General features: G+C 54.7%; 56 protein-coding genes, 4 tRNA genes and 1 pseudogene (2 of these 61 running past the window's edge). 13 read left to right on the forward strand and 48 right to left on the reverse strand.

Annotated elements, in window-relative coordinates:
* The 7 genes from clpX to O3C79_RS12305 form a co-directional block, all read right to left on the reverse strand.
* Positions 1–1,055: the 5' portion of an ATP-dependent Clp protease ATP-binding subunit ClpX gene (gene clpX, locus O3C79_RS12275; RefSeq protein WP_076461344.1), read on the reverse strand. The gene continues 220 nt to the left of window position 1, outside the view; only the first 1,055 of its 1,275 coding nucleotides appear in the window; it begins with the start codon at positions 1,053–1,055; its stop codon lies beyond the left edge, outside the window.
* A gap of 79 nt (positions 1,056–1,134) precedes the next feature.
* The gene (clpP, locus tag O3C79_RS12280) at positions 1,135–1,770 is read right to left on the reverse strand and encodes an ATP-dependent Clp endopeptidase proteolytic subunit ClpP (protein WP_010323050.1); all 636 of its coding nucleotides are present in this window, start codon (positions 1,768–1,770) and stop codon (positions 1,135–1,137) included.
* A 94-nt stretch (positions 1,771–1,864) separates the two neighbouring features.
* Positions 1,865–3,205 carry a trigger factor gene (gene tig / locus O3C79_RS12285; RefSeq protein WP_010323049.1) on the reverse strand — a complete coding sequence of 447 codons (1,341 nt, stop codon included), beginning with the start codon at positions 3,203–3,205 and terminating at the stop codon, positions 1,865–1,867.
* Between the two features lie 236 nt (positions 3,206–3,441).
* Positions 3,442–3,517 (reverse strand) — tRNA-His (locus O3C79_RS12290).
* 23 nt (positions 3,518–3,540) lie between these two features.
* Positions 3,541–3,625, reverse strand: a tRNA-Leu gene (locus tag O3C79_RS12295).
* Positions 3,626–3,658: 33 nt separating this feature from the next.
* Positions 3,659–3,734 (reverse strand) — tRNA-His (locus O3C79_RS12300).
* Between the two features lie 35 nt (positions 3,735–3,769).
* Positions 3,770–3,846: transfer RNA gene (locus O3C79_RS12305), tRNA-Arg, on the reverse strand.
* A gap of 220 nt (positions 3,847–4,066) precedes the next feature.
* On the opposite strand from O3C79_RS12305, the gene folD reads away from it, so the two are divergent.
* Both folD and O3C79_RS12315 read left to right on the forward strand, forming a co-directional pair.
* Complete coding sequence (folD, locus tag O3C79_RS12310; RefSeq protein ID WP_494383330.1) at positions 4,067–4,921, forward strand: bifunctional methylenetetrahydrofolate dehydrogenase/methenyltetrahydrofolate cyclohydrolase FolD; 855 nt, start codon at positions 4,067–4,069, stop codon at positions 4,919–4,921.
* 60 nt (positions 4,922–4,981) lie between these two features.
* The gene (locus O3C79_RS12315) at positions 4,982–6,826 is read left to right on the forward strand and encodes a CHASE domain-containing protein (protein ID WP_494383331.1); all 1,845 of its coding nucleotides are present in this window, start codon (positions 4,982–4,984) and stop codon (positions 6,824–6,826) included.
* Between the two features lie 64 nt (positions 6,827–6,890).
* Here O3C79_RS12315 and cysS read toward each other — a convergent pair whose 3' ends face one another.
* From cysS to O3C79_RS12330, 3 genes are read right to left on the reverse strand one after another with little or no spacing between them, the layout of a single operon-like run.
* Entirely contained in the window at positions 6,891–8,282 is a 1,392-nt protein-coding gene (gene cysS / locus O3C79_RS12320) for a cysteine--tRNA ligase (protein WP_494383332.1), read from the reverse strand.
* A 45-nt stretch (positions 8,283–8,327) separates the two neighbouring features.
* Entirely contained in the window at positions 8,328–9,221 is an 894-nt protein-coding gene (locus O3C79_RS12325; RefSeq protein ID WP_494383333.1) for a hypothetical protein, read from the reverse strand.
* Between the two features lie 17 nt (positions 9,222–9,238).
* Positions 9,239–10,918 carry a glutamine--tRNA ligase/YqeY domain fusion protein gene (locus tag O3C79_RS12330; protein WP_010322974.1) on the reverse strand — a complete coding sequence of 560 codons (1,680 nt, stop codon included), beginning with the start codon at positions 10,916–10,918 and terminating at the stop codon, positions 9,239–9,241.
* Between the two features lie 185 nt (positions 10,919–11,103).
* On the opposite strand from O3C79_RS12330, the gene O3C79_RS12335 reads away from it, so the two are divergent.
* Together O3C79_RS12335 and O3C79_RS12340 are read left to right on the forward strand one after the other, a co-directional pair.
* On the forward strand, positions 11,104–11,607 hold the full coding sequence (locus tag O3C79_RS12335; RefSeq protein ID WP_076461356.1) for a peptidylprolyl isomerase: 504 nt from the start codon (positions 11,104–11,106) through the stop codon (positions 11,605–11,607).
* On the forward strand, positions 11,607–12,371 hold the full coding sequence (locus O3C79_RS12340; RefSeq protein WP_494383334.1) for a UDP-2,3-diacylglucosamine diphosphatase: 765 nt from the start codon (positions 11,607–11,609) through the stop codon (positions 12,369–12,371). The genes O3C79_RS12335 and O3C79_RS12340 overlap by 1 nt, the downstream gene beginning before the upstream one ends.
* On the opposite strand, the gene O3C79_RS12345 is transcribed toward O3C79_RS12340, so the two are convergent.
* From O3C79_RS12345 to O3C79_RS12375, 7 genes are all read right to left on the reverse strand, one after another.
* Positions 12,316–12,972: a MiaE family protein gene (locus tag O3C79_RS12345; protein ID WP_417534145.1), complete on the reverse strand. Its 657-nt coding sequence runs from the start codon at positions 12,970–12,972 to the stop codon at positions 12,316–12,318. The two genes, O3C79_RS12340 and O3C79_RS12345, sit on opposite strands and share 56 nt — an antisense overlap.
* A 186-nt stretch (positions 12,973–13,158) precedes the next feature.
* Positions 13,159–13,905, reverse strand: a complete 747-nt coding sequence (locus O3C79_RS12350; protein WP_010322970.1) for a phosphate/phosphite/phosphonate ABC transporter substrate-binding protein — start codon at positions 13,903–13,905, stop codon at positions 13,159–13,161.
* 12 nt (positions 13,906–13,917) lie between these two features.
* A complete protein-coding gene (locus O3C79_RS12355; RefSeq protein ID WP_076461360.1) occupies positions 13,918–14,379 on the reverse strand; it encodes a PAS domain-containing protein in 462 nt (153 codons plus the stop codon).
* Between the two features lie 63 nt (positions 14,380–14,442).
* Complete coding sequence (locus O3C79_RS12360) at positions 14,443–14,805, reverse strand: roadblock/LC7 domain-containing protein (protein ID WP_010322968.1); 363 nt, start codon at positions 14,803–14,805, stop codon at positions 14,443–14,445.
* A 64-nt stretch (positions 14,806–14,869) separates the two neighbouring features.
* Entirely contained in the window at positions 14,870–15,502 is a 633-nt protein-coding gene (locus tag O3C79_RS12365) for a hypothetical protein (RefSeq protein ID WP_076461362.1), read from the reverse strand.
* Positions 15,503–15,546: 44 nt separating this feature from the next.
* A complete protein-coding gene (locus O3C79_RS12370) occupies positions 15,547–16,812 on the reverse strand; it encodes a hypothetical protein (RefSeq protein WP_494383335.1) in 1,266 nt (421 codons plus the stop codon).
* A 21-nt stretch (positions 16,813–16,833) separates the two neighbouring features.
* Complete coding sequence (locus tag O3C79_RS12375) at positions 16,834–17,307, reverse strand: hypothetical protein (protein ID WP_494383336.1); 474 nt, start codon at positions 17,305–17,307, stop codon at positions 16,834–16,836.
* 603 nt (positions 17,308–17,910) lie between these two features.
* On the opposite strand from O3C79_RS12375, the gene acnB reads away from it, so the two are divergent.
* Both acnB and O3C79_RS12385 read left to right on the forward strand, forming a co-directional pair.
* Positions 17,911–20,508, forward strand: coding sequence for a bifunctional aconitate hydratase 2/2-methylisocitrate dehydratase (gene acnB / locus O3C79_RS12380; protein ID WP_010322964.1), 2,598 nt, complete (start codon positions 17,911–17,913; stop codon positions 20,506–20,508).
* 144 nt (positions 20,509–20,652) lie between these two features.
* Positions 20,653–21,075 carry an immunity protein Imm33 domain-containing protein gene (locus O3C79_RS12385; protein ID WP_010322963.1) on the forward strand — a complete coding sequence of 141 codons (423 nt, stop codon included), beginning with the start codon at positions 20,653–20,655 and terminating at the stop codon, positions 21,073–21,075.
* 12 nt (positions 21,076–21,087) lie between these two features.
* Here O3C79_RS12385 and amrA read toward each other — a convergent pair whose 3' ends face one another.
* Complete coding sequence (amrA, locus tag O3C79_RS12390; RefSeq protein ID WP_494383337.1) at positions 21,088–21,678, reverse strand: AmmeMemoRadiSam system protein A; 591 nt, start codon at positions 21,676–21,678, stop codon at positions 21,088–21,090.
* Positions 21,665–22,468 (reverse strand): AmmeMemoRadiSam system protein B, encoded by an 804-nt coding sequence (amrB, locus tag O3C79_RS12395; RefSeq protein ID WP_494383338.1) that lies wholly within the window; start codon positions 22,466–22,468, stop codon positions 21,665–21,667. Before amrB ends, amrA begins: the two co-directional genes overlap by 14 nt.
* A gap of 50 nt (positions 22,469–22,518) precedes the next feature.
* On the opposite strand from amrB, the gene amrS reads away from it, so the two are divergent.
* The gene (gene amrS / locus O3C79_RS12400; RefSeq protein ID WP_494383339.1) at positions 22,519–23,598 is read left to right on the forward strand and encodes an AmmeMemoRadiSam system radical SAM enzyme; all 1,080 of its coding nucleotides are present in this window, start codon (positions 22,519–22,521) and stop codon (positions 23,596–23,598) included.
* Here the strand turns inward: amrS and O3C79_RS12405 are convergent.
* The 15 genes from O3C79_RS12405 to leuC all read right to left on the reverse strand — a co-directional run bounded on the left by O3C79_RS12405 (position 23,575) and on the right by leuC (position 40,602).
* Entirely contained in the window at positions 23,575–24,537 is a 963-nt protein-coding gene (locus tag O3C79_RS12405; RefSeq protein ID WP_494383340.1) for a tRNA dihydrouridine synthase, read from the reverse strand. The genes amrS and O3C79_RS12405 overlap by 24 nt on opposite strands.
* A gap of 51 nt (positions 24,538–24,588) precedes the next feature.
* Positions 24,589–25,815, reverse strand: a complete 1,227-nt coding sequence (locus O3C79_RS12410; protein WP_494383341.1) for an O-succinylhomoserine sulfhydrylase — start codon at positions 25,813–25,815, stop codon at positions 24,589–24,591.
* Between the two features lie 9 nt (positions 25,816–25,824).
* Positions 25,825–27,351 carry an amidophosphoribosyltransferase gene (purF, locus tag O3C79_RS12415; RefSeq protein WP_494383342.1) on the reverse strand — a complete coding sequence of 509 codons (1,527 nt, stop codon included), beginning with the start codon at positions 27,349–27,351 and terminating at the stop codon, positions 25,825–25,827.
* A 53-nt stretch (positions 27,352–27,404) separates the two neighbouring features.
* Positions 27,405–27,899 (reverse strand): CvpA family protein, encoded by a 495-nt coding sequence (locus O3C79_RS12420; RefSeq protein WP_494383343.1) that lies wholly within the window; start codon positions 27,897–27,899, stop codon positions 27,405–27,407.
* 67 nt (positions 27,900–27,966) lie between these two features.
* The gene (locus O3C79_RS12425) at positions 27,967–28,518 is read right to left on the reverse strand and encodes an SPOR domain-containing protein (RefSeq protein WP_494383344.1); all 552 of its coding nucleotides are present in this window, start codon (positions 28,516–28,518) and stop codon (positions 27,967–27,969) included.
* 3 nt (positions 28,519–28,521) lie between these two features.
* Positions 28,522–29,805: a bifunctional tetrahydrofolate synthase/dihydrofolate synthase gene (gene folC / locus O3C79_RS12430; protein WP_494383345.1), complete on the reverse strand. Its 1,284-nt coding sequence runs from the start codon at positions 29,803–29,805 to the stop codon at positions 28,522–28,524.
* Positions 29,792–30,712 carry an acetyl-CoA carboxylase, carboxyltransferase subunit beta gene (accD, locus tag O3C79_RS12435; protein WP_010322953.1) on the reverse strand — a complete coding sequence of 307 codons (921 nt, stop codon included), beginning with the start codon at positions 30,710–30,712 and terminating at the stop codon, positions 29,792–29,794. Before accD ends, folC begins: the two co-directional genes overlap by 14 nt.
* A gap of 67 nt (positions 30,713–30,779) precedes the next feature.
* Positions 30,780–31,400, reverse strand: a complete 621-nt coding sequence (locus tag O3C79_RS12440) for a phosphoribosylanthranilate isomerase (RefSeq protein WP_494383346.1) — start codon at positions 31,398–31,400, stop codon at positions 30,780–30,782.
* Positions 31,401–31,452: 52 nt separating this feature from the next.
* Positions 31,453–32,295: a tRNA pseudouridine(38-40) synthase TruA gene (gene truA, locus O3C79_RS12445; protein WP_494383347.1), complete on the reverse strand. Its 843-nt coding sequence runs from the start codon at positions 32,293–32,295 to the stop codon at positions 31,453–31,455.
* A 9-nt stretch (positions 32,296–32,304) separates the two neighbouring features.
* Positions 32,305–34,965 carry a motility hub landmark protein FimV gene (locus O3C79_RS12450; RefSeq protein ID WP_494383348.1) on the reverse strand — a complete coding sequence of 887 codons (2,661 nt, stop codon included), beginning with the start codon at positions 34,963–34,965 and terminating at the stop codon, positions 32,305–32,307.
* Between the two features lie 135 nt (positions 34,966–35,100).
* Positions 35,101–36,102 carry an Asd/ArgC dimerization domain-containing protein gene (locus O3C79_RS12455; protein ID WP_494383349.1) on the reverse strand — a complete coding sequence of 334 codons (1,002 nt, stop codon included), beginning with the start codon at positions 36,100–36,102 and terminating at the stop codon, positions 35,101–35,103.
* A 73-nt stretch (positions 36,103–36,175) separates the two neighbouring features.
* Positions 36,176–37,291, reverse strand: a complete 1,116-nt coding sequence (gene asd / locus O3C79_RS12460) for an aspartate-semialdehyde dehydrogenase (protein WP_494383350.1) — start codon at positions 37,289–37,291, stop codon at positions 36,176–36,178.
* 121 nt (positions 37,292–37,412) lie between these two features.
* Positions 37,413–38,495: a 3-isopropylmalate dehydrogenase gene (gene leuB, locus O3C79_RS12465; protein WP_010322947.1), complete on the reverse strand. Its 1,083-nt coding sequence runs from the start codon at positions 38,493–38,495 to the stop codon at positions 37,413–37,415.
* A 29-nt stretch (positions 38,496–38,524) separates the two neighbouring features.
* Positions 38,525–39,172, reverse strand: a complete 648-nt coding sequence (gene leuD / locus O3C79_RS12470; protein WP_494383351.1) for a 3-isopropylmalate dehydratase small subunit — start codon at positions 39,170–39,172, stop codon at positions 38,525–38,527.
* An 11-nt stretch (positions 39,173–39,183) separates the two neighbouring features.
* A complete protein-coding gene (leuC, locus tag O3C79_RS12475; RefSeq protein ID WP_494383352.1) occupies positions 39,184–40,602 on the reverse strand; it encodes a 3-isopropylmalate dehydratase large subunit in 1,419 nt (472 codons plus the stop codon).
* Positions 40,603–40,754: 152 nt separating this feature from the next.
* On the opposite strand from leuC, the gene O3C79_RS12480 reads away from it, so the two are divergent.
* The 3 genes from O3C79_RS12480 to O3C79_RS12490 are packed head-to-tail and all read left to right on the forward strand — an operon-like array spanning position 40,755 to position 43,592.
* On the forward strand, positions 40,755–41,624 hold the full coding sequence (locus O3C79_RS12480; protein WP_494383353.1) for a LysR family transcriptional regulator: 870 nt from the start codon (positions 40,755–40,757) through the stop codon (positions 41,622–41,624).
* Positions 41,625–41,683: 59 nt separating this feature from the next.
* Complete coding sequence (locus O3C79_RS12485) at positions 41,684–42,550, forward strand: poly(R)-hydroxyalkanoic acid synthase subunit PhaE (RefSeq protein ID WP_494383354.1); 867 nt, start codon at positions 41,684–41,686, stop codon at positions 42,548–42,550.
* Positions 42,537–43,592, forward strand: coding sequence for an alpha/beta fold hydrolase (locus O3C79_RS12490; RefSeq protein ID WP_494383355.1), 1,056 nt, complete (start codon positions 42,537–42,539; stop codon positions 43,590–43,592). The genes O3C79_RS12485 and O3C79_RS12490 overlap by 14 nt, the downstream gene beginning before the upstream one ends.
* Before the next feature lie 21 nt (positions 43,593–43,613).
* Here O3C79_RS12490 and phaR read toward each other — a convergent pair whose 3' ends face one another.
* From phaR to prmB, 7 genes are all read right to left on the reverse strand, one after another.
* A complete protein-coding gene (phaR, locus tag O3C79_RS12495) occupies positions 43,614–44,132 on the reverse strand; it encodes a polyhydroxyalkanoate synthesis repressor PhaR (protein ID WP_494383356.1) in 519 nt (172 codons plus the stop codon).
* Positions 44,133–44,191: 59 nt separating this feature from the next.
* Positions 44,192–44,446 (reverse strand): DUF6489 family protein, encoded by a 255-nt coding sequence (locus O3C79_RS12500; protein WP_076461404.1) that lies wholly within the window; start codon positions 44,444–44,446, stop codon positions 44,192–44,194.
* Between the two features lie 64 nt (positions 44,447–44,510).
* Positions 44,511–45,665, reverse strand: a complete 1,155-nt coding sequence (locus tag O3C79_RS12505; protein ID WP_494383357.1) for an MFS transporter — start codon at positions 45,663–45,665, stop codon at positions 44,511–44,513.
* Between the two features lie 61 nt (positions 45,666–45,726).
* A complete protein-coding gene (gene speE, locus O3C79_RS12510) occupies positions 45,727–46,584 on the reverse strand; it encodes a polyamine aminopropyltransferase (protein ID WP_494383358.1) in 858 nt (285 codons plus the stop codon).
* Positions 46,562–47,059 (reverse strand): adenosylmethionine decarboxylase, encoded by a 498-nt coding sequence (speD, locus tag O3C79_RS12515; RefSeq protein ID WP_494383359.1) that lies wholly within the window; start codon positions 47,057–47,059, stop codon positions 46,562–46,564. The genes speE and speD overlap by 23 nt, the downstream gene beginning before the upstream one ends.
* Before the next feature lie 251 nt (positions 47,060–47,310).
* On the reverse strand, positions 47,311–48,423 hold the full coding sequence (gene aroC, locus O3C79_RS12520; RefSeq protein WP_494383360.1) for a chorismate synthase: 1,113 nt from the start codon (positions 48,421–48,423) through the stop codon (positions 47,311–47,313).
* 48 nt (positions 48,424–48,471) lie between these two features.
* A complete protein-coding gene (prmB, locus tag O3C79_RS12525) occupies positions 48,472–49,389 on the reverse strand; it encodes a 50S ribosomal protein L3 N(5)-glutamine methyltransferase (protein ID WP_494383361.1) in 918 nt (305 codons plus the stop codon).
* A gap of 63 nt (positions 49,390–49,452) precedes the next feature.
* On the opposite strand from prmB, the gene O3C79_RS12530 reads away from it, so the two are divergent.
* From O3C79_RS12530 to folE, 3 genes are all read left to right on the forward strand, one after another.
* The gene (locus tag O3C79_RS12530) at positions 49,453–50,028 is read left to right on the forward strand and encodes a Smr/MutS family protein (protein ID WP_494383362.1); all 576 of its coding nucleotides are present in this window, start codon (positions 49,453–49,455) and stop codon (positions 50,026–50,028) included.
* Positions 50,029–50,079: 51 nt separating this feature from the next.
* Complete coding sequence (locus O3C79_RS12535) at positions 50,080–51,147, forward strand: PilT/PilU family type 4a pilus ATPase (protein ID WP_010322933.1); 1,068 nt, start codon at positions 50,080–50,082, stop codon at positions 51,145–51,147.
* Positions 51,148–51,249: 102 nt separating this feature from the next.
* Positions 51,250–51,789, forward strand: coding sequence for a GTP cyclohydrolase I FolE (gene folE / locus O3C79_RS12540; RefSeq protein ID WP_494383363.1), 540 nt, complete (start codon positions 51,250–51,252; stop codon positions 51,787–51,789).
* 35 nt (positions 51,790–51,824) lie between these two features.
* Here folE and O3C79_RS12545 read toward each other — a convergent pair whose 3' ends face one another.
* From O3C79_RS12545 to dinG, 7 genes and pseudogenes are all read right to left on the reverse strand, one after another.
* Positions 51,825–52,679 carry a DUF4892 domain-containing protein gene (locus O3C79_RS12545; protein WP_494383364.1) on the reverse strand — a complete coding sequence of 285 codons (855 nt, stop codon included), beginning with the start codon at positions 52,677–52,679 and terminating at the stop codon, positions 51,825–51,827.
* Between the two features lie 14 nt (positions 52,680–52,693).
* On the reverse strand, positions 52,694–53,545 hold the full coding sequence (locus O3C79_RS12550; RefSeq protein WP_494383365.1) for an alpha/beta fold hydrolase: 852 nt from the start codon (positions 53,543–53,545) through the stop codon (positions 52,694–52,696).
* A 12-nt stretch (positions 53,546–53,557) separates the two neighbouring features.
* Complete coding sequence (locus tag O3C79_RS12555; protein ID WP_494383366.1) at positions 53,558–54,022, reverse strand: SixA phosphatase family protein; 465 nt, start codon at positions 54,020–54,022, stop codon at positions 53,558–53,560.
* A complete protein-coding gene (locus tag O3C79_RS12560) occupies positions 54,022–55,050 on the reverse strand; it encodes an NAD(P)H-dependent glycerol-3-phosphate dehydrogenase (RefSeq protein ID WP_494383367.1) in 1,029 nt (342 codons plus the stop codon). The genes O3C79_RS12555 and O3C79_RS12560 overlap by 1 nt, the downstream gene beginning before the upstream one ends.
* Positions 55,051–55,090: 40 nt before the next feature.
* Positions 55,091–55,303 (reverse strand): hypothetical protein, encoded by a 213-nt coding sequence (locus tag O3C79_RS12565; RefSeq protein WP_494383368.1) that lies wholly within the window; start codon positions 55,301–55,303, stop codon positions 55,091–55,093.
* Positions 55,304–56,000: 697 nt separating this feature from the next.
* Positions 56,001–57,290 (reverse strand): annotated as a pseudogene (gene rhlB / locus O3C79_RS12570) (ATP-dependent RNA helicase RhlB); the annotation flags it as partial.
* A gap of 17 nt (positions 57,291–57,307) precedes the next feature.
* Positions 57,308–57,671 carry the 3' portion of an ATP-dependent DNA helicase DinG gene (gene dinG / locus O3C79_RS12575; RefSeq protein WP_494383369.1) on the reverse strand. 1,751 nt of this gene lie beyond the right edge of the window, so only the last 364 of its 2,115 coding nucleotides appear in the window; the start codon falls outside the window, past its right edge; it ends in the stop codon at positions 57,308–57,310.

Below are 57,671 nucleotides of genomic sequence, written 5' to 3' on the forward strand. Positions count from 1 at the left end.
TCTTCACGGAAGTCGACATCAACGCCTTCCATTTCGAATAGTGCATTGTACTGTTTGACCAGGCTGTTTTTCGGTTCTGTCAGGATCTGGATCAGTGCATCTTCGTCCAGCTCGGACAGGGTCGCCACCATGGGCAAACGACCAACAAATTCGGGAATCAAACCGAATTTAACCAGATCTTCTGCTTCCACGTCGTGCAGCACTTCACTGAGACGGCTTTCGTCCTTGCTCTTCACCACGGCACTGAAGCCGATGGAGCTGCGCTCGCTGCGATCACGGATCAGTTTTTCCAGACCCGCAAAAGCACCACCACAGATAAACAGGATGTTGGACGTATCAACCTGCAGGAATTCCTGCTGCGGATGCTTACGGCCACCCTGCGGCGGTACAGACGCCACTGTGCCTTCAATCAGTTTCAGCAGTGCCTGCTGCACACCCTCACCCGATACATCGCGGGTAATTGAAGGGTTATCAGACTTGCGGGAGATCTTATCGATCTCATCGATGTAGACGATACCCAACTGGGCCTTCTCGACATCGTAATCGCACTTCTGCAGCAGTTTCTGAATAATGTTCTCGACATCTTCACCCACGTAACCGGCTTCGGTCAGCGTGGTCGCATCCGCGATGGTGAACGGCACATTCAGCAGACGCGCCATGGTTTCAGCCAGCAATGTTTTACCACTACCGGTCGGACCAATCAGCAGGATGTTGCTCTTGCCGAGTTCAACATCACCCTTTTTCTGGAAGCGCAGTCGCTTGTAGTGGTTGTAAACCGCTACCGCGAGAACACGCTTGGCACGCTCCTGACCAATCACGTAGTCATCAAGGGTTTCCTTGATTTCAGCGGGAGTGGGCAGGTGCTCCTGGGGTTCCTGCTCGTCGGCGTCCTGAACTTCTTCCCGGATGATGTCGTTACAAAGATCAACACACTCGTCACAGATAAAGACAGAGGGACCTGCGATCAGCTTGCGTACTTCATCCTGGCTTTTGCCACAAAAGGAACAGAACAGCTTGCTGCCCTCTCCACCTTTGCCGGTCGTCTCATCTGCCATCTTTCTACCTCAAAAAACACTGTACTCTTTTTATGCGCCCTGATCGGCGATATTTCAACCCCTGAGGGGAAGATCGAGATCAGTCGGTGCCCAGACGGCGATCCAGAACCTCGTCGATCAAACCATAATCCGCTGCTGTCTGCGGATCCATGAAGTTATCACGATCGGTGTCACGCGCGACTGTTTCAAAGTCCTGTCCAGTGTGCTCTGCCAGCAGGCGGTTGAGCTTTTCACGGATAGACAGGATTTCCTTGGTGTGGATTTCGATATCAGTGGCCTGACCCTGATAGCCGCCAAGCGGCTGGTGGATCATTACACGCGCATTCGGCAGCGCGAAACGCTTGCCCTTGGCGCCACCTGCAAGCAGGAATGCGCCCATGCTGGCCGCCTGGCCGATACACATGGTGCTCACGTCGGGCTTGATGAACTGCATGGTGTCGTAAATTGCCATGCCCGCGGTAACGGAACCGCCCGGAGAATTGATATAGAGGTGAATATCCTTGTCCGGGTTTTCGGCTTCCAGAAACAGAAGCTGAGCCACAATCAGGTTGGCCATGTGATCTTCAACCGGACCCACCAGAAAGATGACCCGCTCCTTGAGCAGGCGCGAGTAAATGTCGTAGGCACGCTCACCACGTGAGCTCTGCTCCACAACCATGGGAACCAGACCGGAATTCTGAATTTCACTGGCTTGACCGGTGTAGATATCCGCCATGCACTAAATCTCCTTACCTGATAAGCGAAAAAACGACAGCCAGCGACGCCAACTGTCGTTTCCTTATGGCTTACGCCCTGACCGAGTATTCGGTTCAGGCTTCGCTTTCGTCTTCGTCAGCTTCTTCTGCCTGCTGAGCCGGCTGAATGGCTTCCTCGTACGGAACCGCCTTTTCAGTGACTGTAGCAGATGCAACCAGATGATCAACTACCTGATCTTCCAGCACCAGGCTCTTGATCTGGTTCAGGATCTGGTCGTTGCTGTAGTACCAGTCGATAACCTGCTGCGGATCCTGGTAGGTAGCAGCCATCTCTTCAACGGTTTCACGTACGCGGTCTTCGTTGGCTTCCAGTTCGTTGGTTTTCACAACTTCCTGAACCAGCAGACCGATGCTTACGCGACGCTTGGCCTGTTCTTCGAACATTTCCTTCGGCAGCATGTTCGGGTCGATGTTGGCATCCTGACCACCGAACTGCTGGATAGCCTGACGACGCAGGTTATCGATTTCATCGTCGATCAGAGCAGCCGGAACGTCGATAGCGTTGGCTTTCAGCAGCTGGTTGAAGACCTGATCTTTCAGCTTCATTTTCAGCGCCTGAGTCAGTTCGCGCTCCATGTTCTTGCGAACTTCGGATTTGAAACCGTCCAGATCTTTCACTTCGATACCGAAGTTGCCGAAGAACTCTTCGTTCAGTTCCGGCAGTTCCTGAGCAGAAACAGACTGTACCTTGGTCTTGAATACAGCGGCTTTACCTTTCAGGTTTTCAGCGTGGTAGTCTTCCGGGAAGTTAACTTCCAGATCGAACTCTTCACCCGCTTTCTTGCCTTCCAGACCGGCTTCGAAGCCCGGGATCATGGAACCGGAGCCCAGCACCAGATCGTGACCTTCTGCCTTGCCACCTTCAAACGCTTCACCGTCGATGAAGCCTTCGAAATCGATTTTAACGCGATCGCCATCTGCAGCGGCACGGTCAACTTCAACCCAGTTGGCCTGCTGCTTCTGCAGAGTTTCGATCATTTTGTCCATATCAGCATCCGCGATTTCAGCGGTCTGCTTTTCAATCTCAACACCAGCCAGATCTTTCAGTTCGATCTGCGGGTACACTTCGAATGTCGCAACGTACTGAAGGTCTTCACCTTCCTTGTCGTTTTTGAATTCGATGCTCGGAGTACCTGCCGGCTGCAGCTCTTCCTGCTGAACAGCAGAGTAGAAGCTTTCCTGAACGACCTGACCCAGAACGTCCTGGCGAATAGAGCTGCCAAACATGCGCTTGATCACCTTGGTCGGTACCTTACCCGGGCGAAAGCCATCCAGACGGCGAGTACGCGCCTGCTGAGCTACCAGTTTATCTACGTCCTGGTCGATGCGCTCAGCCGGAACGGTGATAGTCATCTGACGCTCAAGGCCGGAAGTCGTTTCAACAGAAACTTGCATGGAGATCCTCACAAATAGTTTGCAGCATGATGTAGCGACCTGCAGGTTCTTTAATTACGCCTGGAAAGTAACCAGGGACGACCGACCAGCAGAGCCAAAATAATGAAGCGCAAAATTCTCATGCAAGCGCAGCCATTAGTCAAGCATAACGCCACATTGGAGAACGCAAAAAAAGCGCAAACGAGCGCCGGGGTAGTAATTAAAACAAGGAGATATATAAAGGGAGGAGAATACACTGGGGTGGACGATGGGGCTCGAACCCACGACCACCGGAATCACAATCCGGGGCTCTACCAACTGAGCTACGCCCACCACATTAGTGTATCGGGTGTACTTGGTGCGGACGGAGAGACTCGAACTCTCACACCTTGCGGCACTGGAACCTAAATCCAGCGTGTCTACCAATTCCACCACGTCCGCATCAGCAAATGCTGATGATACTGCTTGAGGTAATGGGGTGGACGATGGGGCTCGAACCCACGACCACCGGAATCACAATCCGGGGCTCTACCAACTGAGCTACGCCCACCATAACCTCTTTGTAACTCGACCGGCTAGACGACCTGGCACGCCCGGCAGGACTCGAACCTGCAACCTACGGCTTAGAAGGCCGTTGCTCTATCCGGTTGAGCTACGAGCGCTTTACACGCCGCCTCGCCTTGGGGTAACACCCCGTGTCGAGGAGGTGCGTATATTAAGTACGCCAAACCTGTTCGTCAACACCCAATTTGAATTTTTTCTGCAGAAACAAGGCTCTGTACACAAGTTGTACGACAAAAAAGTGCATTGGCCCTGACCCCTAAAGATGAGAAAATCAGGCTATTAACCTTACCCAGCTTAGCAAAGGAATATATCCCACTCATGAGCGCACAGATCATTGATGGCAAAAAAAACGCTGCGGACGTACGCCAACAGGTGAAAGCCGGTATAGACGCCCGCCTGCAGGCCGGCAAACGCGCCCCCTGTCTCGCCGTGGTACTGGTCGGCAGCGATCCCGCCTCCCAGGTCTATGTCCGCAACAAGAAAAACGCCTGCACCGAAGTAGGCATCGAATCCAAGGCCTACGACCTTCCCGCTGAAACCAGCCGCGAAGAACTGCTCACACTGATCAACGAACTTAACGCCGACAGCGAGGTGGACGGCATTCTGGTCCAGCTGCCTCTGCCCAAGCATCTGGATGCAACTGAAGTACTGGAACAGATCCGCCCTGACAAGGACGTAGACGGTTTCCATGCCTTCAACCTGGGTCGACTGGCACAACGCATCCCGGCACTTCGTCCTTGCACACCCAAGGGCGTAATGACCCTGCTGCATTCAACCGGCGTTGATCTGCACGGACAGGAAGCTGTTATCGTAGGTGCATCCAATATTGTGGGTCGTCCGATGACGCTTGAGCTGCTGCTGGCGGGCTGCACGACCACCACGACTCACCGTTTTACCCGCGATCTCGAAGCCCATGTACGTCGTGCGGATATCGTTGTGGTCGGCGTGGGTATTCCCGGGCTGGTTAAAGGGGAATGGATCAAAGAGGGTGCCATCGTTATTGATGTAGGCATCAACCGCCTGAATGATGGCCGCCTGGTGGGCGACGTTGAATACACTCCGGCTGCCGAGCGTGCAGGCTGGATCACCCCCGTTCCCGGTGGCGTTGGCCCCATGACTGTTGCTACGCTTATGGAGAATACACTGGAGGCCGCCAACACACTGGCGCCCTGATTTGCCGCTGCCCGCTTTTGCGGGCGGCCTCTTTCAACACGGTAAGGATTACCGACGACTATGGTTCAATTCAGCAGGACGCAGCCGAACCAGCTGGACCCCAAGGACTCCCCTCCTTTCTGGTCCAGCCCCGCACTTATTCTCATTCTTTTTGTTTTGGGCCTGGCTCTGAGCTTGCTAGTTTCTCACCAGAGCGCCCAAAGCACCCGTGATGCCGTTGATGGACGCTTCAACTCCCGAGCCGATCAGGTCACACACCTACTACAGGAACGCGTTGCGCACTTCAGCCTGTTACTTCAGTCTGCCCGAGGCACGCTCCTCAATACAGCAGACTTGGAGCCCCGGCAGCAGTCAGAACACTGGCATCGCATGTTTGACTCTTTTGACCTCGATTTTGCCAGCCTTGGCATAGTCGGCTTGAGTTATACCGCCTATGTGCCTGCCGGACAGCAGGCAATATTTGCTGCAAGACACCAAATTGATGAGCAAGCGCTGGATATTTTTCCACCGCCCTCTATTGCCCGTCCAAGTTTTGTTGTGCTTTATCTGAGCCCGGGATCCATTGAACGGCGTATGCGCGGGTATGATATTGCCAGCGGCCCATCGCGCTATAACGCGGCACTTGAGGCACGACAATCTGGCGTGGTGAGTGTTACGCCTCCTTTGTCACTGCTACCTACTGATGTCAGCTCTCTGGATTACCTTCTGCTGCTTCCGGTCACGCACCAGAAACAGGGCAAATCCGAGGAGTTCCTGGGCTGGACCACGCTTGGCTTCAGTATGAGCAAAATCATCGCCCAAAGCCTGCAACCCCAGAATGGTCAAATGCAGATTCGTCTCTACGATCCGCGCCAGCCTGATCTGGAACCGACATTCGACAGCCATCCAGACCAGACGGAGCTGAATGGCCCTTCAGGCACCCGTTATATTCAGTTGGGCTCAGAGCGAATCCGGCTTGATTTCCACTCTCTGGACACCCGCATCAATTCCCTGTTCGATCGCCAGTTTGACATGAACACACTGGTGGCCGGTCTGGCAGTCACGCTGTTTCTGGCACTCACACTGATGTCATTCATCATCGCTCGAACACGCACGGACCGGCTCAATCATAAGTTGTCAGCCCAGGCTGCCGAGGTACATGACCGTTATCGTATCCTGTTCGAGCAGTGCCCAGAGGCGGTTGTCGTTCATATTAACGGACAGGTCGAGCTTGCGAACACCCATGCAGCCCGGCTGTTTGGCTATGAATCCCCTGAAGGGCTGTACTCAAGGCATGTGCGAGAACTGGTTCATCCTGACAGCATGGACATCGTGAAAAAGCGTTCCAGCTCACGCCAGCCCGGCGAGCCCCTGCCTCCCAGCGAACAGACACTTGTGCGCCAGGATGGCAGCACATTTGAGGCAGAAGTGACCAGCAGCCTGATTCATCTCAACGGTGAAAACGCTGTCCAGGTCCTGTTCCGTGACATATCCGCCGAGAAACAGACTCGACGCGAAGCCGGTATTGCCAAAACACTGATTCTGCAAAACCACGATGCCATCATGGTTACCGATGCAGCAGGTACTATCGAAATGGTTAATCCGGCATTTGAAGCCATGACCGGCTACACCCGACAACAAATAATCGGAGAGAATGCAGCCATCATGAATTCAGGGCAGCACGGCAAGCCGTTTTTCTTTGAGCTTTGGCGCTCTCTTAAACAGCATGGTCACTGGCAGGGCCACATCATCAACCGCAAACAAGATGGGGAGCTGTTTGTTCAAAGCACTGAAATTTCCGCCGTGCGAGATGAACAGCGCAAAACCACACACTTTGTTTGTCTTTTGCAGGATGTGACCAAAGGTACGGCTTCAGAAAACCAGCAACAACTGATGACTCTGCAGAACCAGCGCAAGCCTGCATAGAAGCATTAAAAAGGGCGCCACTCGGGCGCCCTTTTACTCTTACCAGTATCAGTCCTGCGGACTGTTACTCGCGATACCAGTTAGTACCTTCACGACTGTCCTTCAGAACGATTCCCTGCTCAAGCAGCTCATCGCGAATGCGATCCGCTTCCGCAAAGTTGCGATCCTTACGCGCCTGATTACGCTTATCGATCAGTGATTCGATCGCCTCGGCACCCAGCTCACCTTCAGCAGCCTCACCCTTCAGGAAGGCGTCCGGATCCTGCTGCAAAAGGCCAATCATGCCAGCGAGACGCTTCAGCTCAAGCGCCAACGGCTTGGCAACAGGAAGCTGCTCACGCACTGCCTTATTCAGCTCGGAAGCCAGTTCAAACAGGACCGCCAGCGCCCGCGGTGTGTTGAAATCATCATCCATGGCCGCAAAGAAGCGCTCTTCATATTCGGAGCCCACACCGCTTTCAGCGGTAGAGAGGTCGCCAGCCGCCTGCAACGCCTGATAAAAACGCTCAAGCGCACTTCTAGCTTCTTTCAAACCATCTTCGGAGTAATCGATATAACTGCGGTAATGAACGCTGGACAGGAAATAGCGCACCACTTCCGCGTCATAGTGCTCCAGCACATCACGAATGGTGAAGAAATTGCCCAGTGATTTGGACATTTTCTCAGTTCCCATGCGCACAGGACCCGCATGCATCCAGTAATGCACATAGGTACAACCGTTTGCGGCTTCAGATTGAGCGATCTCATTTTCATGGTGCGGGAACGGCAGGTCAGGACCACCACCATGAATATCAAAGGTTTCACCCAGGCAGCATTTGGACATGGCCGAACATTCAATGTGCCAGCCAGGACGCCCTTTGCCCCAGGGGGAATCCCAGCTCACTTCTCCAGGCTTGGCAGCCTTCCACAATACGAAGTCGAGCGGGCTCTCCTTGGCCTCTTCCACTTCAACGCGCGCACCAGAGCGCAGGTCTTCAATAACCTTATTGGTGAGGCGGCCATAGTTGGCAAAACGCTCGACCCGGTAATACACATCACCGTTGCTCGCCGAATACGCATAGCCTTTCTCTACCAGCGACTGAACCATGTCGATGATATCGCCCATGTGCGCGGTTGCACGCGGCTCCTGATCAGGGCGCAACACGAACAGACGATCTTCATCTTCATGCATGGCGGCAATCATGCGCTCGGTCAGCTGATCAACCTGTTCGTCATTCTCGGCCGCACGACGAATGATCTTGTCATCAACATCAGTGATGTTGCGCACATAATCAACATCCCAGCCGCGCGCGCGTAGATAGCGCGTGATTAGATCGAAAGACACCATGACCCTCGCATGGCCGATATGACAATAGTCATATACGGTCACGCCACATACATACATGCGGATCTTACCGGGCTCTATGGGGGTAAAGACGGTTTTACTGTTTGTCAGAGTATTGTAAATATGAAGCATTAGTGTCCGCCGAACTTAAAAAAGAACCGCTTTTAAAGCGGTGTATCAGTAACTGTCATTGCCGGAAATACGTATACGTCCAAGCCAGGCCTGCCCAAGTAGGCTCGACTCGCGTGTCAGCCAGAGATCACCCTGATGCCAGGTAATAGCTTCCCACTGCCCGGCCGGAGAAACCCAGTGAAAGCGCGCATCCGACCAAACCGGCTCTGAGCTTTCTACCGGTAACATCCAAATAAACGGCCTGGGACTCAGTCGGCTTTTGGTATAACCAAGCAGTGCCAGTGTTTGCGTCTGCTGGTCATAATCTGCCGCTGTAATCAAACCGTTAACCGGGAAAGAGTGCTCACTAAATAAAGCCTGCCGCCCTTCTGCATTGGGGTCAAGCCGATAGAGACGAGTATTGAGGTCAGACCAATTTTTAGTAAACAACCAGATTTCGCCATCAACCCAGGCAGCCGCCTCACAATCATTATCATGCTCATAGGCCGCATGAACCCGTTCAGCATCTGCGAAACGAAACTCAAGCAGTCGCGAAGGGACCTGCTGCTGCCTGGAACCCAAATCAGACCAGCTCAGGGCATATGCCTGCATCCATTCTCTATGGCCGATATTATTACCACAATCAAACACATAGAGATTGGAGTCGGAAGCAGCCATCTCTTCCCAGTCAAGGCTCACAGCATCAAGCAGCTCAACTGACTGAACCACCTCACCATTGGACGCCAGACGATATATGGAGGGCCCATCACCGCTGTCATTGTGGGTCCAGAAAGCATCCCGACCGAAAGCCAGTCCGGACGTTTCGCTGATGGATGCATCCAGCAAACCCATCTGCTCAACATTCAGCAACTCACCGGTCGGAACAGCCCTTGAGGCTGCACAACCCGACAGCAGGAGACCCAGCACGGGCAGCAAGACTGCCGCCCGTAACCGGCTCAAATGCCGTATCCGCTTGCTCACTTGCCTTTGATCTTGGCCCAGGAGTCACGCAGCGTCACGGTACGGTTGAATACCAGCTGCTCTTCGGTGGAATCCGGATCAACGCAGAAATAACCGGTACGCTCAAACTGGTAACGGCTTTCAGCAACAGCATGCTTGAGACCGATTTCGACACGCGCATTTGGCATGACCTTCAGCGATTCCGGGTTGATGAAGCTATGGAAGTCACGCTCCTTGTCACCATCAGGATTAGGCTCGGTGAACAGGCGGTCATACAAGCGCACCTCACAAGGCACGGAGTTGTCAGCCGACACCCAGTGAATTACGCCATTGGGTTTGTAGTCAGTCGGGTTCTGCCCCTTGGTGTCAGCATCATAGCTGCATACCAATTCCACAACCTCACCCTGCTCGTTCTTGATCACTTCATCACAACGAACAACATAGGCACCACGCAGGCGCACAGCATCGCCCGGCGACATACGCTTCCATTTGCGCGGTTTTTCTTCGGCAAAGTCTTCACGCTCAATCAGCAGGTTACGCGTGAACGGAACCTTACGCAGCCCCATGGACTCGTCCTTCGGGTGTGCAGGCAGTTCGAACCACTCCTGTTCACCATCCGGGTAGTTGCTGATCGTCACCTTGATCGGATCAACCACACACATGGCGCGCGGTGCATTGGCATCCAGATCTTCACGGATTGCCGCTTCCAGCATGCCCACGTCAACAGTACCGTTGGAGCGGGTAACGCCGATCATGTCACAGAAGTTGCGGATAGATGCCGGCGTAAAACCACGACGACGCATACCGGAAATGGTTGGCATACGCGGATCATTCCAGCCATTGACCTGGCCTTCATCGACAAGCAGCTTGAGCTTACGCTTGCTGGTCACCGTGTAGTTCAGGTTCAGGCGCGCAAATTCATACTGGCGCGGCTGAGCCGGTACCGGCAGGTTTTCAATGAACCATTCATACAGCGGGCGGTGATCTTCAAATTCCAGCGTACAGATAGAGTGTGTAACACCCTCCAGCGCATCCGACTGACCGTGGGTAAAGTCGTATGAAGGATAGATGCACCATTTGTCACCCGTCTGGTGATGGTGGGCATGACGGATGCGATAGATCACCGGATCACGCAGATTTATGTTCGGTGCGGCCATATCGATCTTGGCACGAAGCGCACATTCGCCTTCTTCAAAATCACCGTTACGCATCTTCTCAAACAGGTTGAGGTTTTCCTCAACACTGCGATCACGGTAAGGGCTATTCTTGCCCGGCTCCTTGAGCGTGCCACGAAACTCACGCATCTCATGCGCACTGAGGCTATCGACGTATGCCTTGCCTTCCTTGATCAGGTGCACAGCCCAGTCATACAGCTGATCGAAGTACTCGGAGCTGTACCGAATCTCACCCGCCCAGTCGTAGCCCAGCCAGCGCACATCTTCAACGATGGAGTCGATGTACTCCTGACTTTCCTTTTCCGGGTTAGTGTCATCAAAACGCAGATTACACTCACCACCAAACCGCAGCGCTGTGCCGAAGTTCAGACAGATTGATTTGGCATGACCAATATGCAGATAGCCGTTCGGCTCCGGCGGGAAACGGGTTACCACCTTTCCGCCGTTCTGGCCTTGGGCAAGATCATCTTCAATAATCTGGTGGATAAAGTTGTTCGGCTTAGTGCTGTCGTTCGTGGTCATATCCATGTCTTGTCGAAGCTGATAAGGGCCGGCCTGAAGGCCGGAACTGATCCCGGCATTATAACCGTAGTTAAGGCCTGCACGCACGCCAACTCAATGCAATAGACGCTTAGAGGATGCACCCGCATAATACTTGAGTATAATAGCGACACTCATAAGAAACTAAGAGACACAGGGAACCGGACATGATCATCCTGCAAACAAATCTTGGCACCATCTCTCTGGAACTGGATCACGAAAAAGCCCCCAATACAGCGGCAAACTTCGAGCAGTACGTTCGTGATGGCTTTTATGATGGTGTGATTTTCCACCGGGTGATTGACGGCTTCATGATTCAGGGCGGCGGCTTTGAGCCCGGCATGATTCCCAAGGAAACTCGCGAGCCCATTCAGAACGAAGCTGACAATGGCCTGACCAATGCTGCCGGCACTATTGCCATGGCACGCACCATGGACCCGCATTCTGCTTCTGCACAGTTCTTTATCAACGTATCCGACAACAGCTTCCTGGACCATACCGCGAAAACAACTGAAGGCTGGGGCTACGCTGTGTTCGGTAAAGTGGTAGAAGGCATGGACGTGGTCAACAAGATCAAGAAAGCCTCAACCACCATGCGCGCCGGCCACCAGGATGTACCTGCCGAAGATATTGTTATCGAATCGGCACGTGTCGAGGACGCAGAAGGCTAATGCTCCGGTATTTCGTTGCAGACCTCCATCTCGACAGCAAACGCCCGGATATCATCCGGGCGTTTGTGCATTTCCTGAATGAAAAAGCCGTTCACGGGAACGAACTGTACCTGTTGGGCGATATATTCGAAGCCTGGATAGGTGATGATGCCGCCCCGGACTTCTTGCAACCGGTGTATAACGCGCTCACCTGCGTTTCACAATCAGGCGTAAAGATCTATTTCCAGCACGGCAATCGGGATTTTCTGGTTGGACAAGCTTTTATGGACCGCATTGGTGCAGAGCTACTGCCAGAATGCCAGGTTATCGAAAGCGCACACGGTAAAACCCTTCTCCTCCATGGCGACCAGCTTTGCCTGGATGATATCGACTACCAGGCTTTTCGAAAACAGGTCAGAAACCCGGAGTGGCAAGCTGCCATTCTGAGCAAATCAGTGCCGGAGCGATTGGAATTGGCACGCCAGCTGCGACAGGCAAGCCAGGAGCAGACTGCGCAGAAGGCACAGGATATTACGGATGTCAGCCCTTCAGCCGTCAGCCAAACGCTTGAACAAGAAGCCGCGCCACTAATGATTCACGGCCATACTCACCGCCCTGAAATTCACACCGAGCAATCAAAGACAGGCGGCGTGCGCATCGTCCTGGGTGACTGGGATACGCACGGCTGGTACCTCGAACAAGATCAAAAAGGTAGCCGACTCTATGCCTTTAAGCTGCCGGACGGGCCTGCAGAGCTTCAGGATTTTCTAGCAGCGCCTGACTAGGCTTGCCGCTATGGAAACGGAATTCATCGTCTTCTGTACGTATGAGTTCTGCTTCCAACTGGCGGAAATGCTCCACACGATCATCGATCGGCTCGCCCGCATACTCGCGTGCCAACGAGATATAATCCTGATAGTGACGCCCTTCCGACTTCAGCAATGACCGATAAAAACGGGCAAGCTCGTCATCCAGATCCGGCGCCAGCGCCGCAAAACGCTCACACGAGCGAGCTTCAATAAACCCGCCAATAATAAGCACATCAATCAAGCGCCCCGGCTCGGAAGTACGCACATCCTTGCGCAATCCTGCGGCGTAGCGTGCCGGGCTTAGATGGCCATACTCCAGCCCTCGCCCATCCATAATGCCCAGAACCTGCTCAAAATGGATCAACTCTTCACGAGCAAGACGAGACATTTTGTTCAGCAGGTCAGAGCGGTCAACGTACCTGAACATAAGCGTCATCGCGGTAGACGCCGCCTTTTTTTCGCAGTGAGCATGATCCGTCAGCAACAAACCCAAGGCTTCAGGGCGCGCTGCCAGCTCCAACCACTCACGCGGTGTTTCACAGCCCAAAAAGGCTTTGATTTCGTCAAGTACATCCATCTGATTGCTCGCATTTAACAGCATGAGGCCAGAACTATTCAGTAAAGGCCTGCTAAAGAAAGGGTCATTAATAATGGGCGCAAATTCTACAAACTCATTTACGCGAATACCAGCACGGTACAGCCGATAACAAAAGAGGCGCACTTGGCGCCCCTTCCGGTATAACAAACACGACGAACCTTGAAATCAATCAACCAGTGTATCGATCAGGTCGATCATGAACTCGGTTTGCTCTTCTTCCATAACATCCCAGCCATCAAGCCCCATGCTTTTCAGTACGGGAATTCCTTTGGGATCATGCTCCATATTTACAAGCCGATCTGTCAATGTATCCATGTGCGCCTGCATGCGAGGACCCGCGACCAGCGTATGATGGACAACACTGATCTGACTGCTGACAAGAGGCTTCATCTTGCTGCGCACAAGCTCAGAAAGCTCCTCAAAGCCAGCCTTGAGGAAGAACCCCGCATCGGCATCGCGATTCAGCAGTGCCTTGGCCACCAACACATAACTATCCAGCTCTTTAAAGCTGACATTAGTGGCATCCAGGTCAGCAGACTCAAGCATGATCATGCCCATGATATGGACATCAGGATCAGCGGTCGTGGCAACTTTCAATCCCGGCGCCAGATCTTCTACACAGGTGACTTCATCATCAGCACGTACGGCAATAACCGTTTCGTCAGCGCGATTTCGGGGGCGCACCAGCACCTTGAACCCAAGTTCACGCACCAGCATCGAGGCGTCATAGGGATTGGCGTAAATCAGATCAAGCTTGCCAGCACGAATATCTTCACGCTGCTGCTCGAAACTGTCATACAGCTCAAGATGAACGCCTTCGCCCAACTGACGCTGCAACCAGGTATTGAAAATAAACCAGCCCGACAAGTGCGTCGGTGGAAAATCAGGACTGACTGACAAGTTCAATGCCATCGCAGAACCTCCCTATCTGAGCGTGGCGTACAAGGCTTCACTCTCATTAATCTTGCTGCGTGAGGGCTTACGCCGTACCGAGGTATAACCGACCAACTGACCATTACGAATATTGGGGATCACGGTCGCTTTTACCCAGTAGTAAGCACCATCCTTGCGCAGATTTTTGACATACCCTTGCCACTTTTTACCCTGAGCAACCGTATCCCAAAGATCCTTGAAAGCCACTGCAGGCATATCCGGATGACGCAGAATATAGTGATTGGTTCCGATCAGCTCTTCACGCGTGTAACCTGACATTTCAATGAAGGCACGATTCGCATGAGTGATAATACCCTGTGGGTCAGTTCGTGAAACGATTAACTTCCCGTCGGGGTATGGCACCTCCTGATCGACAATGCTTGCAAGCCGTTCGGTACCATCAAAATACTTGATCAGCACCTCACGAGCGGCAGCCGTATCTTGTTCGGACATACACACTCCAAACCGAGTAAGCGGCGCCTGTATGGCAGGCGCACGCCAAACACAGTTAAACGCTTATAGAATCTTGCCAATCGCATCCGCAGCACGTTTTACGTCCAGGAAGATCAGACCCAAACGTGCATTGGTTTTGGCAACCACTGTAAGCACCGACTCAGGGTTGGCGTGCGTCATAAGAATGTAGCCGTCCTTGCCCTTCACCAGAACCTGCTCCAGTTCACCACGTGCAAGCTCCTGGGATGTGCGCTCACCCAGCGACAACATCGCTGCACTCATCGCACCTACACGGTCTTCATCCATGCCTGCCGGCAGCAGGGAGTCGATCACGAGACCATCCGTGGAAATAACCGCGGAGGCTTCGATTTCAGCCGATGTCCCGTTGAGATCGTTAAGAATTGAGGTCAACATTTCTGAGCGCATGGTAGTCTCCTTTTAGGCCATTAGCGCTGGTTGTAAATCTGTATAAGGCAGCCAGTCTGCCTCATCAGTAATCCAGGTAGCGTCGGATCAGAACCGACATCAAATCAACAAAAGGCTGCCGGTTCAGATGAGGCATCCCTTCCAGAATCAGCAGGAACTTCTGTTCACCTACGTGCAGGGTCCAGAAGCCCAACTCACTTTGACCAACTGCGTCGACCAAAGCCCAAGACGAGCCGTCAAACCCAAGGTGCCGCGCCAGCAAAGACTGATGACGCTCGTGCAGAGACACAAGGTCAGCAGCCATACCCGCTACAGCTTCAGCTTCGTCAGGATCAAAGCCGGACTGCCCCAGGCAGAAGCCCTGGTCGTCGGCCAAAAGCACCCGGCCATCCGCCAGGCGAGGAAGATACTCAGGCAACAACTGCTCAATCGTACCACTGGCAATCGGCTCAGGGTTTTCAGGCAGATCAACAAACCCGTGCTGCACCGCCTTGTCCAACAATGCATGGGCATCTGCTTCAGGCAGGCCTGTAAGTTTCTGTAGCAGTGCGCCCAGATAAGGAATATGGGTATCGGCACTCAGTAGCTGCAGCAACAAAGCCCTGAGAGCATCATTACTGGTTGAAAGCGTGGCGTAATAGGCCCCGCTGGGGGTGACCTGAAAATACCGCGGGGTCTCATTCTGATCTTGATTCACGTTTTAACTCCGAAAGATCCGTGGGTGTGTTGCACACGTTTCGGTCACTGACAGTACAGGCCGACGGCGTCCGCTGCCACCAGGAACGAAAAGACAAAACGTTGAGGGATACTCAACATATCAGCCACATTACGAGCTGACAGCCTTTGACTCTGCCAAAGTTCGGCAATGCTGCGCGCATGCGGTGTTTCCAACAAACGCTCAAAGTCAGGAATCTCAGCCAACAGCAGAGGTTCTTCAGCGGAGAGCGAATCGGACACGCGCCCACGAGCCGTAAACAAGGCCAGCTGCCACACCAATTCATCAGCAGCTACCCGTTTGCCTTTGGGCAGTTCCTGGTCAGGCTCCTTATCCAGCAACGACAACTCATCAAACCCGAAACGGGTTCGTGTCAGCTGCAGGAGTAGATCGGAGTCCATACCGACCAAAAAAGCCTTCTCTGCCGGCAGATAGAACAAGGCGCCTGGCACGCCTACAATCTGCTGGATGTTATTTGTTTCATTACCGGTTTTGACGGCACGCAGAATCCAGGGAAGCATCAAGCCATCAAGGCTGAAATAGACACGTCGACGCTCAGTAGCCTCATCGAGATTGACGTCCGATAAGCTGCCACAGCACTGAAGGATCATTTCAGCCGACAGCGTGGGCACTTTGGGTGCCTCAGGCTCTGGAACTATTTCAGGTTCTGGCGCAGGCGCGACCTTGCCTTCAGCTTCCAGCCTGGCCTGCTTCTCCTGAACCTGCTTTTGCGCTTCAAGAATCAGACTATTGAGCTCATTACGATGAACACTGAATCGACTGTTAAGACCGGCTTCTTCCCGGTTCTTGTGCTCACCCTGCCAGGACGAAGCGGCTTGAGTGCTACGTTGCTTTCGCGCCTGCCACTCGGCAAAGGCTTCTTCACGCGCACGATCGCGGTCATTCAGAGGTTTAGAGGGAGCATTTTTGGCAGTTTGCGGTTCAGCTTTTGCCTTCACGCCTGACTGAACAAGCTTTTTGAGATCGCTCAGCCCTTCCTGCAATGCCTTGATACTGAGAGGCCTTTCAATGTAGACGCCTGCATTACGGGACGGCTTGTCGGCTTTGCTATCGACCACAGCAACCCAGGGCTTGCCGGCGTCATTCAACCAGTTCTGCAGGTGTCGCTCGGCAGCCTCATCCTTGAGGTTTATCATCAGCGCATCGGCATCACCACCGGAAACAAGGTTGTAACCAATAGCATTGCGACCGCCGAAGAAAACTTCCAGCATTGCCTGCTCTTTGGCAGCGAACCCGGAAGTTGTAATTGTTAGCTGTTCACTGACCGACATAACGATTATCTATTACCCCGCTCAGTGAAGTTGTTTCTGGATCGACAGCCTGGTGCAACGCCCGTTGCTCAGTACCGAATAATCTAGGGGCAAACTGGACAAGAGATCCAACTCACGGGTATCGACAGCCTTGTTCATGGTGATGCGATGCTCGGAGAGCAGCAGCGGTCCTGCTTGCTGAATGAGCCTGTTAACCAGGAATTGACCACGCCCTCTCAGCACAAGCAGGAGATCAATCAACGCTCCGGTTACGCGTTCGCTATCGGCACATTGAATGGCCAGGTACACACGACGGATATGATTGCGAAGTACACGCGGGCGGGCGGCAACAAGCCTGGTCAGGTAACGCAACGCCACAGTAGGCTGAACACCGACATAGATGAGTCGCTTGTCCGCCTGAAGGCTGAACATGATCTGCAACTTGCATAGTTCCAGATCTGAACGACTTGGGCGCTCATCCTGTGCCACCTCAGCCTGACCGACTGCTGGGTTCATCTAGGTTACCTCCTACCTGAGATAAAGTGTTCAAACGTTATACGTAGCTTCATACCTGATTTCAAATACAGCTTCATTAATATTGACGCGCATCAAACGGCACGTCGCGAAACCAGGCACCCAACACAAACAACTGTAATTACAGCGTTTCGACGTAATAATTTATCCTTTGATCCTAGGCATTTTTGCGGCAACAGCAAGCCATTTTTCTGAAACAGTACCGAATCGTGATCCACGCCAGTACTCCGCTTCTAAGCCCGTCTCAATTAAGCGTCACATACCCTCATTTCAGTCAAACAACTATTTAATTAATATCCTCTTTAACACCTCAGCATAGTCAAGTTGACAAGTTATAGACAGTTTTAAACGACACACTGAGCACGCGTTTTTTCACCCTTTAAAAAGAGTGGATTTGTCTGCAGCGCTTGCGAGCACTACGCCCCGGCATCATTCTTTAGTTTAGTAATTGTCGACAAAAACTTAACTTTGCCCCTGCCTTTCGCTAGAATTCGCCCCGCCAATCACCATTCGATACCTAGTCGATACGCCGCTGGCAGAGTTACATCTCGCGAGTTGGCGGTGAAAACAGATGAGGGCCATATCGTGCTTGAAGCTTATCGTAAACATGTAGAAGAACGCGCTGCAGAAGGCGTCCCCGCGAAGCCGCTTGATCCCGAGCAGACTTCAGCTCTGGTTGAACTCCTGAAAAACCCGCCGGCTGGCGAGGAAGAGTTCCTGGTTGATCTGCTGTCCAACCGTGTACCGGCGGGTGTGGACCAGGCTGCTTACGTAAAGGCAGGCTTCCTGGCAGCTATCGCCAAGGGCGAGGCCTCCTCTCCGCTAGTGGACAAGGTTAAGGCTGTTGAACTGCTGGGCACCATGCTGGGCGGTTACAACATCGCGCCGCTGATCGAATGCCTGGACATCGACGAACTGGCACCGACCGCTGCCAAAGCACTGTCTCACACCCTGCTGATGTTCGACGCTTTCCACGACGTACAGGAAAAAGCTGAAGCGGGTAACGCTTTCGCCAAGCAGGTTATGCAGTCCTGGGCTGAAGGTGAATGGTTCACCTCCAAGCCTGAAGTGGCTGAAAAGATCACTGTTACCGTATTCAAGGTACCGGGCGAAACCAACACCGACGATCTGTCTCCGGCTCCGGATGCCTGGTCACGTCCTGACATCCCGCTGCATGCCAACGCCATGCTGAAGATGGAACGTGAAGGCATTAACCCGGAAGAGCCGGGTGTTAAAGGCCCGCTGGCTCAGATTGAAGAAGTTAAAGCCAAAGGCTTCCCGGTTGCCTACGTCGGCGACGTAGTGGGTACCGGTTCTTCCCGTAAGTCCGCTACCAACTCTGTGCTGTGGTTCTTCGGTGACGACATCCCGCACGTACCGAACAAGCGTGCCGGTGGTTACTGCTTCGGTAGCAAAATCGCTCCGATCTTCTACAACACCATGGAAGATGCTGGCGCCCTGCCGATCGAAATGCCGGTTGACGACCTGAACATGGGTGACGTGATCGACGTTTACCCGTACGAAGGTAAAGTGTGCAAGCACGGTACTGATGAAGTCATCTGCACCTTCGGTCTGAAGACACAGGTCCTGCTGGACGAAGTACGCGCTGGCGGCCGTATCCCGCTGATCATCGGTCGCGGCCTGACTGAAAAGGCACGCGAAGCTCTGGGCCTGGGTCAGTCTGACCTGTTCCGCAAGCCTGAGCAGCCGGCTGACACTGGCAAGGGTTACACCCTGGCACAGAAAATGGTTGGTAAAGCATGCGGCATGGACGGTGTACGTCCGGGCATGTACTGCGAGCCGAAGATGACCACCGTTGGTTCACAGGACACCACTGGTCCGATGACCCGTGACGAGCTGAAAGATCTGGCGTGCCTGGGCTTCTCTGCTGACCTGACCATGCAGTCTTTCTGTCACACCGCTGCTTATCCGAAGCCGGTTGACGTAAACACTCACCACACCCTGCCGGACTTCATCATGAACCGCGGCGGTGTATCCCTGCGTCCGGGCGACGGTGTAATCCACTCCTGGCTGAACCGCATGCTGCTGCCGGATACTGTTGGTACCGGTGGTGACTCTCACACCCGCTTCCCGCTGGGCATCTCTTTCCCGGCCGGTTCTGGTCTGGTTGCATTCGCAGCTGCTACCGGCGTTATGCCGCTGGACATGCCTGAATCCATCCTGGTTCGTTTCAAAGGCAAGCGTAACTCCGGTATCACCCTGCGTGATCTGGTACACGCCATTCCTTACTACGCAATCAAGCAGGGCCTGCTGACTGTAGAAAAGGCTGGCAAGAAGAACGCTTTCTCCGGTCGCGTACTGGAAATCGAAGGCCTGGAAGAACTGACTGTCGAGCAGGCGTTCGAACTGTCTGACGCTTCTGCTGAACGTTCTGCTGCAGGCTGCACCATCACCCTGTCTGAAGACTCCGTTGCCGAGTACCTGCGCTCCAACATCGTTATGCTGAAGTGGATGATCGCTGAAGGCTACGGTGATGTGCGCACTATTGAACGTCGTATCAAAGGCATGGAAGAGTGGCTGGCCAACCCGAGCCTGATGCGTGCCGACGCTGATGCCGAATACGCTGAAGTGATCGAAATCGATCTGTCCGAAATCAAAGAGCCGATCCTCTGTGCTCCGAACGATCCGGATGATGCGCGCCTGCTGTCCGAAGTCCAGGGCGAGAACATCGATGAAGTCTTCATCGGTTCCTGCATGACCAACATCGGCCACTTCCGCGCTGCGGGTAAACTGCTGGAGTCTTCCGGCAAGTCCATCCCGACACGCATGTGGATCGCACCGCCGACCAAGATGGACCAGGCTCAGCTGAGCGACGAAGGCTACTACAACGTGTTCGGCAAGGCCGGTGCACGTATGGAAATGCCGGGCTGCTCTCTGTGCATGGGTAACCAGGCACGTGTTGCTGCCAAGAGCACTGTAGTGTCTACCTCTACCCGTAACTTCCCGAACCGTCTGGGTGACGGCGCCAACGTATACCTGGCGTCTGCCGAGCTGGCGGCTGTTGCGGCTCTGGAAGGCAAACTGCCGACTCCGGCGGAGTACATGGAGTACGCGAGCAAGCTCGACAGCATGTCTGGCGAGATCTACCGCTACCTGAACTTCGACCAGATGGACAACTACGTCGAAAAAGCCGGCAGCGTTATCCCGACTGTTGAAGCCTAAGACCGGATTAGTCGCTCAAGCGACATGATCCCTACAAAACCCCGCCTCGGCGGGGTTTTTTGTTATCCGGGAACACCTTGGCAGACCTAACTGATATAATCTGACGCCTGAAATCGTTGTAACAGGCTGCAGACAGGTAATCCCATGAAATCACCAACGCCCGATCAGAACCCGACCCCTGAACAGGAAACTGCCCAGACCAAAAACGGCTATCTGGCACTGGTATCACGCCTGCTGCTGGACGAAAAACTGCCGATCCGCTTCATGTACAAGACAGTCCCCGAGCACTTGAATGACACTGGATGGCGCATGTTTACCGGTTATGAAACCGAAGAGTTTCTGGCTGATGAAATCGTGAATATGGCCCCTATTCCACTGGAGCGTATCTGCGAAATTGACCCATCCCTGACAGAGCTGGTCGAATACAATGCCGGCACCGTATGGGAGCGTACCCCTGAGTCAGATGGCTGGGAACGTGTCTATGACTTCCGCATCCCCGCTCCCAAGGTTGATGTTGAGATCACCAATGACGTAGACCGCTTTGCGCAGTCCCACGAAGACCTCTAATCGACCATATTTTTACTGACCGAGCTCGATACTCTTTTCATCGGGCTCGGAGCAGATCTGTGTCGAATAACGCCATGCCTGCATCAGATCACTGTCCAATTCACCGGAAGCCATACCTGCCTTTTGCTTCAACGCCTGCATAAAAGCCTCCGGGGTTGTCAGGCTCTGCCATACATCCGGTAGAAAGGTGGCCTGATGAAAACCAACCCGGATCAGTATCCCATCCAGGCCGGGCCTTAACTGACTGACAAGCTCCGCCTCATTGGCAACATCCATTTCTTCCAGCGGCGAAAGCACCGATACCTTGATACGTATTGGCTCATGCGGCAACAAAGGTTGAAAGCGCGGATCATGCAATGCGGCCTGCACCGCATTATGGCGCACGTCCTCTGCCAGAGTCTGCCGCGCATAGAGCGATCCTATACAGCCTCTTAACCGACCGTCGCTTTCAAGGGTTACGAAACTCGCTCGCTCCAATTGCAGTAGGGGCGAATCCAGTTCATAAAGGTCCAGCGCCGCATATCGATACCGCAAAGCCTTGGCAATTGCCTGGCGCGCAATTGCAAGTAAAGCATTACAGGGCAGCACATCAGTAACAGGCATAGGCGCCATACCCCACCACACGAGCTTTATCGCCTGCGGTATCACCTGAAGTATTTTGTCCCAGACAACGCAGCTCTAACCAGGCCTTGCCCGCAGCAAGCAACAAGCCATTCAACGCCTGGCAGCCACAGGCCTGCTCGGGTTCAATCACGGACTCCAGATTCAAGATCTGCCGGGTGGTTTGCGCATCCAGCTGCCGAGCCTCCTCCCAAGGGTGAAAATGACTTAGATCACTGCTGACCAATACCAGCACATCTTCGCGTTGCCACAGCTCCGCTATCAAGGCCGATACGGTTTCTACTGGCGTATGCCCTACCAGTAGCGGCAGAACCCTTGCCTCGGGTGCAACCTTTTGCAAGAAGGGCAACTGGACCTCAAGGCAATGCTCCAGCTGATGCGCATCCTGGCGCACAGGCAGATCAAAGCGCGCTTGCAGTGACCGCTCAAGATCCAGATCGATGGCAACATCACCCAATGGCGTGTGCCAGTTAGTCTCGGCCACACCGGCAAACCCGCTGAGAGGGACCCGATGATTCGGCCCCAGCAGTACAATCTGGCGCCAGCCTGCCAATGGCATCCATCGCTCAATTTGCCGATACACAAGCGCAGCGATCGGGCCGGAGTAGACAAGACCGGCATGGGGCACGACAAAAGCACGGGGCTGCCGCGGCAATGAAACAAGCTCAGTTGACTGTACCAGTAACTGATCCACCAGCTGATTCAAGTCGGTTTCAGTGCCCGGATAAAATACCCCGGCGACGGCAGGCTGTCTCACTGCGGCGTGCATCATTGGCTTTCTCCTGATCTATAGTGTGAGTATAGCCAAACAGGTGATTCACGATGGGCGTCCCTCATAGCGTTCCCGGCCTTTTCTGGCACCGGCTGGACAACGGTAAACTTCAGTGTGACCTCTGCCCCCGCTACTGCCAGCTGAACAAGGATCAGCGCGGGCTCTGTTTTGTACGTGGACGGGTTAATGATGAAATTCGCTTACTGAGTTACGGCCTGTCCAGCGGTTTCTGCATCGATCCGATTGAGAAGAAGCCGCTCAATCACTTTTTACCGGGCACCCCGGTACTCTCCTTCGGAACTGCCGGCTGCAACCTCGCCTGCCGTTTTTGCCAAAACTGGGACATCAGCCGCTCGCGGGAAACCGCACGCCTGAGCGACAGCGCGTCTCCACAGGCACTCGCTGAGGCAGCCCTCGGTCACAATTGCAGGAGCATCGCCTTTACCTACAACGACCCAGTCATCTTTCATGAATACGCCATCGACGTTGCCAGAGCCTGTCATGACAAAGGCATCAAGAGTATCGCCGTCAGTGCCGGGTATGTGTGTCCGGAACCCAGAGAAGCCTTCTATGCCGAAATGGATGCGGCCAACATCGATTTAAAGGCATTCTCCGAGCGGTTTTACAAAAGGATTTGTGGTGGGGAACTGGCACCGGTTCTGGACACCTTGAAATACATCCACCATGAAACTGATGTCTGGCTGGAAATCACAACCTTACTGATTCCGGGCGAGAATGACTCAGACAGTGAAATACTGGCCATGTGTGAGTGGATTCGAGACCACCTTGATCCCGAAGTCCCCCTGCATTTCACAGCATTTCATCCTGACTGGAAGATGCGGGACCATCCGCCCACCCCGCTGGCAACCCTCAGGCACGCGCGCACACTGGCGCTGCAGCAGGGGTTGAAGTTTGTCTATACAGGGAATCTGCCTGATCAGGAAGGCAACACAACCTATTGCGGTCAATGCGGCGAGGCCGTGATTAAACGCCAGGGCTACACACTGATTGACTGGCAGCTGAACGCACAAGGCTGCTGCAAACACTGCAACACCCCTCTGCCCGGGCTATTTGAGGCCAAGCCTGGCCACTGGGGCGCTCGACGCCTACCGGTTCACATTCAAGGCTGATAGCTCTGAGAGTAGCTGCGTCATCCGCTCGGGCTCGCGTTCGGTACGCACCGCATCAAATACCGCTTGTGCCTGAGGAAAATGGCGCTGCATCATCTTGAGCCATTGTTTGGTACGGCCATTAATATGACGCCGCTCCAATCGCAAGGATACCTGCTGATGATACTCCTGCACCAACTGCATCACACTGGGCCAGGTCGCTTCAGGCCCCAACTCCTTATCAGGCTGAGCAATGGCTTGCGCAAGGAAGGGGTTGGCAATCATGCCACGACCAATCATGACGTCTTCGCACCCACTGATTTCACGACAGCGGTGCAGGTCTTCAACGGTCCAGATTTCACCATTGGCGACAACAGGAATCGACACCGCTTCACGAATGCGGGCAATCCACTCCCAGTGCGCCGGAGGCTTGTAACCTTCAAGCTTGGTACGTGCATGCACAGTTACGCGCATGGCGCCAGCTTCTTCAATGGCCTGGGCGTTTTCAAGCGCCAATGACTTGTCATAGAAACCCAATCGCATCTTGGCGCTTAAGGGTACTTCATCCGGCAAGGCATCGCGCACCCCGCGAGTGATGCTGTAAACCTCCTCAGGATCCTTGAGAAGAATTGCTCCACCCCGGCTTTTATTGACGGTTTTGGCAGGACAGCCAAAATTCAGATCGATTCCCTTGGCACCCAGCTCCGCAGCACGCACCGCATTATCACCCATGGCAGACGGATCATTCCCCAGCAGTTGCACCAATACCGGCACTCCACTGGGCGTGTGCGACCCCTGCTCCAGTTCGGGTGCCAGACGGTAGAACACTGAGCGCGGCAGCAACTGCGTGGTAACACGAATAAATTCGGTGACACAGATGTCGATACCGGGCATACGGGTTAACAGATCACGCAGGGTGTGATCCAGAACCCCTTCCATTGGTGCCAGATGTATTTGCATGGGTACAGGAATCTTCAAAGGCCGGGGAAGGCTTCCCCGGCCGGGCAGGGATTAGCCTTTCAGCGCGTCGAGGCCACGCTGAAGGTCAGTTTTAAGGTCGGCAATGGATTCAAGGCCAACCGAGAAACGGATCAAGCCTTCACGAATACCCGCCGCTTCGCGCTCTTCGACACTCATACGACCATGCGTCGTCGTGGCAGGATGTGTAATGGTGGATTTAACATCGCCCAGGTTACCGGTAATGGAGACCAGCTCGGTGGCATCAATAAAACGCCAGGCCTCTTCACGCTCACCTTCTACTTCGAAGGCCAGCACACCACCAAACGCACTCTGCTGCTTACAGGCCAGTGCATGCTGGGGATGATCTTCGAGACCGGAGTAATACACCTTGCGAACACCTGGCTGGGTTTGCAGCCAGCGGGCAATTTCCAGCGCGCTTTCACTGTGCGCCCGCATACGCAACGGCAGAGTTTCCAGCCCCTTGAGGAAAACCCAGGCGTTAAACGGGCTCATGCAGGCACCACCGGTGCGCACCAGACCAAAGACCTCTTCCATCTCCTTGTCACGCCCAACCAGCACACCGCCAACACAACGGCCCTGACCGTCGATATATTTGGTAGCCGAATGCATGACCACATCAGCACCAAAATCCAGCGGACGCTGCAAAGCAGGCGTCAGGAAACAGTTATCGACGACAACCAACGCATCATGACGATGGGCAATCTCGGCAATCGCACTGATATCACTGAGCTCCGCCAACGGGTTCGACGGCGTTTCCATGAAAAACATGCGCGTATTGTCAGTGACTGCCGCTTCCCAGGCCGCCGGATCAACCGGATCCACAAACGTGGTGGTGATGCCGGCGCGAGTGAAGTACTTGGTGAACAGGGAAACGGTAGAACCGAACACACTGCGGGAGCACACAACATGGTCGCCCTGCTGCAGCAGGGCAAGCCCCAGGTTCAGAATCGCTGCCATGCCGGATGCAGTTGCAATAGCACGCTCGCCACCTTCCAGGGCAGCAATGCGCTGCTCAAAGGCCTGTACCGTCGGGTTGGTGAAACGGGAATAGATATTCCCTTCTTCATCACCACCAAACCGTGCAGCGGCTTCACGTGCGGACGAAAAAACAAAGCTCGAGGTGGGGAAGATGGCATCGGAATGCTCACCTTCCGCAGTACGGTTCTGACCGGCACGTACAGCCAGGGTGTCGACTGACAAATCCTGTTCGGCCGTAAAGTGAATTCGGGCTTCGCGCTCAAAGCTGGACTGAGTCATCGACCCTCCTCAATCAATCTTGCTATGCAGGTCAGCGGACTCGTTGCCGTCCTCGGCATCACTCGGATCTGCCTGTTTGGCATCATCATTACGCTTGGCATCCACACGTGCCAGGTAATCCTGATCCACAGTGCCGGTCACGTACTGGCCATCAAACACACAGGTATCGAATTCGGTGATCTCGGGATTAAAGGCACTGACTGAGTCCTTGAGGTCCTGCAGGTCCTGATACATCATCCAGTCACACCCGATGTACTCACCCACTTCATCCGCAGTTCGTCCATGAGCGATCAGCTCGGTAGCAGACGGCATGTCGATACCGTAAACGTTGGGGAAGCGCACCTCAGGGGCTGCAGAGGCGAAGTACACCTTGCGCGCACCGGCTTCACGCGCCATCTGCACGATCTGCTTGGAGGTGGTACCACGCACAATGGAGTCATCCACCAGCATGACAACCTTGTCACGGAACTCAGCCTGGATCGGGTTCAGCTTCTGGTGTACGGATTTCTTACGCTGGGTCTGACCCGGCATGATAAACGTACGGCCAATGTAGCGGTTCTTGATAAAGCCTTCACGGAAAGTCACGCCCAGAGAATTGGCCATCTCAAGTGCGGCGGTACGGCTGGTATCAGGAATCGGAATGATGACATCGATGTCGTGCTCCGGCATGACACGTCTCACCTTGTCAGCCAGCTTAACGCCCATCTCCATGCGAGAGTGATGGACGGATACACCATCAATGATGGAGTCGGGACGCGCCAGATAGACATACTCGAACAAACAGGGCGCAACCTTGCTGGTCGCGGCACACTGACGTGTTGAGACCTTGCCTTCAATATCGATAAAGATCGCCTCACCCGGGATCAGGTCACGTACCATCTCAAAGCCGGCCGTATCCAGCGCAACGCTCTCGGACGCAACCATGTATTCCTCTTCACCCTGCTCGTTCACGCGCTTGCCGTACACAACGGGGCGGATACCACAGGGATCACGGAAGGCAACAATGCCGTATCCGGTAATGATAGCGACAACTGCATAACCACCCTGGCAACGGCTGTGAACCTTCTCGACCGCCTGGAAAATATCGTTGGCACTGGGCTGGAGCTTTCCGATCTGCTGCAGCTCGTGTGCAAAAATATTGAGCAGCACTTCGGAATCAGAGGTGGTATTGATGTGACGCAGATCCGAGCGAAAGATCTCGTCAGCCAACTGATCCGCATTTGTCAGGTTGCCGTTATGAGCCAGGGCAATACCGTAGGGAGAGTTGACGTAAAACGGCTGCGCTTCAGCGGAGCTGGAACTGCCCGCTGTCGGATAGCGCACATGGCCGATGCCCATATTGCCGTTGAGCTTTTTCATGTGACGAGTGCGAAAGACCTCGTTTACCAGCCCGTTATCCTTGCGCAGGTAGAAGCGGTTGCCTTCACAAGTCACCATACCCGCAGCGTCTTGACCACGATGCTGAAGCACGGTGAGTGCATCAAAGATTGTCTGATTAACGTAAGACTTGGCAACAATGCCGACGATACCGCACATTCAATCCACCTCAGAAGGATGTCACTAAAAAAGTAGCCCTGAGCACTTCAGTCTCAGCGGCCGATATTCCAAATCGCTTCACCAACGTCACTCGCCACCTGGCGAGTCCAGTCTTCCAGCAATACAAAGTGTGGAATGAGTTGCGACTCATTCCACCAGTAATCCTGCACTGCAGGGGTCATCCCCAACAGTGCAACAATGACAACCACTACCAGTCCACCGCGCACGGCACCAAATCCCATCCCCAACACGCGGTCAGAGCTGGTTAGACCAGTAGCATCCACCAATGCCGAAAACAGCGCCCCAACAAGAGCACCGGCAATCAGTGTGATGACAAACAGAATAGCAAAGGCCGTCAGCAATCGAAGTGACGGCGTCGCAATATAGGCGTCCAGAAGGACACTCAGGGAAGGTGAGAAAAGGCGGGCCAGTACAAAGGCCGAGACCCAGGTCAGAAGTGATATCGCTTCCTTCACAAAACCTCGCTTGAGGCTCATGAGGCTTGAAACCGCGATAATGGCAATAATGGTCCAGTCAGCCCAATTCATTCTCGTCGCCCGTACCCAAACAGCGTCGCATTCTAACAGAGCCCCAGCGGCAACCCAATGGGGGATTTCACTGCGTTGTAAAGCGCACGATCATGCCTTCAAGGGCATAATCCTTCTTCAAGCGCGCCTGCAGTGATTCGAGCCGGGAACGCTGCATATCCGGCCCGACAAAGACCCGCACCAGATCAGGCCCATTACGGATATACACCTTGTAGCCCCCATCAATCAGCTCCGAGCGCAGTGACCTCGCGTTGGCTTCGTCACGGAAGCTGGCAAGCTGAAGCGTCCAGGCCACCGGCACCTGCTGCTCATCAAGACGCGGCGTATCTTCGCTGGCATCGATACTGGGCTGTGCCGCGGCTACGGCTTCCTGCAAGGGAGGAGCCGGTACTGCGACCACAGCCGGCTGCGCCGGCGGTGCCACTTCAGAGGTATCAGGCAGCGCAGTTGACTGAGGCTCAATGTGAGCCAATTCGGGCATATCGGGTGCAGGCGGGATACGGTCCTTGAGGTGACGCTCACGATAGCCGGATCCATCCAACAGCAACGGAAAAAGCACCAGTGCCGAGACCAGTACTGCGGCCAGACCGACCAGTTGCTTCTTGTGCTGCTCTTTCATGTTCTATCCTTCAGTGATGCACGCCAATGCATCAGCAACGGTAAAAAATGAGCCTGCGACCACAACCTGCCCTTCTACCCCTTCAGATGACAGCTTACGCAATACCTGCGCAACACTCTCAGCCGAATGCACCTGCGCGGCTTGAATACCGGCCTGAGACAGATAATCGGCCAGTTCCTGAGCTGAAGTGCCACGCGGCACATCGAGACTGACCGGATACCAGTGATCCACCACATCGCTCAGCGCTTCGATAACAGAGCCTATGTCCTTGTCATGCAGCATACCCAGCACCAGATGCACTGGCGCTTCAGAACCAGCCAACTGTGATGACAGGTACACAGCCGCTTCGGGGTTATGAGCCACATCCAGCAGCAGGTCAAGATTCCGCCACTGGCAGCGCTGCATGCGCCCGGTCAACTGCACAGACGCCAACCCGGCTCGAACAGCCTGCTCGGAAACTTGCCAAGGCATCAGCTGTAGCGCCTGCAACACCATGGCCGCATTGGCCAGTGGCAAACCAGGATTGGGCAGCTCTGCCAGCGAAACAGGGCCAGCTGTACCCTGACCCTGCCAGTACCAGCTATCGGAATGAGCTTCAAAGTCGAATGCCTGGCCGCGTGCATACAGCTGAGCACCCAGCTGCTCTGCATGAGCAAGCAACGATTGCGGTGGCTCAGGATCACCACAGAGTGCGGGCTTACCGGCACGATAAATGCCGGCTTTTTCAAAGCCTATGCTTTCGCGATCAGGCCCAAGCCAGTCAGTGTGATCCAGAGCAACTGTTGAGACTAGTGCCAGGTCAGCATCAACGATATTGACGGCATCCAGTCGCCCACCCAGCCCCACTTCGAGCAGCATCACATCAACGCCAGCTTCCGACATGATCAGCAGCGCCGCAAGGGTACCGTACTCAAAGTAAGTCAGCGGGATATCACCACGCGCCTGCTCAATGGCAACAAACGCACGACAAAAAGCGGCGTCCTCAGCAGGCTCGCCATTGAGCAATACACGTTCGTTGTAGTGCAGAAAGTGCGGCGAACTGAAACGCCCTGTGGTTTTGCCACTGGCCAACAGAACAGCATCCAGCATGGCAAGGGTCGACCCCTTGCCATTGGTGCCACCCGCAACCACCTTGAATGCGCTATCAAGCTTCAGCTCAAGCCGGTTGGCTACCTGCTGCAGTCGATCAAGACCCAGCTCGATCTCGGCGGGATGGCAGGCCTCTATGCGTTCCAGCCATTGCGGCAACCTAAGCTGCTTAAAATCAGCCGTGTCAGGCGTCTGCATCTTGTTCCGCCGGTGCCTCAACTTCAACGGGTTCTTCTTCAACAACATCCTGAGCCGGCAAGTTGTTCAGCTTGCGCAGAATGGAGGCGATACGAGTCGGCATCTCGCCACGACTGATAATCATATCGACCTGGCCATGCTCCAGCAGAAATTCACTGCGCTGGAAACCTTCCGGCAGTTTTTCACGCACGGTCTGCTCGATGACACGCGGGCCTGCAAAACCGATCAAGGCATTGGGCTCGGCAATATTCAGATCACCCAGCATGGCAAGAGAAGCCGAAACGCCACCGTATACCGGATCGGTTAGTACCGAGATGTAAGGAATGCCGGCCTGACGCAGTTTTTCCAGTGCGGCACTGGTTTTAGCCATCTGCATCAACGAGATCAACGCCTCCTGCATACGCGCACCACCGGAAGCAGCGAAACAGATCAGCGGGATACCTTCTTCCAGGGAGATGCGAGCAGCGCGAACGAAACGCTCACCGACAACCGCCCCCATGGAACCACCCATGAAGTTGAACTCAAATGCAACGGCAACCACCGGCAGGCCCTGGACCTCACCCTTCATGGCAATAAGCGCGTCCTTTTCGCCCGTAGCTTTCTGGGCTGCGCTCAGACGGTCCTTGTATTTTTTGGAATCACGGAACTTGAGACGATCCACCGGTGTGACTTCGCTGCCCACCTCATGGGTCGTGTTCTCATCCAGAAACATTTCCAGTCGACGACGTGCGTTGATACGCATATGGTGGTCGCACTTGGGGCAAACATTCAGGTTTTTCTCAAGTTCCGGGCGATACAGAATAGAGTCACACTTGGGACACTTCTTCCAAAGCCCTTCAGGAATGTTGGTACGCTTCTTTTCATTGCGAACCAGAGAGGGAACAATTTTTTCCAGCCAGTTACTCATGTTACTCGTTCCTGTCAGTACCGGTCGTTCATAACGACCGTGAAAGCTGTAATTCTATTGAATACGGTCAGGCAGCAGTCTTGGCTGCCTCGACAAACGCCGATACCTTGGCGCCATCTTTTTGGCCGGGTGCTGCTTCCACACCACCCGACACATCAACTGCATAGGGCCCTACAGCAGCAACTGCACGCGCCACATTGGTTGCATCCAGACCGCCGGCCAGGGTAATCGCACCAGCAATTTCATCTGGAATCAGATCCCAATCAAACACTTCACCGGTGCCACCCGGAACGCCGGGACGGTATGCATCCAGCAGGATACCGCGAGCATCTGGATACGCGCTGAACGCCTGCATCAAATCCAGGTCAGGCTTGACCCTGAGCGCCTTGATAAAAGGGCGTCCAAAACGCAAACAGTCGGCGTTACTTTCATCACCGTGGAACTGCAGAAGGTCAAGCTGCGCCGTTGCCAGCACCGACTCCACATAGTCCTCATCAGCATTCACGAACAACCCCACCGTCGTTACAAACGGTGGCAGCTTGCGGATAATTACGCCAGCCTGCTCCGGCGTGACATAGCGTTTGCTGGGCGCATAGAAAACGAACCCCAACGCATCCGCGCCGGCTTCTACTGCCGAAAGCGCATCGCCCAGTTTGGTAATGCCGCAAATTTTTACCCGCGTACTCATGGATTCTCCCGATCTATCAAGCCGCTAATAGTATCAGAGCCCCTCGCCAGCGTCAGTCTGACGAAGGCAGAAAGTGCGGGCCCAAAGGCGCCTGCGGCAGATTGAACATCTCAGGGTAACGCACATCCACGAAATACAAGCCGTCCGGCGGCGCTGTTACTCCACCCTGCCGACGATCCCGCGCTTCGAGCACTTCCCGCGCCCATTCTGTTGACCGCTCACCGGCACCAACGGACATCAGAACACCTGCGATATTGCGAATCATGTGATGCAAAAAGGCATTGGCGCTTACATCAATCACTACCAGTTGCCCTGTACGGTAAACATCCAACCTGCGAATTTCGCGAACCGGACTTTTAGCCTGACAGCCCACCGCCCGATAGGATGTAAAGTCATGCTCACCCAGAAGGTGCGCTGCGGCTTCCTGCATCAACTCCACATCCAGATGACGGTGTGTCCAGGTGACGCCGCCCGCCAGGATGGCCGGCCTTGAGGGTGAAGTATAGATAAGATAGCGATAACGCCTTTCCTTGGCGGAAAAGCGGGCATGGAAGCAGCCCGGGACCTCTGTTGCCCACTTCACGGAGATATCATCCGGCAAGTGCACATTGGTACCCAATACCCACGCACGCTCTGGGCGTTCTACCCAGGCATCAAAATGCACAACCTGATGACTGGCATTTACCCCGGCATCGGTGCGGCCGGCACACACAACCTGAACGGGGTGGTTGGCAATCACGGACAGTGCCCGCTCTACTTCTGCCTGAATGGTGGGAACTTTATCAAAGGCCTGCAGCTGCCAGCCTCTATAAGCAGCGCCGACATATTCAATGGCGAGCGCATAACGAAAAGGGGCGATAGAAATCGCCCCGTCGGTCGTGTTTTCTTGTGTCATTAACGTTTATCAGCCAAGCGTATCCAGAAGTTTCTGTGCCTGCTCCCTCTGACTTTGGGAGCCTTCACTGGTAATTTCCTGAAGGATATCACGTGCGCCCTCTCGATCATCCATTTCCAGATAAGCGCGTGCCAGATCCAGTTTGGTTTCGGTCTCATCCGTACCGCTGAGCAGATTCATCTTGTCGAGAATCTCAACCGCTTCATCATTACGCTCTTCGCTCAACTCGATCTCATCGTCTGTGCTGTTGAGCATCTCGTCGACTTCAGAATCGAGATCCATTTCGAGGTCATGCGAAATGTTGGACGTCAGCTCCTCTTCCACCGGATTACGCAGCTGGAGTTCATCTGCTCCATCGTCTTCAGACACAGGATCAAAGTCAGCCAGCAGGCTATCGAGGTCATCTTCTGCTGAGTCCGCTTCAAAACCCGACAGGTCTACGGCGTCTTCTTCGTCATCATCCGCCGAGCCTGCGAGCATGGCATCCAGCTCAGAGTCGATTTCGTAATCGTCATCCGCCAGCGGCTCTACGGTTTCATGCAGCGTAGTATCGGCAACCGTGCGGTCATCTTCATCGGATGCCGCTTCAACGCGCGCCTCTTCAGAACTGGCGCCGAAAAGTGCTTCCAGCTCATCATCACCGTCGATGGTCTCATCAGTGGCTTCGGTCGGCTCATCGTTATCAGCGAGCATGAAGTCAAGATCGTCAGAGGTATCATCACCACCAAGCAGTGCATCCAGATCCGAATCCTGATCTTCCTCTGCAGACAGAGGCGCAACCTTGAACTCCAGCTCTTCGTCTTCATCTACTACTGGCTCAGACGCTTCTTCAGCGTCGGCTGTCGGGAATTCCAGAGCATCATCTTCAGTACCCACCTCAGCTTCAGGCTCTTCCGGTCCTTCTGGCTCCTCAACGCCAAGATCGAACTCAGCTGCATCCAGCTCACTGACCGTGTCTGACAGGTTGTCATCCACGCCATCCTGAGTATCAAGCTCATCCAGGTCCAGATCCATATCCAGATCAAGGCTCTGCAAGTCATCACCCAGATCAGCCTGCTCTTCTTCAGGCGCAAGAGACTGCATGGTGGGACGCGTAAAGTCATCATCTTCTTCATCAGACAGTGGCGCGTGTTTGGGCAGCTCGTCACTGTCGTCATCATCAGCAGCCAGGGCAGCACCCGCGGCAACACCTGCTGCGCCGGCAGCAACAGCAGCGCTCGGCACTTCAGGTTCTTCACGCTCCTTGAGATTTTCCGGCACGTTTACCAGGTCGGGCTTTCCCTTTTCCGGTTTATCTGCGCCACGGCGACGCAGGGCCAGCCAAAGGCCAGCCAGAATGGCCAGCGCACCCGCACCTATACCACCCAACAGAGTCGGGTTTTCCATCACGGTATCCAGCGGGGATTGCGACTTGGCCGCTTCATCCTGACGGCTCATTTCAGCCTGCAGAGTGGCCATCTGCTGGGACTGGAGTTCCAGCATACGGGTCTGGGATTCAAGCTGCTCCAGAACGGAGTTCAGCTTGTCATTGAGATCGGCGTTTTCACGCTCGAGCACATCAATTTTTTCCTGAGCGACCAGCACTTCATTCTCGAGCTGGCTACTCACATCCGTGATGGTTTGCTCGGTGTCCTGAGCTGCAGCACCCTCTTCGGCGCTACTATCAACACTTTCCCCTGCCGGGGCACTGGCGTCAGACTCGGATGCCTGCTCATCAGGGGCAACAATGGTCAGCTGACCCTGCTCACCTGCATCAGCAGCACCTTCGTTAGCGTTGACATTGCTATCATCGCCCGCATCCGCGGTCGCGGCATTATCTGCAGCCTCGCCATTCTGTGCGGGCTGTTTACTGACATCCACGGGAGCAGGCTTGCTGGTCATGCCCGCCTTGCCGTCGCGCCAGAGCTTCATCTGACGCGCAACTTCAGCGACAGCCTCGCGATGGGAAAGCGTCTCTGCCTCGGCCTTGCTCGGCACATCCATCACTACGCCAGCCTTCATGGCATTGATATTGCCTGACGGGAAAGCCTGGGGATTCTTGCGCAGCAACGCCAGCATCATCTGGTGCTCGGTCACACCGGCGGGCTTGTTTTGCTTGGCAAGCTCCCAAAGCGTGTCATTTACACCCACGTACACCTGCCCATCGCCGGCGCGTGTACGGATGTTATCGGCACTGGCTGCCGGGGCAGCTGGCTTGAATTCAGGTTGAGGCGTTCGTGTAACAGGGGCTGGAGCCGAAACGGCAGGTGTCGAGCGCACTGCCGGCGCCGCATCAAAAACTGGCGGGTCCAACAGCAGCGTGTATTCTCGCACCAGGCGGCCACTGGGCCAGTTCACTTCAACCATAAAGTTCAGGAAGGGCTCCTGCACCGGCTCAGAGGAACGCAGCAGAATACGGCCCGAACCCTCTGGTGACACCAACACCTGAAACTGGATATCTCTCAGGTACCGCCCCAGCGCGCTGCTACCTACAGCGTATTCATCCAGCGACGCCATGCGTGGCTGGATCTGCAGAGGGGACAGATCGCGAACCTGCGTCAGCCTGATTTCAGCGTCAAGAGGCTCATTCAGCGCGGAGTTCACTCGTATTTCGCCCAAACCCAGGGCATTTGCGTGCGAGACGCCCAGGGCTGCTGAGACCGCAAGACTTAAGGCTAGTTTACGCAGCATCGGATACTCCCTTTTGTATTCATCTGCCCACCCCTTCATCCCATGCTACGAATCAGAGGGTTACGGCTCCATCACAGTGATTGCAAGTATTATGTATAAGTTGATGGCCGGTCAAGCAACCACGGCCATCGAGCACTACCTCAACACCAGGCGCTGTGCGACCTGCAATGCCATTAACGCACCACCCAGACCTAAATCGTCGCCAATTGCCTGCAGTGCAAAGCCGCCGCTTTCTTCAGCATCCTGACGAATCCGGTGCACAACCGCCACATCCTGACCAACGGCATCACTCACCGGACTCGGCTGCTTCTGCGCCTGATGGTCATAACGTACTGAATCGGCGCGATCCATGATCTCTTGAACCTGATCCATCTCGACAGCCTTGCGCGTTTCAGCCTGAGCCGTAACCAGGTTGCCGTAAAACGCAGGCACACGCACTGTGCTCACTTCAACTTCAAGATCTTCACCCAACAAAACCTGCAGTTGCTCGCGCAACAATTGCTCGCTGCTGGTCTGACGGCTGGATTGAACATCTCCGACATCAGGCAGCATATTGAACGCCAACTGCTGGCCAAAGAAGCTTGCCTCAGCCTCACGACCATTCATCAATCGAGCTGTCTCCTGGGCCAGCGACTCCACACCTTCGCGTCCACTTTCAGATGCAGCAACCAAGGCTGTCAGGTTGACCTTGAGGAGCTCATAGGCTTCATGCAGCGGATACAGTGCCAAGGCTGCCGTAATAGTAGCCGATCCTGGAACACCGATAACACGACCTGGGTCAAGCGATGTCAGCGTCGCGCCATTGATTGCAGGCAAACACAGGAAAACATCAGAATCCGTGTATCTTTCCGGATACAGATCAATCACATACCCTTTAGACAGACCTTGCAACTTTGCCTGAACACCAGGCGCCAGCTCAGCATCAGCAACGAAAACCAGCTGTTGCGTATCAGGGTCAAAATCAGCATAGGCACGTGTGCGTGACGCATGCCCACGAAACATCAGACTGCGACCGGCCTGGTCTTCATCTTCGAAAAGCTGAATCTGATCAATTTCCAGTTCGGACTCATCCAGTAATTCAAGCAGTTTTTCACCCTTGAGGCTGGCAGGGCCCAGCAGTGCCACATTCAATGTCATTTTATCCCGTTCTCAAATCAAAACAGCCCGACATAAGTCGGGCTGAGGTCTTGCCAAATATTACGCTGATTAATCAGCGTTCCAGCAGGATGCGCAACATGCGACGCAGCGGTTCGGCAGCGCCCCAGAGGAGCTGGTCACCTACGCTGAAAGCGTTGAGGTAATCAGGGCCCATCTTCATCTTGCGCAGACGGCCAACCGGCACACTCAGAGTACCTGTTACCTTGGTCGGCGAAAGATCGCTGATAGTGGCCTCACGCTCATTCGGGACAACGCTTGCCCAGTCATTAGCTTCGGCGATCATCTGCTCGATCTCATCCAGCGGCAGATCCTGCTTCAGCTTCACGGTGAACGCCTGGCTGTGGCAGCGCATGGCGCCGATACGTACGCAGGTACCGTCGATGGGGATCGGGCTGTCGGACAGACCCAGGATCTTGTTGGTTTCAACGTAGCCTTTCCACTCTTCCTTGCTCTGACCGTCGGCAACGGCTTTGTCGATCCAGGGGATCAGAGAGCCAGCCAGCGGCACACCGAAGTTATCGGTAGCAAAGGCATCAGCACGCATGGTATCGACGACCTGACGGTCGATATCCAGGATGGCAGAAGCAGGATCAGCCAGCAGGGCTTCGGAACCGGCATGAATCTGGCCCATCTGGGTGATCAGCTCACGCATGTTCTTGGCACCGGCGCCGGATGCAGCCTGGTAGGTCATGGACGAGATCCACTCAACCTGACCCGCCTTGAACAGGCCACCCAGACCCATCAGCATCAGGGATACGGTGCAGTTACCGCCAACGAAATTCTTGATGCCAGCATCGATGCCTTTCTCAATGACATCCATGTTGACCGGATCCAGTACGATCAAGCTGTCGTCTACCATACGCAGGGTAGAAGCAGCATCGATCCAGTAACCATCCCAGCCGGATTCACGCAGCTTCTGGAACACTTCGGTGGTGTAGTCGCCGCCCTGACAGGAGACAATGGCGTCCATCTGCTTCAGCTCGTTAATATCACGCGCATCTTTCAGCAGCGGAATATCCTTGCCGATGTCGGGTCCAGCCGCTCCGGCCTGAGATGTGGTGAAGAAAACCGGCTCCGCAATATGATTGAAGTCGCTCTCTTCCAGCATGCGCTGCATCAGAACCGAGCCGACCATACCACGCCAGCCTACAAAACCTACACGTTTCATTCGTGCCCCCAAATTGATGGATTTCTGTAAATCATGTCTCTGAATACGACAAAGCGGATACCCGAAAACCGGATACCCGCCATTGCGGGTCTTGCCCGCACACTATGCACTGATCGAGGGATCAGGCATTCAAGGCTGCTACCACTGCATCGCCCATTTCGGCGGTGGTGACTGCTTTCATACCTTCGGACATGATGTCCGGAGTACGCAGATCCTGGTCCAGCACCTTGCTGACGGCCGCTTCAATCTGATCCGCAGCTTCACCTGCATTCAGAGAGTAACGTAACATCATAGCGACTGATAGGATGGTTGCCAACGGATTCGCCTTGCCCTGGCCGGCAATATCAGGCGCAGAACCGTGACAGGGTTCGTACATGCCCTTGCCATTTTCATCCAGAGAAGCGGACGGCAGCATACCGATAGAGCCGGTCAGCATGGCTGCCGCGTCGGACAGGATGTCACCGAACATGTTACCGGTAACCACCACATCAAACTGCTTGGGCGCACGCACCAACTGCATGGCGGCGTTATCCACGTACATGTGGCTGAGCTCTACATCCGGGTATTCTTTCGCCAGATCTTCCATTATTTCGCGCCAAAGTACGGTCACTTCCAGTACGTTGGCCTTGTCGACAGAGCACAGGCGCTTGTCACGGGCACGAGCAGCCTCAAAGGCAACGCGACCGATACGACGAATCTCGTTTTCGTCGTACACGTAGGTGTTGAAGCCTTCGCGAATACCACCTTCCTTCTCACGCACACCGCGCGGCTGGCCGAAGTAGATACCACCAGTCAGCTCGCGCACGATCAGGATATCCAGACCCGACACAACTTCCGGCTTCAGCGTGGACGCATGCGCCAGCTGCGGATACAGGATTGCAGGGCGCAGGTTGCCGAATAGCTCCAGTTGTGAACGAATGCCCAGCAGGCCCTTTTCCGGACGGATAGCGAAATCAGGATTGGTATCCCATTTCGGACCACCTACAGCACCCAGCAGAATGGCATCAGCAGCTTTGGCAGCAGCCAGCGTCTCGTCGGGCAGAGGTACACCCGTGGCGTCGATCGCCGCGCCACCGACCAGCGCTTCGTTGATTTCCAGGCCAAGGCCGTGGCGCTCGTTTACCAGCTCAAGCACCTTGCGCGCTTCAGTTACAATCTCGGGACCGATGCCGTCACCCGGCAATACCAGTACATTTTTAGCCATGTGTTTATAATTCCTTCAGCTTGAATCGGTTACTTGATGGCATCGAACAGCCAGGGAGCCGCTTCACGACGACGGGCCTCGTAGGCCTTGATTTCGTCGGCATGTTGCAGCGTCAGGCCAATATCGTCCAGACCGTTCAAAAGGCAGTGCTTGCGGAAGCCATCGACCTCAAAGGCAAACTCTTCACCACTGGCGGTTACAACCACCTGACGCTCAAGATCAACGGTAAGCTGATAACCCTCATTGGCTTCAACTTCCTTGAATAACTGATCTACCTGCGCTTCAGGCAAAACAATCGGCAGCAACCCGTTCTTGAAGCAGTTGTTGTAGAAAATATCGGCGAAGCTCGGTGCAATTACGACACGAATACCGAAATCATCCAGCGCCCAGGGCGCGTGCTCACGGCTTGAGCCGCAACCGAAGTTTTCACGGGCCAGCAACACGCTGGTTCCCTGATAGCGCGACTGGTTCAGTACGAAATCCGGGTTCAGAGGACGGCCGGCACAATCCTGGTCCGGCTGGCCTTCATCCAGGTAACGCAATTCATCAAACAGGTTGGGACCAAAACCCGCGCGCTTGATCGATTTCAAAAACTGCTTGGGGATGATCATGTCGGTATCGACATTGGAACGATCCAGCGGTGCAGCAATACCGGTGTGTTGGGTAAATTTTCTCATCACAGGTCTCCTTACTGCATCAATTCGCGCACATCGACGAAATGGCCGGCAACCGCAGCAGCGGCTGCCATGGCCGGGCTCACCAGGTGGGTACGCCCACCAAAGCCCTGACGACCTTCGAAGTTACGGTTGGATGTAGACGCACAATGCTCGCCCTGACCCAATTTATCCGGGTTCATCGCCAGACACATGGAGCAGCCTGGCTCACGCCATTCCAGACCGGCTTCGATGAAGATCTTATCCAAACCTTCAGCTTCCGCCTGAGTTTTCACCAGACCCGAGCCCGGCACCACAAGCGCCTGCTTCACATTGGCTGCAACCTTACGTCCCTTCACCACTTCAGCAGCGGCACGCAGGTCTTCAATACGCGAGTTGGTGCAAGAACCGATAAAGACACGATCCAGCTTGATATCGGTGATTTTCTGATCTGCCTGCAGACCCATGTACTGCAGGGCGCGGCGAATACCATCTGCCTTGACCGCATCGTTTTCGGCATCGGGGTTTGGCACCAGCGCACTGACAGGCGCAACCATTTCCGGCGATGTACCCCAGGTGACCTGCGGCTGGATATCTTCAGCCTTGATTTCGACGACGGTATCAAACTGCGCATCATCATCAGATACCAGCTGCTTCCACGCAGCCGCCGCCGCATCCCACTGCTCCTCGCTTGGCGAGAAGGGACGACCACGGAAGTATTCGATGGTGGTGTCATCAACAGCCACCAGACCAACGCGAGCACCCGCTTCAATCGCCATGTTGCAGATGGTCATGCGACCTTCCATGGAGATTGAACGCATGGCTGTGCCACCAAACTCAATGGCGTGACCCGTGCCACCGGCGGTACCAATCACGCCAATGATATGCAGCACCACATCCTTGGCGGTTACACCCGCACCCAGCTCACCATCAACACGTACCAGCATGTTTTTCATTTTCTTGGCGATCAGACACTGGGTCGCCAGCACATGCTCAACTTCAGAGGTGCCGATACCATGCGCCAGCGCACCGAAGGCACCGTGCGTAGAGGTATGGGAATCACCGCACACCACCGTAGTACCCGGCAGCGTCATACCCTGCTCAGGGCCCACCACGTGAACGATACCCTGACGCTGGTCGTTCATTTTGAACTCGGTGATACCAAATTCGTCACAGTTACTGTCCAGGGTTTTCACCTGAATGCGGGATACCGGATCAGCAATCTGGTCGACACCGGCAGAGCGCTCGGTAGTCGGCACGTTGTGGTCAGGTGTCGCCAGGTTGGCGTCGATGCGCCAGGGCTTGCGGCCCGCCAGGCGCAGGCCTTCAAAAGCCTGTGGTGAAGTAACTTCGTGCAGGATCTGGCGATCAATATAGATCAGCGCACTGCCATCTTCATTCTGACGAACGAGATGATCATCCCAGAGCTTGTCGTAAAGTGTTTTGCCAGCCATGCTTCTCTCCCCTGTATTCGTGCAGCACCTTGGCGTAATTCGGGGTCCATCCTAGTGCAGCCGCCTCAAATAAACAAATTCATATTTTTTATCTTTTGGATTCCTGTCAGGAATGCTAGTCTTAATCCAAGCTTTCAAGACAGGATACTGCCGTGGATACTGCCGGTCTCACCGCCTTTGTTACCGTCGTTGACAGCCACTCTTTCTCACAGGCGGCCCAGAAACTCTTTCTAACCCAGTCCGCCGTCAGCAAGCGCATCGCCCTGCTTGAAGATCAATTGGACTGTCGCCTGTTTGACCGTATTGGGCGTCAAGTAGTTCTGACCGAAGCGGGAAGCCGCCTGTTACCCAAGGCACGTGACATTCTGCACGCGCTCGAAGACGCAGAAAAATTGATCAAGGAAAATGCCGGTGAAGTAGCGGGCAAGCTCACACTGGCTGCCAGCCACCACATCAGCCTGCATCGCTTACCCCCTGTGCTTAAAGCGTTCATCAACCGCTTTCCCGAGGTTGAGCTTGATCTTCGCTTTGCCGCGTCTGAGTTTGCCTATGAAGGTGTTCTAAAAGGTGATTTTGAACTGGCACTGATCACACTGGCACCGGAAGCTGATGACCGTATTCTGGCTCGCACGCTCTGGTCGGACCGCCTCCAGTACGTGGTCGCCAAAACCCACCCGCTTGCCAGTGCCGCCCAGGTGAGCCTGGATGAACTGAACCGCTACCCGGCCATTTTGCCCGGTACCGATACATTTACTCATCAGCGCGTGCGACAACACCTGGCACTGCAAGGCCTCGAACCCAATCTGGGGATGAGTACCGACTATATGGACACTATACGCATGATGGTGAGCGTCGGGCTGGGCTGGAGTCTGTTACCGGAAACCATGATTGATCAGAGCCTGCACCGACTGGAAACCGGCACCGAAGCGGTCTACCGTCCATTGGGCTGTATTCACCACCGCAACCGCACTTTGAGCAATGCCGCCCGTGAGCTGTTAAACATGCTGCCGGAGGCCGTTTAACTGCCTGACAGCTTCGTTTAAGATGGGCGGAACGCCCCTGAACCTGCGGAGACCCCGTTTTGTCCGAGTATTTCCGGAATGCACTGCAACAATGGCTTGACCAGCTCGAGCAGCAGTCCAACGACGGGGCCCGCTGGCTTCAGCAGTGGCAGTCAACACTTGATCGTATTCCCGAGCACTCGGAGCCCCAGGCCGTCGATCTGCTGCAGCAAATGACGCAGCTCAACCAGCGATTTGAAAATCTGGCCCAGTCTCTGCTCGAACAAAGCAACGATGGCCAGCTGTCACGTCAACAGCTTTTGGACACCTACCGTCAGCATCTGGATGGTTTGTGTCATGACTGGATCAATTCCAGCTGTTTCCTGCCGGACCAGCTGGCGTTGCTGTCTCCGTTCCTGAGCCGCTCACCTGATCCTGCCAAGCAAAGCAGTGATATTGAATCCTTCCTGCAACGCATACAGCAACTGTCCAGCCTGCCGCGCTCACTGCTACAGCACAGCCAAAACCTGTTGAGCAGCCTGATTCTGTTCCAGCAGGCACAGCAGACGCATCAGCAGCAGCTCAGCCACATAAACCAGGCATCCCTGAATGAGCTGGCAGATCGCCTTGAATCAGAAGGCGTTAACGACATTCAGTCCCTGCACACGCTTTGGGTCGATATTTTCGAAGCACGTTTCAATAACGCATTAAGACAACCCGACTTTATTACCAGCTTCAATCAACTGGTTGACGCAGGCAGTCGCGTGCGAGCGGACTGGCAAGCCTTGACCGACCACCTGTGCAAACGCTTTGGCCTGGTAAGCCTGGCGGAATATGATGAGCTAAGCCTCAAACACCAGACTCTGCAGGACCGCGTCTGGCAACTGGAACAACAGATGCTCGATATGCAAAGCATCATTCAAGGCTCTGACCGTGATAAACACTGATGCCGACGCTCTGAACAGGAACCTTGTGCAGGAGCGCGAACAGCTGCAACGTTCAGCCACCCCACTGCTCAACACACAATGCCAGCACCATTACTCCAGCCACAAGATCATCTGGCAGAACGAAGGGGTTTGCTTGCGCGCGTTCATTCCTGAACGCCCTCGCCATAAACGCCCATTGGTGCTCTGCTATGCATTGGTCAATCGCCCCTGGATTCTGGACCTGGCCCCCGGCAGTTCACTCATTGAAGCACTGGTTGCTAAGGGTTTCAGTGTGTATCTCATTGACTGGGGGCAGCCCGAACGCTGCCAGCGCTTTCGTGGGCTTGAGCATTACGTCAACCAGATCATGCACGCCTGCATCCAGGCCGCTGCCAGCCACGCCGCCAGCCCCCAGGTTAACCTGACCGGCATCTGCCAGGGAGGAGTATTCAGCCTCTGTTATGCCGCCATGCACCCAGAGCTGGTTAACCGGCTGGTCACCCTGGTCACGCCGGTCGATTTCCATGCCGCCGACTTTACCCTGAGCCAGCTGTACCGCGGGGTCGACATTCAGCAGCTGGTGAGTGCATACGGTAATATTCCCGGCCCACTGGTCACTCAGGTTTTCTCAGGACTGCAACCCATGCGACTGGGCCAGCTGAAACACCTGACAACAGCACCACGTCTTGTTGAAAAACCTGATTCGGTTGCGCAATACATGCTGATGGAACGCTGGTTAAATGACTGTCCGGACCTGGCTGGAAGAGCTCTACAGCAGTTTGTTGAACTGTTTTTCCAACACAACCGCCTACTGGATGGGAAGTTCGATTCAGGAAACTTTAAAGTCGATATGAGCCGCCTGGCCGCACCTGTTTTGAACATCTACGGCAAACACGACCACCTGGTACCGCCCAACGCATCACGCGCACTGGAGCAGATTTGCAAGCAGGAACAATACCAGTCACTGGAAATCGGTGCCGGCCATATCGGCACACTGATGGGAAATAAGGCCCTGAAATCCGTTCCTGCAGCCATACAAGACTGGCTACAAGAGGCGGACTAACCAGAGCCTGGATCATTGACATCAGGACTTGGGCTTATCGTCCTTGGCTGCATCATCTGCAGGTGCATCTTTTGCCTCTTCAGAGGCCTTCTCTTCTGCTTCCGGTGCCGATTCACCCGGCTTGGGTGCAAACATGTTCCATACCGCCATGTTCTGATCTGCAAAACGCCCCATCATGGTGAGCGGGTTGGCTGCCCCCATCATGGTCTGCATCTGTTCGCGGATACGGTCCTGGTGCTCCAGAAAGGCTGCAATGCTCTGCTCAAGGTACTGGCTCATCATGCCCTGCATGCTATCGCCATAAAAGCGGATCAATTGCTGCAGCACCTGATTGGTCAACAGTGTGCCGTGTCCATCGGCTTCCTGCTCACTGATAATCTGGAGCAGAATATTCCGGGTGAGATCATTGCCGGTTTTGGAGTCCTGAACCTGAAAATTTTCGCCATTGAGTACCAGCTGCTTTACGTCCTCAAGGGTCACATAACAGCTGCGCGAAGTATCATATAGTCGACGGTTGGTATACTTTCGCAGAATCCGCACGCCTGCTTCTCCTGATCCATTCTGGCTCATCTAATAAAACTATCCATTCAGTCGGCCATTCAGTCGGCGTCGCGACCGCCTTTTCCATACTGATTCATCATGCCGAACATCAGCTTCTGGAAGGCTTCCATCGAACCGAGACCATTATTGAGGTAAGGCTTGAGCAACGTCAGCGGGTCATAACCTTCAGCCCCCGCCTCCATCTGCTCCCTGACCTTGTCGATCATATCCTGCTGCAATGCAGAAACATCCGGTAACCCCAATGCCCTGCGCAGCTCTTCCGGTGTCATTTCGACATCAATCTTGAAGTTCATGACTACCCCGACTCATCAACATGTCATTTGTTTCATACTATAGCAACTGCAGTGCAAAACAACTTCATCGATCAAAGGGTTGCCATAGATCTGGCTTGATCCAGACCCAAGCCAGCCCAAAGGCAATCAGCGCAGCCAAGGATGCCACCAGAAAGGTGTGCTGCCCCAGCGATTCCCACATGAGACCACTTACCACTGCACCGATGGCACCACCTGCACCAAAGCCCAGACTTGAGAACAACGCCTGACCCCGCCCACTGGTAGCGGGCGTGAAATAGTGTTGCACCAGAGCAATCCCGACCGCATGCAGACAGCCAAAGGTCGCCGCATGCAGAAGCTGTGCAAACAGCATGACACCCAGCGACTCCGGCAGCATTGCGATCAGCCCCCAGCGCAACACGCAGAGCAGCAGACTGATCAGCATCAGGCTCCGCAGACCCAGCCCCTCCAGTAAACGCGGCATGAGCAGAAAAATACCCACTTCGGCCAGCACACCCAGCGCCCAGAGCAAACCAATTGCGGTCCGACCATAGCCCAGATCCTGCATCAGCACGCTGTAAAAGGTGTAATAGGGCCCATGCCCAAACTGGACCAGAAAGCAGACTGCAAAAAAGACAGCCACCTGAGGCTGTCGCAGGATATGCCAAATACCAACGCTATCCATTGGCCGCTCCACGGAATCTGCAGCCCCCATATTGATCAATAGAGTGTTCAGCCAGATCAGCGCCAGCAGCCCCAGCACTACCCAGGGCACCCAAGCCACTCCAATAAGGTCCAGCACCCCGCCCACAGCAATAACCGCACAGATAAACCCGATAGAACCCCACACGCGCACACGGCTGTATTCATGAGATGCCTTGCCCAGGTGCTGCAGGGTAATCACTTCGAACTGTGGCAACACCGCGTTCCAGAAAAAGCTGAACCCCAACATCACTAACCCGACACCCAGCGCACCCTGTTGCCAGAAAATCGGCACGAAGCAGAGCGTCGCAGCCAGCGCACCAAAACGCACAATACGAACCCGCTGACCCGTTCTGTCTGCCAACCACCCCCACAAATTAGGGGCCAGCACGCGCGTCAGGTGCAACATCCCCATCAGCAGACCTATAACCTCAGGACCGAAACGGAGTGATTCCAAATACAGCGTCCAATAGGGAACAAGCACACCCAGGAGCGCAAAGTAAAAGTAATAAAAGCCTGAAAGTCGTACGTATGGCATCTTTGTTTCCGACATGAAAAAGCCGGCACAAGGCCGGCTCGGGTATTCAAAACAGCAGGGGTCAGGCTTTACTCAGTGCATCCAGTACATATTGAGGCAGCGCAAAGCTGGCTGCATGCAGCGCCGGATTATAGTAACGGGTACGTATGCCGCTTTGCTCATAGCGCTCAGCCAGTGTGTTCACATCCAGCTCACGCAGGTCAGCGTTATCGCTGGCCCAGGCAAAGGTCATCACTCCACCAACATAGGTCGGCACCGCCGCATTGTAGAAGCTCTGATCAGCAAAATACGGTGACAAGCGCTGACGGGTGGTGATTACTTCATCCTGCTGCATGAAGGGTACACCGTTCTGGGCCACAAACACGCCACCCGGATTCAGGCAACGCTTGCAACCTTCATAGAAACGGCTGCTGAACAATACTTCACCCGGACCGATAGGATCAGTGCAGTCAGAGATGATCACATCAAAGCGATCCCGACACTCACTGACAAAGTCCACGCCATCGGCAATAACAATATTGGCACGCGGATCGTCAAAGGCACCAGCAGAATGATTGGGCAGATACTGTTTGCACATGTCGATCACGGCCTGGTCAATCTCGACCTGGGTGACATGCTCAACGCTATCATGACGTAGCACTTCACGCAGAATACCGCCGTCACCACCGCCAATGATCAGCACACGACGTGCCGCACCGTAGGCTAGAATCGGCACATGCGTCATCATCTCGTGGTAAACAAACTCATCACGCTCGGTGGTCTGGATAATACCATCCAGCGCCATCACCGTACCGAAGTCACGGTTGCGGAAAATAATCAGTTCCTGATGTTCGGTGCGATGCTCAAACAGCACCTCATCAAGAGTGAAGCTCTGACCGTACCCTTCGTACAGTCCTTCACGAAAAATAGTCGTCGTCATCGATGCTTACCTTGCCTCGCAGAATTTCTTCGACATCCACCTGATCAGGCGAGAATGCCGCTTCCAGAACCGGAATAGCCTTGGCGGGCTCGGACTCACCACACATGAACACATCAAATGCAGCAAAGTTGCGCTCAGGCCAGGTATGCACACTGATATGCGATTCGGCCAATACCGCCACACCGGAAATACCACCGTTAGGGGTAAAATGGTGCAGGTGGATATGCAGCAGTGTCGCCTTGGCCGCCTTGATGGATTCGCGCAGGGCTTTCTCCATCACCTCCAGATCATCCAGGCACGAAGCGCCACGCAGATCGATGATCAGGTGAGTACCGGCGTAACGATGACCGTCACGCTCGATGAAGAAGTCCAGGCGCTCTTCATCGTCACCCTGGGTGTAAGCGGGCCAATCGGCCACACTGCCTGGCGTCTCTTGGTCGATCACTTCGGACGACAGGTCTTTCGCTTCTTGCATGGGCGATAACTCCAGACAAGTCTGTTTTCACAGAGTTAAAAAAGAAAAAACCCAACCTTCCGGGCCACACCAGCGTCAGAGCAGCGTCACATTGATACTCGGGAATCCCTCATACCCTGTTCACTGCCAGACCGATGCACCCCAAAGGGTTGGGACTGATCAAATTTCTGCGAATTTAAACCGCGTTTTGCTCAAAATTCAAGCTAAAACAACAGGCCTTGCAGAAAATCCTTACATACTAGACGGGTGAATTAATCACCCTGGGCCGGTACATCTGCCAGCACCGGCAAATCTGTAGTCACATCCGCATTTTGACCACGATCACGCATCAGGTGATCCAGCAGTACGATAGCCATCATCGCCTCGGCAATAGGCGTAGCACGGATGCCGACACAGGGGTCATGACGGCCCTTGGTCACCACTTCAATCTCTTCACCTGAAGCATTGATACTGCGACCCGGCAGACGCAGGCTCGAAGTCGGCTTGAGTGCAATATGAGCACTGATCGCCTGACCTGTCGAGATTCCGCCCAGAATGCCGCCGGCATGATTGGACAGGAAGCCCTCCGGCGTCATCTCGTCACGGTGCTCGGTACCCTTCTGGTTAACAACTGCAAAGCCATCACCAATTTCTACGCCTTTGACAGCATTAATGCTCATCAACGCGTGAGCGAGGTCTGCATCGAGACGGTCGAAGATCGGCTCACCCAGCCCTACCGGAACACCCGTAGCCTCAACAGAGATGCGCGCACCGATGGAATTACCTTCCTTGCGTAACGCATCCATGTACTCCGCCATCTGCTCGGCAGCTTCGGCATCCGGGGAGAAGAACGGATTGCGACCAACTTCATCCCAGTCGAAACGGGCCTGATCAATGGCAATCGGACCCAGTTGAGACAGATACCCACGCACCTGGACGCCTTTGTCTGCCAACACTTTCTTGGCAATGGCACCGGCAGCAACGCGCATGGCCGTTTCACGTGCCGATGAGCGCCCGCCACCACGATAATCACGGAACCCGTATTTGTGCGAATACACGTAGTCAGCATGGGCCGGGCGGAAGGTCTCCGCGATATTGGAGTAATCCTTGGAGCGCTGATCGGTGTTCTCGATCAACAAACCAATCGATGTACCCGTAGTACGGCCTTCAAAGACACCGGACAGAATGCGTACTTCATCAGGCTCACGGCGCTGAGTCGTATGACGCGAGGTACCGGGTTTGCGCCGATCAAGATCAGCCTGCAAATCGGCCTCGCTCAGCTCGATTCCCGGAGGGCAGCCGTCAACGATACATCCCAGTGCAGGACCATGGCTTTCACCGAACGTAGTGACTGTAAACAGTTTTCCAAAGCTGTTACCGGACATCTATCTTCTCTGATTCAGTTCAATGACCGGCGAAGCCAGCCATTGGGGTTATAACAAATCGGCGTGAGCGCGCAGCTCTTCGGCCGTAATCACGAAAATACCGTTACCGCCCTGCTCCAGCTCAACCCATACCAGGGGCAGCTCAGGAAGGCTTTGCATCAGATGGACTTCGCTATTGCCCACCTCGACCACCAGCAGGCCCTCGGGCGTCAAATGCTGAGCAGCCTGCTGCAGGATACGGCGTGTAATATCGAGCCCGTCAGGCCCTGAACCCAGTGCCAAAGCAGGCTCATGGCCATACTCTTCAGGCATATTAGCCAGATCATCCGCATCTACATACGGCGGATTGCTGACAATAAGGTCATAGGTTTCACTCTCAACCGCCGCAAAAAGATCGCCCTGACAGGCACGTACTCGATCTTCCAGGGCATGTCTGGCGATATTACCCCGGGCTACCTCAAGCGCGTCGGTCGAGATATCCGCCAGGTCCACTTCAGCCTCTTCAAATGCATAGGCACAGGCGATACCGATACAGCCGCTGCCAGTGCAAAGGTCAAGGATACGGTGAACTGGCCCCGGGCGCAGCCAGGGCTCAAAGCCGGCAGCTATCAGCTCCGCCACAGGAGAACGGGGAATAAGCACCCGCTCATCCACATTAAAAGGCAGCCCCATAAACCAGGCTTCACCGGTGATATACGGCAAGGGCTTGCGCTCAAGCGTCCGCTGGGACACGAAATCGACGACACGGGCTTTCTCTGCCTGGGTCAGGCGCCCGTCCAGCACCGCCGGATTGGTATCCCAGGACAGATCAACGGCATTCAACACCAGCTGTGATGCTTCATCCCAGGCCTCGGCATGACCGTGACCAAAAAACACCTGGTGACGACTGAACTCGCTCAATGCCCAGCGCATAAAGTCCCTGAGGGTATGCAATTCAGAAATAACAGCGGCTTGATCCGACTTCATGTATCGCCTGATAATAGATTGCTAATGAGGGCAGCATGTTACTTAAAACCAACTTTGAACGCTATGTCTTATAACTCTGACCAAGACCACGACGACGATCTCGACTTTGGCGATGCCATGCAGGGAGTAACTCCCCTCAAGCATGACCGCCATCACAACCTGGGCCAGGCGCCTGCGCGTATCAAACCGCGACAGGATAATGCCAGCCATTACCGCCGCCAGGCTGCCGAGCGTGAAGTTGAGCGTGTCATTGATGGCCTGTCCTCCGAGGCGAAAGACATTCTCGATTCCAACGACGAGCTTCTGTTTGCTGCCCCTGGCGTGCAGTTCGCTACCTTGAAACGCCTGCGCAAGGGACATATTCCATGGGAGGGCGGTTTGGACCTGCATGGTTACAGCGTAGACCAGGCACGCGATGAACTCAGTTTGTTCATTCGTGACGCCTGCCGCCAGAACCTGCGCGCCGTACTTGTCGTGCACGGCAAGGCCTACACCCAACCCGGCCAGCCCGCACTGCTCAAATCCTGTGTCAACGACTGGTTGCGACAGCTCAATAATGTACTCGCGTTCTGCTCTGCACAGCCTCGTGACGGCGGTACCGGCGCTGTGTATGTATTACTGAAAAGACAGGCATCCTGACCATTTCCGACTATGCTTAAACAGCCTGAAACGTCTGATTAGGGATAGAGCATGGTCGACTTGAACAAGTACCTCCAAATGATGGCCGAAACCGAGGCCTCGGACCTTTTCTTCAGTAGCTACACCCCCATTCAAATCAAGAATCAGGGCATTATCAAATCAGCCGATGACACCGAGCTGATGCCTGATGATATCGACAAGCTGGCACACAGCCTGATGAATGAGCACCAGGCGCAGCAATTCCGTGACGAGATGGAATTGAACTTCGCCTATGAGATCAAAAGCATTGGTCGCTTTCGTGTCAACGTCTATCGACAACGCGGCGATGTAGCAATGGTCATCCGCATGATTCGCCACCAGATCCCGTCGGTGGACTCACTGCGACTTCCCAAGGTACTGGAAAACCTCATCATGTTACGCAGCGGCCTGGTATTGATGGTCGGTGCAACCGGCTCGGGTAAATCAACCGCCCTGGCCTCCATGATCGAACACCGCAACCAACGTACCGCCTGTCACATTCTTACCGTTGAAGACCCGATCGAGTTCCTGCACACCAACAAGCGCTCCCTGATCAACCAGCGCGAGGTCGGCGTGGACACCCTGTCATATGACAACGCCCTCAAGAACGCGCTCCGTGAAGCACCGGATGTAATCATGATTGGGGAGCTCCGCGACAAGGACACCGTCGAGCACGCCATGCGCTACTCCGAAACCGGCCACCTCTGCCTGTCGACCCTGCACGCGACCAACGCAGTGCAGGCCGTAGAGCACCTGACCAACTTCTACCATGAGAACAGCCGCCACAAGATCAACGCGGACCTCTCCCTGAACCTGCGTGCCATCGTCGCGCTCCGCCTTATCCATGACGTGGATGGAAACTTCATCCCCGCCACAGAGGTACTGATCAACACCCCCTATATCAACAAGCTGATCGCCAGAGGCGAGTACTCCCGTATCCGTGAAGCGATTGATCAAAGCAGCAGCACATCAGCCCACACCTTCGACACCTGCCTGCTCAACCTGTATGAAGCCGGCAAAATCACCATTGAAGAGGCCCTGCAGAACGCGGAATCACGTACCAACGTCGCATTGAAGCTGAAACTTATGGGCGGATTATGACTGGACCAACAGCACCAACGGGTGCTGGCTCTTTACCCCAGTGTCATATTCAAGTAATTTACGCCGTTTTTAGCCCGTTGCCGCGACAGTCGAGGAACCACGATGGAAACAGCCTACTCCCAGATCATCGAACAGCTTGGAGAGGACCTTGAGCGAGAAGGACTGAAGGACACGCCCGCACGTGCCGCCAAGGCGATGAAGTTCCTCACGCGTGGCTACACCCAGACACTGAATGAGGTCGTCAATGACGCCCTGTTCCCGTCTGATAACAGCGAGATGGTACTGGTGCGCAACATTGAGCTTTACTCCCTGTGCGAGCACCACCTGCTTCCGTTTATCGGCAAGGCGCATGTAGCCTACATTCCTCAGGGCAAGGTCGTGGGCCTGTCCAAGCTTGCACGCATCGTCGACATGTATGCCCGCCGCCTGCAGATTCAGGAAAACATGACCAAGGAAATTGCTGAGGCAATTCAGTCTGTCACTGGCGCTGCCGGCGTTGGCGTTGTTATTGAAGCACAGCACATGTGCATGATGATGCGCGGGGTGGAGAAGCAGAACGCATCCATGACCACCTCAATGATGCTGGGCTCCTTCCGTTCCAGCGAAGCAACTCGCAACGAATTCCTGTCACTGATCAAGTAAGTCTTCGCACAACATAAGAGAAGTGAGGTATGCCCTCACTTCTCTTGCATCATCACTACCGCCACACTGCTCCGACTGCCAAGCACACTGGGCACCAGCGCACCGACACCACGCGCATCAATCCTGTCCGGTGAAGCTCCCTTCTCAACCAGAGTACGCTTCAGACGGTCCGCCGCTTCCTGTGACTGTGTTATTGAAAGATCCAGATCTCGACTGCGCCAGTGCACCACCAGCACCATGTTTCGGGACGGGAACTCTGCCAACAGATCCTGTAAAGACTGAACAGCGATATCACGAGACTCCGGCCACTGTACTACCTGCGCATACCCCCTCTGACGCACAAGCTCAACCAACTCCGTAGCGGCAAGGTTGTCATTGGTCAGCAGATCCATGTGCAGATAGACCCGCCCGTTGCCACGTCGCACGGCATAGAGCGCCACATGCCCCTGATCCAGCTCCAGTGCGGCATAAAACTGGGAGCTATCGACACCATAGAGCCTGGCCTGCTTGAAGATCTCATTAGCCCAGAGATTACTGGGACCACATTGACGACCAGCACACTCGAACAAAACTCGTCCACCCTTGTCCATCAACTGCTTGCGCATGAAGTTGAAACCGGACTCAGGAGAGTAGCCGGAAGGCAGCTGCCAGGTGGTTCCGAGCAGATTGGCATTCAGACGCTGCTCACGATCACTACGGATAAGGCCGTTGATTTTGATGATACCCCCCAACATCAGCCGATAATCGGGGTCGGATCGCTCCGTTTGATTGATCTCGCTTGCAAGCGGAAAGGGATCAAGATTAAGCGGGGTTTCTGCCCGCAGGGAGTGCGTGGCAAGCAGCCAGCAGGCCATTACCGAAAACAGCCGTGTAAGGGTCAATCTCAACATCGAAGCACTCCTGTTCAGAGTCCGCGATAGAACTCCATGATTGTGTGCGCAATTGTTTGCGCGGGTTCCTGCTCCATATGCAGGTGGTGATTGCCGGGCAAGACCAGCCTTTGCAGCCCCTTTACTTCAGACGCACGTGATTCCAGAAGTTCATTGGCGATACCTTCTTCGCCCAGCACCAACAGCGCAGGAGCAGTGATCGCACGCAAAAACGCACGTATCTGGTCTTCACTCAAGCGCAACACCGATGGCAACACCAAAGCTGAATCGCTGCGCCAACGAAACCCCTTGGCAGTATGGACGACAGACCGCTCAACCAGCCAGCGAGCCGCTTGCTTGCCCACAGGGAAACGGGCATTCATTCGCGCTTCTATTGCAGCCTCCATACTGTCATAGTATCGCGGAGGCCTTGAAGTACGCTGATGTCGGCGAATGGCTTGCGCCATTTTCTGCGGCAGATCTTCAGGCGCATCAGCAAGTGGAGCAAGCCCTTCAATCAGCACAAGACTCAACACGCGCTCCGGCATGGCTCCAGCCAACAGAGACGAAATACCCGCCCCCATTGAGTGGCCCAGCAGATGAAACTGCTGCCAGCCCAGCTCATCCGCCACTGCAACCACATCGGCAACGTTATCCCAGATATAGTAGGGAACTGCCTCAGGGCGGTGCGCCGAAAAGCCATGCCCCATCAAATCAAGAGCCACCAGCCTTACACCTTGAAGAAATGGTTCCAGAGCCTTGAAGGTGGCGGCATTATCCAGCCAACCATGCAGTGCGAGCACAGGAATGCCATCTTCCGGCCCCAATGCCCTAGCCGCCATCAGACGGCCATTCACTTCAAAACGAAACTCATCTACAGCCTGCATACGCAACACACCTTAATCCGGATTCGGCGACAACCAGCGCGAGTGAAGCGCCATACCGGCAGCAGGCCAATCCAGCTCCAACAAGGCACCGCAGCATGGCGACATAGACAAACCAAGATCACGGCCATCAACGAGCCAGTTGACCAAACGCCCACAAAGCGGCTGATGCGTCACAACCACTAATACCCCGTCATCTTGCCAAATCGGCTCAAGAGCACCGAAAACACCTTCAGGACTCCCCACGGGTGTGAGTTCAGACAGGGAAGAAACAGACGCACCCAAAGCAACTGCCAGCTGCTCGGCCGTCTGACGCGCGCGCAACCAGGGGCTGGCCACAAGGCGCACTTGATCAAAACGCGCTGCCAACAACCGCCCCATCACCTGCGCCTGCTGCAGGCCACGCGCGGTCAACGGGCGATCCGCATCCAGGTCATGCCCGGGTACGGCCTCGGCATGTCGCAGCAACACCAGCTGCATTATGATTCCTGCCTGGGCAACACAAACTCAACATCTGTGCTCTGGGTGTTGAGCATCATCCCGCGTGCGACCTCTTTTACCGGTGCATGATTGAACACCACCTCGTAAAGACCGCTCACCAAGGGCATGTAAATATCCATGCTCTCGGCTTTTTCCTTTACCAGGCGCAAGGTATTCACACCTTCAGCCACTTCCCCTAAGGCATCCACTGCCTGCTGCAGAGTTTTACCCTCACCCAATGCGAAGCCGACTCGGTAGTTTCGGCTCAAGGGCGACATGCAGGTGACAATCAAATCACCCACACCGGCAAGACCGAGGAAAGTAAAAGGGTTGGCACCAAGACTCACGGCAAAGCGGCTCATTTCCGCCAGGCTGCGCGTCATCAACATGCTCTTGGTATTCTCACCCATCCCCAGCGCGGCGCTAAGACCTGCAGCAATGGCGTAAATATTTTTGAGCGTGCCGCCCAGCTCAACACCATACGTATCGGAACTGGCATAAACACGAAAATAAGAGGTATGCAGGAGTGCCTGAACCCGCTCACGAGCCGTTTCATCGGTACTGGCAATAACGGTAGCCGTCAGTTGCTTGGCCGCGATCTCCTTGGCCAGATTGGGGCCACTAAGCACTCCAAAGCGCGCATCAGGACACTCCTGCTGAATGATCTGACTCATCAGGCAAAAGGTACCGGCCTCAATACCCTTGGTCGTGGACACAAGAATCTGCTCGGGTGTTAACAGGGGAACAGCCTGACGCAGAACTTCTCGAAACCCGCTGCTGGGAATGGCGACGAAAACCACCTCAACGCCGCTCAGAGCCTCAGAAAGATCGGTGGTCGCCTGTAGAGAGGGCGCAAGCGTAATGCCCGGCAGATAATGAGTGTTATGACTGGTTGCGTTGACCTCGGCAACGGCCTCGGCATTTCGCATCCACAGACGGACAGGCAAGCCCTTTTCCGCCATCAAATTGGCAAGAACGGTACCGAAGCTACCGCCTCCCAGCACCGCAACCGGCGTTTGTGCGTTCATGAAATCTCCCTAGGCGGTATCACCCACCGCCAGCGAACACTCAGGGGGAATCTATTTTATCCAGCAAACGACTAATGCCGGCAAACAGGAACTTTACGATCGCGAACGCAAGCACAGCGATCGCCAGAAAAACCAGCAACTGGTTCATATCACCGGTGCGTTGATACCCGGCAATGGCGATCGCGGCAAAGAAGGCACTGGCCACAATGGCCAGCACCGTACTGATTCGCTGAAGATTGTGTTTGTCAGCCATGACGAACCCGATCTCAGGATACTTTATTCTCGGTTGTTTCAGCTTGCTCAGCTTGCTCAGCTTGCTCAGCTTGCTCAGCTTGCTCAGCTTGCTCAGCTTGCTCAGCTTGCTCAGCTTGCTCAGCTTGCTCAGCTTGCTCAGCTTGCTCAGCTTGCTCAGCTTGCTCAGCTTGCTCAGCTTGCTCAGCTTGCTCAGCAGAGTCTGCCGCCGGAGCGGAAACGGATGCAACCTCTGCTGCTTCAGCCTTGTCAGCATCAGCTGCAGCCACAGCATCGTCATTAGACTGGGCTTCAGCTACCTGTGCAGGTGCAGGCTCCAGAGCTCGCTCATCAGACTGCGCCAGCATTTCAACAGGCGCGGCTTCAGCCTCATCAGACACTGGATTTTCCGCGGATGCAGCGGCTGCTTCAGCACTGTCGGCAACCACTTCAGGGGCGGATTGAAGCAATTCACTGGCCTTGGCTTCGCCAATCGAGGTCGCTGCAGCTACCTGCTCTTCCTCGCCAGTCGCTTCGGTAGCGGTAGCCTCGGGCCCTTTGACAGAGCCTGAAGACTTTTGCTCTGCCCCGGTGACCGCGACATCAGACGCATCACCGGCTTGCTCCGCGGCCTCAAGCTCCTGCTCGGAGGCTTTATCTGCAGCCTTACCTTTACCGGCCTTGGCAGCAGAGTCCAGCGGCTTCACCAGATCAGCGTCAGGATGGATACACTCCAGCTTAACGCCGGTTTCCTTCTCGATATCAGGGATCAGGAAGGAATCATCTTCACAGGCGAAGCAGATTGACGTGCCAGTTGCGCCGGCACGACCTGTACGGCCGATACGGTGTACGTAATCATCCGCATCTTCCGGCAGCTGATAGTTGATCACATGGGTGACACCATCGATATGGATACCACGCCCTGCCACATCCGTAGCCACCAGCACTTCGATCTTGCCGTTACGGAAATCTTCCAGCGTACGCAGACGTTTGTTCTGCGGAATCTCACCGGACATCAATGCAGCCTTGATGCCGTCTTTACTGAGACGGTCCGCCAGTGCACGGGTCTCATGGCGGCGGTTGCCAAACACGATGGCACGCTCGATGCCGTTGATACGCAGATAGTTACGCAGCAACTGATATTTTTCATTGCTGGAAACCAGGAACACCTTCTGCGCCACATTGTCGGTGGTTTTGTGCTCTGACTCGATTTCGATGGTGACAGGGTCCTGAGTCCACTGCTCAGCCAGACGCATCACATCATCGGTAAAGGTAGCACTGTAAAGCAGCGTCTGACGGTCCGCACCCTTGCGCGGGGTCTGACGGATAATCGTGCGCACATCCGGAATGAAGCCCATGCTGAGCATACGGTCGGCCTCATCCAGCACCAGCACTTCAACCTGATACAGATCCACTTCCTTGGAGCGCACAAAGTCGATCAAGCGACCAGGCGTTGCAACAAGGATATCAACCGGCTTGGCCGCCAGCGCCTTGCGCTGACGCTCGTAATCCATGCCCCCTACCAGGGAGACGACCGACAGATCAGCATAGGCTGACAGCCCTTCGGCATCAGATGCGATCTGCAGCGCCAGCTCACGTGTAGGCGCAATGATAAGTGCGCGCGGCTCATTTTTACGGCGCTCGCCCGGCAGCGGAAAGTCCAACAGGTCGGTAATGATGCCGATCAGGAATGCGGCGGTCTTGCCGGTACCTGTCTGGGCCTTACCGATAAGGTCACGTCCATTCAAGGCATGCGGAATAGTTGCCGCCTGAATGGGCGTGCAATATTCGAACTTGAGATCTGCAATCGCTCTCATCAGCACATCCGGCAGGCCAAAATCATGGAACCTGCGCTTGCCTTCGGCGATAGCCACATCAAAGGACTGCGGAGTCCAGTTATTACCACCATCACGCGGCTTGCGCGAACGGCGACGTCGACGCGGACGTCCCTTACCCGGTTTCTGTTCGGAACTATTCGCGGATGCGGTCTGCTTTTCTTCTGTACTCAAGATCGGATCCATTCAGGTTAACGTTTGATTTCACGTCGAAACGGGGGCAAGGAGTTCAATAGCTGCTGACCATAACGACGCGTTACCACGCGTCTGTCCATCAGCACTACTCGCCCACGGTCCTGTTCTGTTCTTAAAAGTCGCCCTACTGCCTGAGTAAGACGCATGGATGCAGCAGGCACAGTCCATTCAATGAACGGATTTCCACCTCGCTGCTCAATCCACTCGGCCATAGTAGCATCTACGGGATCATCAGGCACACTGAACGGCAATTTGGTGATGAAAACCTCAGTCAAATAATCGCCGGGCAAATCGACTCCCTCGGCAAAGGATGCCAGACCAAAAATAACACTGGCATTACCTGCATCAATACTTGCGCGA

The sequence above is a fragment of the Marinobacterium sp. NO-S09 genome, from assembly GCF_059179545.1.

Bases quoted from the DNA above. Each gene is read 5' to 3' on its own strand.
- clpP (WP_010323050.1), bottom strand. From the start codon at position 1,770: ATGGCGGATATCTACACCGGTCAAGCCAGTGAAATTCAGAATTCCGGT.
- tig (WP_010323049.1), bottom strand. From the start codon at position 3,205: ATGCAAGTTTCTGTTGAAACGACTTCCGGCCTTGAGCGTCAGATGACT.
- folD (WP_494383330.1), top strand. From the start codon at position 4,067: ATGAGCGCACAGATCATTGATGGCAAAAAAAACGCTGCGGACGTACGC.
- O3C79_RS12315 (WP_494383331.1), top strand. From the start codon at position 4,982: ATGGTTCAATTCAGCAGGACGCAGCCGAACCAGCTGGACCCCAAGGAC.
- cysS (WP_494383332.1), bottom strand. From the start codon at position 8,282: ATGCTTCATATTTACAATACTCTGACAAACAGTAAAACCGTCTTTACC.
- O3C79_RS12330 (WP_010322974.1), bottom strand. From the start codon at position 10,918: ATGACCACGAACGACAGCACTAAGCCGAACAACTTTATCCACCAGATT.
- O3C79_RS12335 (WP_076461356.1), top strand. From the start codon at position 11,104: ATGATCATCCTGCAAACAAATCTTGGCACCATCTCTCTGGAACTGGAT.
- O3C79_RS12340 (WP_494383334.1), top strand. From the start codon at position 11,607: ATGCTCCGGTATTTCGTTGCAGACCTCCATCTCGACAGCAAACGCCCG.
- O3C79_RS12345 (WP_417534145.1), bottom strand. From the start codon at position 12,972: ATGGATGTACTTGACGAAATCAAAGCCTTTTTGGGCTGTGAAACACCG.
- O3C79_RS12350 (WP_010322970.1), bottom strand. From the start codon at position 13,905: ATGGCATTGAACTTGTCAGTCAGTCCTGATTTTCCACCGACGCACTTG.
- O3C79_RS12355 (WP_076461360.1), bottom strand. From the start codon at position 14,379: ATGTCCGAACAAGATACGGCTGCCGCTCGTGAGGTGCTGATCAAGTAT.
- O3C79_RS12360 (WP_010322968.1), bottom strand. From the start codon at position 14,805: ATGCGCTCAGAAATGTTGACCTCAATTCTTAACGATCTCAACGGGACA.
- O3C79_RS12370 (WP_494383335.1), bottom strand. From the start codon at position 16,812: ATGTCGGTCAGTGAACAGCTAACAATTACAACTTCCGGGTTCGCTGCC.
- O3C79_RS12375 (WP_494383336.1), bottom strand. From the start codon at position 17,307: ATGAACCCAGCAGTCGGTCAGGCTGAGGTGGCACAGGATGAGCGCCCA.
- O3C79_RS12385 (WP_010322963.1), top strand. From the start codon at position 20,653: ATGAAATCACCAACGCCCGATCAGAACCCGACCCCTGAACAGGAAACT.
- amrA (WP_494383337.1), bottom strand. From the start codon at position 21,678: ATGCCTGTTACTGATGTGCTGCCCTGTAATGCTTTACTTGCAATTGCG.
- amrB (WP_494383338.1), bottom strand. From the start codon at position 22,468: ATGATGCACGCCGCAGTGAGACAGCCTGCCGTCGCCGGGGTATTTTAT.
- amrS (WP_494383339.1), top strand. From the start codon at position 22,519: ATGGGCGTCCCTCATAGCGTTCCCGGCCTTTTCTGGCACCGGCTGGAC.
- O3C79_RS12405 (WP_494383340.1), bottom strand. From the start codon at position 24,537: ATGCAAATACATCTGGCACCAATGGAAGGGGTTCTGGATCACACCCTG.
- O3C79_RS12410 (WP_494383341.1), bottom strand. From the start codon at position 25,815: ATGACTCAGTCCAGCTTTGAGCGCGAAGCCCGAATTCACTTTACGGCC.
- purF (WP_494383342.1), bottom strand. From the start codon at position 27,351: ATGTGCGGTATCGTCGGCATTGTTGCCAAGTCTTACGTTAATCAGACA.
- O3C79_RS12420 (WP_494383343.1), bottom strand. From the start codon at position 27,899: ATGAATTGGGCTGACTGGACCATTATTGCCATTATCGCGGTTTCAAGC.
- O3C79_RS12425 (WP_494383344.1), bottom strand. From the start codon at position 28,518: ATGAAAGAGCAGCACAAGAAGCAACTGGTCGGTCTGGCCGCAGTACTG.
- folC (WP_494383345.1), bottom strand. From the start codon at position 29,805: ATGCAGACGCCTGACACGGCTGATTTTAAGCAGCTTAGGTTGCCGCAA.
- accD (WP_010322953.1), bottom strand. From the start codon at position 30,712: ATGAGTAACTGGCTGGAAAAAATTGTTCCCTCTCTGGTTCGCAATGAA.
- O3C79_RS12440 (WP_494383346.1), bottom strand. From the start codon at position 31,400: ATGAGTACGCGGGTAAAAATTTGCGGCATTACCAAACTGGGCGATGCG.
- truA (WP_494383347.1), bottom strand. From the start codon at position 32,295: ATGACACAAGAAAACACGACCGACGGGGCGATTTCTATCGCCCCTTTT.
- O3C79_RS12450 (WP_494383348.1), bottom strand. From the start codon at position 34,965: ATGCTGCGTAAACTAGCCTTAAGTCTTGCGGTCTCAGCAGCCCTGGGC.
- O3C79_RS12455 (WP_494383349.1), bottom strand. From the start codon at position 36,102: ATGACATTGAATGTGGCACTGCTGGGCCCTGCCAGCCTCAAGGGTGAA.
- asd (WP_494383350.1), bottom strand. From the start codon at position 37,291: ATGAAACGTGTAGGTTTTGTAGGCTGGCGTGGTATGGTCGGCTCGGTT.
- leuB (WP_010322947.1), bottom strand. From the start codon at position 38,495: ATGGCTAAAAATGTACTGGTATTGCCGGGTGACGGCATCGGTCCCGAG.
- leuD (WP_494383351.1), bottom strand. From the start codon at position 39,172: ATGAGAAAATTTACCCAACACACCGGTATTGCTGCACCGCTGGATCGT.
- leuC (WP_494383352.1), bottom strand. From the start codon at position 40,602: ATGGCTGGCAAAACACTTTACGACAAGCTCTGGGATGATCATCTCGTT.
- O3C79_RS12500 (WP_076461404.1), bottom strand. From the start codon at position 44,446: ATGAACTTCAAGATTGATGTCGAAATGACACCGGAAGAGCTGCGCAGG.
- O3C79_RS12505 (WP_494383357.1), bottom strand. From the start codon at position 45,665: ATGCCATACGTACGACTTTCAGGCTTTTATTACTTTTACTTTGCGCTC.
- speE (WP_494383358.1), bottom strand. From the start codon at position 46,584: ATGACGACGACTATTTTTCGTGAAGGACTGTACGAAGGGTACGGTCAG.
- speD (WP_494383359.1), bottom strand. From the start codon at position 47,059: ATGCAAGAAGCGAAAGACCTGTCGTCCGAAGTGATCGACCAAGAGACG.
- aroC (WP_494383360.1), bottom strand. From the start codon at position 48,423: ATGTCCGGTAACAGCTTTGGAAAACTGTTTACAGTCACTACGTTCGGT.
- prmB (WP_494383361.1), bottom strand. From the start codon at position 49,389: ATGAAGTCGGATCAAGCCGCTGTTATTTCTGAATTGCATACCCTCAGG.
- O3C79_RS12530 (WP_494383362.1), top strand. From the start codon at position 49,453: ATGTCTTATAACTCTGACCAAGACCACGACGACGATCTCGACTTTGGC.
- O3C79_RS12535 (WP_010322933.1), top strand. From the start codon at position 50,080: ATGGTCGACTTGAACAAGTACCTCCAAATGATGGCCGAAACCGAGGCC.
- folE (WP_494383363.1), top strand. From the start codon at position 51,250: ATGGAAACAGCCTACTCCCAGATCATCGAACAGCTTGGAGAGGACCTT.
- O3C79_RS12545 (WP_494383364.1), bottom strand. From the start codon at position 52,679: ATGTTGAGATTGACCCTTACACGGCTGTTTTCGGTAATGGCCTGCTGG.
- O3C79_RS12550 (WP_494383365.1), bottom strand. From the start codon at position 53,545: ATGCAGGCTGTAGATGAGTTTCGTTTTGAAGTGAATGGCCGTCTGATG.
- O3C79_RS12555 (WP_494383366.1), bottom strand. From the start codon at position 54,022: ATGCAGCTGGTGTTGCTGCGACATGCCGAGGCCGTACCCGGGCATGAC.
- O3C79_RS12560 (WP_494383367.1), bottom strand. From the start codon at position 55,050: ATGAACGCACAAACGCCGGTTGCGGTGCTGGGAGGCGGTAGCTTCGGT.
- O3C79_RS12565 (WP_494383368.1), bottom strand. From the start codon at position 55,303: ATGGCTGACAAACACAATCTTCAGCGAATCAGTACGGTGCTGGCCATT.